At 60.1% G+C, this 57,671-nt stretch carries 50 protein-coding genes (2 of these 50 running past the window's edge); 19 read left to right on the forward strand and 31 right to left on the reverse strand.

Annotation, left to right across the window (positions count from 1 at the left end; genetic code table 11):
- The 4 genes from H8B20_RS09090 to H8B20_RS09105 form a co-directional block, all read right to left on the reverse strand.
- Positions 1–913 carry the 5' portion of an EAL domain-containing protein gene (locus tag H8B20_RS09090; RefSeq protein ID WP_047302333.1) on the reverse strand. It extends 251 nt beyond the left edge of the window, so only the first 913 of its 1,164 coding nucleotides appear in the window; it begins with the start codon at positions 911–913; the stop codon falls past the left edge of the window.
- A 123-nt stretch (positions 914–1,036) separates the two neighbouring features.
- Positions 1,037–1,375, reverse strand: a complete 339-nt coding sequence (locus H8B20_RS09095) for a hypothetical protein (RefSeq protein ID WP_210622905.1) — start codon at positions 1,373–1,375, stop codon at positions 1,037–1,039.
- Complete coding sequence (locus H8B20_RS09100; RefSeq protein WP_042560244.1) at positions 1,372–1,758, reverse strand: phage holin family protein; 387 nt, start codon at positions 1,756–1,758, stop codon at positions 1,372–1,374. Before H8B20_RS09100 ends, H8B20_RS09095 begins: the two co-directional genes overlap by 4 nt.
- A gap of 2 nt (positions 1,759–1,760) precedes the next feature.
- Positions 1,761–2,075 carry an ElaB/YgaM/YqjD family protein gene (locus H8B20_RS09105; RefSeq protein ID WP_042560243.1) on the reverse strand — a complete coding sequence of 105 codons (315 nt, stop codon included), beginning with the start codon at positions 2,073–2,075 and terminating at the stop codon, positions 1,761–1,763.
- A 307-nt stretch (positions 2,076–2,382) separates the two neighbouring features.
- Here H8B20_RS09105 and H8B20_RS09110 point away from each other — a divergent pair, with 307 nt between their 5' ends.
- Positions 2,383–3,591, forward strand: coding sequence for an ammonium transporter (locus H8B20_RS09110; protein ID WP_210622906.1), 1,209 nt, complete (start codon positions 2,383–2,385; stop codon positions 3,589–3,591).
- Here the strand turns inward: H8B20_RS09110 and H8B20_RS09115 are convergent.
- Positions 3,588–5,300 carry a cation:proton antiporter gene (locus H8B20_RS09115; RefSeq protein WP_210622907.1) on the reverse strand — a complete coding sequence of 571 codons (1,713 nt, stop codon included), beginning with the start codon at positions 5,298–5,300 and terminating at the stop codon, positions 3,588–3,590. The genes H8B20_RS09110 and H8B20_RS09115 overlap by 4 nt on opposite strands.
- Positions 5,301–5,507: 207 nt before the next feature.
- On the opposite strand from H8B20_RS09115, the gene H8B20_RS09120 reads away from it, so the two are divergent.
- The 3 genes from H8B20_RS09120 (at position 5,508) to H8B20_RS09130 (ending at position 7,135) form a co-directional block, all read left to right on the forward strand.
- Entirely contained in the window at positions 5,508–5,744 is a 237-nt protein-coding gene (locus H8B20_RS09120) for a glutaredoxin family protein (RefSeq protein ID WP_210622908.1), read from the forward strand.
- A gap of 111 nt (positions 5,745–5,855) precedes the next feature.
- The gene (locus H8B20_RS09125; protein WP_042560239.1) at positions 5,856–6,173 is read left to right on the forward strand and encodes a transcriptional regulator; all 318 of its coding nucleotides are present in this window, start codon (positions 5,856–5,858) and stop codon (positions 6,171–6,173) included.
- 71 nt (positions 6,174–6,244) lie between these two features.
- Positions 6,245–7,135 carry a pseudouridine synthase gene (locus H8B20_RS09130; RefSeq protein WP_210622909.1) on the forward strand — a complete coding sequence of 297 codons (891 nt, stop codon included), beginning with the start codon at positions 6,245–6,247 and terminating at the stop codon, positions 7,133–7,135.
- Positions 7,136–7,215: 80 nt separating this feature from the next.
- Here the strand turns inward: H8B20_RS09130 and H8B20_RS09135 are convergent, their stop codons facing one another.
- Together H8B20_RS09135 and mobA are read right to left on the reverse strand one after the other, a co-directional pair.
- Positions 7,216–7,437 carry a YgdI/YgdR family lipoprotein gene (locus H8B20_RS09135; protein ID WP_016770600.1) on the reverse strand — a complete coding sequence of 74 codons (222 nt, stop codon included), beginning with the start codon at positions 7,435–7,437 and terminating at the stop codon, positions 7,216–7,218.
- A gap of 78 nt (positions 7,438–7,515) precedes the next feature.
- The gene (gene mobA, locus H8B20_RS09140; RefSeq protein WP_210622910.1) at positions 7,516–8,118 is read right to left on the reverse strand and encodes a molybdenum cofactor guanylyltransferase MobA; all 603 of its coding nucleotides are present in this window, start codon (positions 8,116–8,118) and stop codon (positions 7,516–7,518) included.
- A gap of 81 nt (positions 8,119–8,199) precedes the next feature.
- Between mobA and moaB the strand changes: the two genes are divergently transcribed.
- The gene (moaB, locus tag H8B20_RS09145; RefSeq protein ID WP_042560237.1) at positions 8,200–8,739 is read left to right on the forward strand and encodes a molybdenum cofactor biosynthesis protein B; all 540 of its coding nucleotides are present in this window, start codon (positions 8,200–8,202) and stop codon (positions 8,737–8,739) included.
- Positions 8,723–9,949: a molybdopterin molybdotransferase MoeA gene (locus H8B20_RS09150; protein ID WP_210622911.1), complete on the forward strand. Its 1,227-nt coding sequence runs from the start codon at positions 8,723–8,725 to the stop codon at positions 9,947–9,949. The genes moaB and H8B20_RS09150 overlap by 17 nt, the downstream gene beginning before the upstream one ends.
- Before the next feature lie 61 nt (positions 9,950–10,010).
- Here the strand turns inward: H8B20_RS09150 and H8B20_RS09155 are convergent, their stop codons facing one another.
- A complete protein-coding gene (locus H8B20_RS09155) occupies positions 10,011–10,310 on the reverse strand; it encodes a hypothetical protein (RefSeq protein ID WP_210622972.1) in 300 nt (99 codons plus the stop codon).
- 311 nt (positions 10,311–10,621) lie between these two features.
- Between H8B20_RS09155 and yegS the strand changes: the two genes are divergently transcribed.
- Positions 10,622–11,539 (forward strand): lipid kinase YegS, encoded by a 918-nt coding sequence (gene yegS / locus H8B20_RS09160; RefSeq protein ID WP_210622912.1) that lies wholly within the window; start codon positions 10,622–10,624, stop codon positions 11,537–11,539.
- Here the strand turns inward: yegS and H8B20_RS09165 are convergent.
- From H8B20_RS09165 to H8B20_RS09175, 3 genes are all read right to left on the reverse strand, one after another.
- Positions 11,523–12,179, reverse strand: a complete 657-nt coding sequence (locus H8B20_RS09165) for a response regulator (RefSeq protein ID WP_042560233.1) — start codon at positions 12,177–12,179, stop codon at positions 11,523–11,525. The two genes, yegS and H8B20_RS09165, sit on opposite strands and share 17 nt — an antisense overlap.
- Entirely contained in the window at positions 12,176–13,069 is an 894-nt protein-coding gene (locus H8B20_RS09170) for a sensor histidine kinase (RefSeq protein ID WP_210622974.1), read from the reverse strand. Before H8B20_RS09170 ends, H8B20_RS09165 begins: the two co-directional genes overlap by 4 nt.
- Positions 13,070–13,555: 486 nt before the next feature.
- Positions 13,556–14,026, reverse strand: a complete 471-nt coding sequence (locus H8B20_RS09175) for a hypothetical protein (RefSeq protein WP_210622913.1) — start codon at positions 14,024–14,026, stop codon at positions 13,556–13,558.
- A gap of 453 nt (positions 14,027–14,479) precedes the next feature.
- Here H8B20_RS09175 and H8B20_RS09180 point away from each other — a divergent pair, with 453 nt between their 5' ends.
- Together H8B20_RS09180 and H8B20_RS09185 are read left to right on the forward strand one after the other, a co-directional pair.
- Positions 14,480–15,415 carry a chemotaxis protein CheV gene (locus H8B20_RS09180; protein ID WP_210622914.1) on the forward strand — a complete coding sequence of 312 codons (936 nt, stop codon included), beginning with the start codon at positions 14,480–14,482 and terminating at the stop codon, positions 15,413–15,415.
- A gap of 174 nt (positions 15,416–15,589) precedes the next feature.
- On the forward strand, positions 15,590–16,396 hold the full coding sequence (locus H8B20_RS09185; protein ID WP_210622915.1) for an MOSC domain-containing protein: 807 nt from the start codon (positions 15,590–15,592) through the stop codon (positions 16,394–16,396).
- 72 nt (positions 16,397–16,468) lie between these two features.
- Here the strand turns inward: H8B20_RS09185 and ppnP are convergent, their stop codons facing one another.
- The 8 genes from ppnP to H8B20_RS09225 form a co-directional block, all read right to left on the reverse strand.
- On the reverse strand, positions 16,469–16,753 hold the full coding sequence (gene ppnP / locus H8B20_RS09190; RefSeq protein WP_210622916.1) for a pyrimidine/purine nucleoside phosphorylase: 285 nt from the start codon (positions 16,751–16,753) through the stop codon (positions 16,469–16,471).
- Positions 16,754–16,856: 103 nt separating this feature from the next.
- On the reverse strand, positions 16,857–17,399 hold the full coding sequence (locus H8B20_RS09195; protein WP_042560227.1) for a 3'-5' exonuclease: 543 nt from the start codon (positions 17,397–17,399) through the stop codon (positions 16,857–16,859).
- Between the two features lie 70 nt (positions 17,400–17,469).
- Entirely contained in the window at positions 17,470–19,431 is a 1,962-nt protein-coding gene (locus H8B20_RS09200; protein WP_210622917.1) for an acetyl/propionyl/methylcrotonyl-CoA carboxylase subunit alpha, read from the reverse strand.
- A gap of 109 nt (positions 19,432–19,540) precedes the next feature.
- Complete coding sequence (locus H8B20_RS09205) at positions 19,541–20,338, reverse strand: enoyl-CoA hydratase/isomerase family protein (protein WP_210622918.1); 798 nt, start codon at positions 20,336–20,338, stop codon at positions 19,541–19,543.
- Positions 20,335–21,492: a citronellyl-CoA dehydrogenase gene (gene atuD, locus H8B20_RS09210; RefSeq protein WP_042560224.1), complete on the reverse strand. Its 1,158-nt coding sequence runs from the start codon at positions 21,490–21,492 to the stop codon at positions 20,335–20,337. Before atuD ends, H8B20_RS09205 begins: the two co-directional genes overlap by 4 nt.
- Positions 21,493–21,522: 30 nt before the next feature.
- The gene (atuC, locus tag H8B20_RS09215; RefSeq protein WP_210622919.1) at positions 21,523–23,139 is read right to left on the reverse strand and encodes an acyl-CoA carboxylase subunit beta; all 1,617 of its coding nucleotides are present in this window, start codon (positions 23,137–23,139) and stop codon (positions 21,523–21,525) included.
- 3 nt (positions 23,140–23,142) lie between these two features.
- On the reverse strand, positions 23,143–24,012 hold the full coding sequence (locus H8B20_RS09220; protein ID WP_210622920.1) for an SDR family oxidoreductase: 870 nt from the start codon (positions 24,010–24,012) through the stop codon (positions 23,143–23,145).
- Between the two features lie 12 nt (positions 24,013–24,024).
- Complete coding sequence (locus H8B20_RS09225; RefSeq protein WP_210622921.1) at positions 24,025–25,815, reverse strand: acyclic terpene utilization AtuA family protein; 1,791 nt, start codon at positions 25,813–25,815, stop codon at positions 24,025–24,027.
- Positions 25,816–25,998: 183 nt separating this feature from the next.
- Between H8B20_RS09225 and H8B20_RS09230 the strand changes: the two genes are divergently transcribed.
- The 3 genes from H8B20_RS09230 (at position 25,999) to H8B20_RS09240 (ending at position 28,610) form a co-directional block, all read left to right on the forward strand.
- A complete protein-coding gene (locus tag H8B20_RS09230; protein WP_042560220.1) occupies positions 25,999–26,622 on the forward strand; it encodes a TetR/AcrR family transcriptional regulator in 624 nt (207 codons plus the stop codon).
- 92 nt (positions 26,623–26,714) lie between these two features.
- Positions 26,715–27,512, forward strand: a complete 798-nt coding sequence (locus H8B20_RS09235) for a substrate-binding periplasmic protein (RefSeq protein WP_210622922.1) — start codon at positions 26,715–26,717, stop codon at positions 27,510–27,512.
- 84 nt (positions 27,513–27,596) lie between these two features.
- A complete protein-coding gene (locus H8B20_RS09240; RefSeq protein ID WP_210622923.1) occupies positions 27,597–28,610 on the forward strand; it encodes a GNAT family N-acetyltransferase in 1,014 nt (337 codons plus the stop codon).
- 111 nt (positions 28,611–28,721) lie between these two features.
- Here H8B20_RS09240 and H8B20_RS09245 read toward each other — a convergent pair whose 3' ends face one another.
- A complete protein-coding gene (locus H8B20_RS09245; RefSeq protein ID WP_042560216.1) occupies positions 28,722–29,276 on the reverse strand; it encodes an RNA polymerase factor sigma-70 in 555 nt (184 codons plus the stop codon).
- Positions 29,277–29,643: 367 nt separating this feature from the next.
- Here H8B20_RS09245 and H8B20_RS09250 point away from each other — a divergent pair, with 367 nt between their 5' ends.
- Entirely contained in the window at positions 29,644–42,642 is a 12,999-nt protein-coding gene (locus tag H8B20_RS09250) for a non-ribosomal peptide synthetase (RefSeq protein WP_210622924.1), read from the forward strand.
- A 158-nt stretch (positions 42,643–42,800) separates the two neighbouring features.
- The gene (locus H8B20_RS09255; protein WP_210622925.1) at positions 42,801–43,622 is read left to right on the forward strand and encodes an alpha/beta fold hydrolase; all 822 of its coding nucleotides are present in this window, start codon (positions 42,801–42,803) and stop codon (positions 43,620–43,622) included.
- A 70-nt stretch (positions 43,623–43,692) separates the two neighbouring features.
- Here the strand turns inward: H8B20_RS09255 and dsbG are convergent, their stop codons facing one another.
- The 4 genes from dsbG to H8B20_RS09275 all read right to left on the reverse strand — a co-directional run bounded on the left by dsbG (position 43,693) and on the right by H8B20_RS09275 (position 47,838).
- Entirely contained in the window at positions 43,693–44,463 is a 771-nt protein-coding gene (gene dsbG, locus H8B20_RS09260; RefSeq protein WP_210622926.1) for a thiol:disulfide interchange protein DsbG, read from the reverse strand.
- Entirely contained in the window at positions 44,439–45,320 is an 882-nt protein-coding gene (locus tag H8B20_RS09265) for a TlpA disulfide reductase family protein (RefSeq protein ID WP_210622927.1), read from the reverse strand. The genes dsbG and H8B20_RS09265 overlap by 25 nt, the downstream gene beginning before the upstream one ends.
- Positions 45,320–47,053 carry a protein-disulfide reductase DsbD gene (gene dsbD, locus H8B20_RS09270; RefSeq protein ID WP_210622928.1) on the reverse strand — a complete coding sequence of 578 codons (1,734 nt, stop codon included), beginning with the start codon at positions 47,051–47,053 and terminating at the stop codon, positions 45,320–45,322. Before dsbD ends, H8B20_RS09265 begins: the two co-directional genes overlap by 1 nt.
- Before the next feature lie 95 nt (positions 47,054–47,148).
- A complete protein-coding gene (locus tag H8B20_RS09275; protein WP_210622929.1) occupies positions 47,149–47,838 on the reverse strand; it encodes a hypothetical protein in 690 nt (229 codons plus the stop codon).
- Between the two features lie 273 nt (positions 47,839–48,111).
- Here H8B20_RS09275 and H8B20_RS09280 point away from each other — a divergent pair, with 273 nt between their 5' ends.
- The 5 genes from H8B20_RS09280 to H8B20_RS09300 all read left to right on the forward strand — a co-directional run bounded on the left by H8B20_RS09280 (position 48,112) and on the right by H8B20_RS09300 (position 52,564).
- Positions 48,112–48,792, forward strand: coding sequence for a response regulator (locus tag H8B20_RS09280; RefSeq protein WP_042560210.1), 681 nt, complete (start codon positions 48,112–48,114; stop codon positions 48,790–48,792).
- Entirely contained in the window at positions 48,792–50,114 is a 1,323-nt protein-coding gene (locus tag H8B20_RS09285; RefSeq protein WP_150596170.1) for an ATP-binding protein, read from the forward strand. Before H8B20_RS09280 ends, H8B20_RS09285 begins: the two co-directional genes overlap by 1 nt.
- 100 nt (positions 50,115–50,214) lie before the next feature.
- A complete protein-coding gene (locus H8B20_RS09290; protein ID WP_210622930.1) occupies positions 50,215–50,700 on the forward strand; it encodes a GNAT family N-acetyltransferase in 486 nt (161 codons plus the stop codon).
- 143 nt (positions 50,701–50,843) lie between these two features.
- A complete protein-coding gene (locus tag H8B20_RS09295; protein ID WP_210622931.1) occupies positions 50,844–52,256 on the forward strand; it encodes an aspartate aminotransferase family protein in 1,413 nt (470 codons plus the stop codon).
- 83 nt (positions 52,257–52,339) lie between these two features.
- Positions 52,340–52,564 (forward strand): MbtH family protein, encoded by a 225-nt coding sequence (locus H8B20_RS09300; RefSeq protein ID WP_042560205.1) that lies wholly within the window; start codon positions 52,340–52,342, stop codon positions 52,562–52,564.
- Between the two features lie 202 nt (positions 52,565–52,766).
- Here H8B20_RS09300 and H8B20_RS09305 read toward each other — a convergent pair whose 3' ends face one another.
- The 7 genes in view from H8B20_RS09305 to H8B20_RS09335 are tightly spaced (at most 35 nt apart) and all read right to left on the reverse strand, a layout consistent with a single transcriptional unit that may run on beyond the window.
- The gene (locus H8B20_RS09305; RefSeq protein ID WP_210622932.1) at positions 52,767–53,672 is read right to left on the reverse strand and encodes a metal ABC transporter substrate-binding protein; all 906 of its coding nucleotides are present in this window, start codon (positions 53,670–53,672) and stop codon (positions 52,767–52,769) included.
- The gene (locus H8B20_RS09310) at positions 53,673–54,572 is read right to left on the reverse strand and encodes a metal ABC transporter permease (RefSeq protein ID WP_007917717.1); all 900 of its coding nucleotides are present in this window, start codon (positions 54,570–54,572) and stop codon (positions 53,673–53,675) included.
- On the reverse strand, positions 54,572–55,420 hold the full coding sequence (locus tag H8B20_RS09315) for a metal ABC transporter ATP-binding protein (RefSeq protein ID WP_210622933.1): 849 nt from the start codon (positions 55,418–55,420) through the stop codon (positions 54,572–54,574). Before H8B20_RS09315 ends, H8B20_RS09310 begins: the two co-directional genes overlap by 1 nt.
- Positions 55,417–56,346, reverse strand: coding sequence for a metal ABC transporter substrate-binding protein (locus H8B20_RS09320; protein WP_210622934.1), 930 nt, complete (start codon positions 56,344–56,346; stop codon positions 55,417–55,419). The genes H8B20_RS09315 and H8B20_RS09320 overlap by 4 nt, the downstream gene beginning before the upstream one ends.
- Before the next feature lie 35 nt (positions 56,347–56,381).
- On the reverse strand, positions 56,382–56,957 hold the full coding sequence (locus H8B20_RS09325) for a DUF6162 family protein (RefSeq protein ID WP_210622935.1): 576 nt from the start codon (positions 56,955–56,957) through the stop codon (positions 56,382–56,384).
- Positions 56,954–57,295, reverse strand: coding sequence for a hypothetical protein (locus H8B20_RS09330; RefSeq protein ID WP_047302285.1), 342 nt, complete (start codon positions 57,293–57,295; stop codon positions 56,954–56,956). The genes H8B20_RS09325 and H8B20_RS09330 overlap by 4 nt, the downstream gene beginning before the upstream one ends.
- On the reverse strand, positions 57,292–57,671 hold the 3' portion of the coding sequence (locus H8B20_RS09335) for a thiamine pyrophosphate-binding protein (RefSeq protein ID WP_210622936.1). 163 nt of this gene lie beyond the right edge of the window; only the last 380 of its 543 coding nucleotides appear in the window; its start codon lies off the right edge, out of view; it ends in the stop codon at positions 57,292–57,294. Before H8B20_RS09335 ends, H8B20_RS09330 begins: the two co-directional genes overlap by 4 nt.

Here is a 57,671-nt window from a genome sequence, read left to right on the forward strand (position 1 = left end):
CATGGCGATCGCATTGGTAAAACCGCAGCAGCCATGGGAAAGCGTCCAGTTGCGGTAATGCGCTGAGTGGCGCACGAGCGTGTGCCCAGTTCTGCAGGATCGCCATCAATTCACTGAGTTGATGGCGCATCTGCATCAATCGTCCTCGCTCGGTGAGCTTCTGCTGAACGTAGCGCTGGCGCAGTTCGGCAAAACGTCGCACAAACGCGTCGGTGGCAAAGAACGCCTCTTGCGCCCGTGCGAACAGAAAACCCTGCACATAACGCGATCCGCATTCCAGGGCGAAATTCAGCTGTGCTTCGGTCTCGACGCCCTCGGCGATGATCCAGCACCCCGTCTTCTCGGCCATCTGCGCCAGGGCCTTGACCACGTCGCTGCTTGGCCCGCCTCTAGCTGCGGCCTGAAACAGGCGCATGTCGAGTTTGAGAATGTCCGGTTGCAGGGCCAGCACCCGATCGAGCTGCGAGTGACCGGCGCCAAAATCGTCGATGGCGATTCGCGCGCCCGCCTTGCGATAGCGGCCAACCACTTCGGCCAGACGTTGGCTGTTACCGCCAAGTTCGGTGATCTCGAAGACGATGCGTTGCGGATCGACATTGTGTCGCGCCATTTGTTTGAGGCTGGGCAGCGCCTGGTCGGGGCGCAGACGGCTGATCCAGTGGGGCGACATGTTCAGGCTGAGAAACCAGTCTGCCGGGGCTTCGTGCAGACGGCTCAAGGCGTTGTCGCGGATCTGTCGGTCGAGGCGGCGCAGGGCAATGGCCGGCGTACGCGGATCGGCGAACAACGGCCCGACCGATGTCAGTTGTCCATCAGCCTGGCGCAGACGGCCAAGTGCTTCGACGCCTGCAATACGTCCTGTGGCGGTATCGATGAAGGGTTGAAAGCAGGCGAGCGGTTGCCCGTCGATCACGAGGCCTCCTTAGTCGTTGTTGTTCTAAGTGAACCCGCCGACCGGGTAGGCATGCGGGATTGAACCTCCAGGTAAAGAGGTCAATCCCGCCGACATTGCAAGAATGTAGCCAGATACGTCAGTTCAGCGCTTGCCAGGACTCTGCATGACCAGTCTGATCAGTGGCCCAAGGCTGGTTCCCAGGCGAATCAGTCGAGTCAGTCCACCGACACCGCGGCTTTTCGCGCCTTTGCCGGTGATAAAACCCAACAGCGTGACCGCGGCAACACCCCACAACGGCGCGTGTTTGATCCCGAATCCGCCTTGCAGGTTTTGCGACATGCCACGCATGCGATGCAAAGGTTGCAGCACTTGCCCGGCCTCGTGGCGGATTTCCTGCCGATGCATTTCCATGCGCAGGCGAATCAGTGCCTTGCGCATTTCCCGACGTGAGCTGTTGTGTGGAAGTTCAGGCAGGCTCATGGCAGCAGGCGCTCCCGGTCGTTGGCCAGCTCTTCGAGCGTGCCATGGAAGGGTGAGGATTCATCGAACACCGCAGCCTTGAGGCGCAATCCGCAGAACGCAGCTGCAAGTGTATAGAACACGCACAGGCCGATGATCGCAGGCAAGCGGTAGGTGTCCCAGAATACGATCAACACCAGCGTCGACAAGCCGACAAGCAACAGCAGGGCAAACACCAAAGCCAGACCTGCGAACAACAACAGGCTGACCGTGCGTGCTTTCTGTTCCTGCAGTTCGATGCCGAACAACTCGACATGACTGTGCAACAAGCCGAGGACTGCGGCGCCCAGACGCCGCGTGGAGGATGAGGTGCCCGCAGCCGGGCCGGATTCACCGATCGACATAATCAGCGCCGAGTAGCCAGCAGGCCGATCAAAAAGCCCACACCGGCAGCGATGCCCACGGACTGCCAAGGATTGGCCGACACGTAGTCTTCGGTCGCGGTGACTGCGGCCTGACCGCGTTCGCGCAAGGTGTCTTCGGTCAGCTTCAGGGTTTCGCGTGCACGCAGCAGGCTGTCGTGGATCTGTGCACGCAGCTCATCTGCCTGATCACCGGCCAGAGTGGCGGTGTGCTCGAGCAACCGCTCGGTGTCGGCGACCAGGGTCTGGAAGTCGTTCATCAGGATGTCTTGAGCAGTCTTTGCCTTGATGCTGGCCATGGGTGGATCTCCGTATATGTGGCTTCTGAATCGTTCGAGTATGAGCCTTGCGTGAAGGTTCAGTACAAATGACTGGTACAACTTTTGCTGTGTCGTGGTGCGTCGGTGATCAGTCGTGCGCTGTTGCCGGGCGTACAGGCCGCAAAAGCCTGACGCAAATTATGCCGGTTCGTGCCAGCACATCGATCTCGTGCGCCAAAGCGGTTCATCGGACCTTCAGGTTCATGACTGTTCGGGCGCAACTTGGTGCATGAAATGTGTGCATGAACTGCTTTGGTGCCTTTTTATCTTTCAGGTCTGCCTCTTTATGGAAAATCTGCAAAGCGCTGTGGAAACATTGGTTCACAGCTCCAATACGTTGTTCATCCTGATCGGTGCGGTGATGGTGCTGGCGATGCATGCCGGTTTCGCCTTTCTGGAAGTCGGTACGGTACGCCAGAAAAACCAGGTTAACGCGCTGTCGAAGATTCTCAGCGATTTCGCTGTCTCGACCCTGGCCTATTTCTTTATAGGTTACTGGATCTCTTATGGTGTGACCTTCATGCAGCCGGCGGCAGTGCTGAGCGCCGATCATGGTTATGGGCTGGTGAAGTTTTTCTTCCTGCTGACCTTCGCAGCGGCGATCCCGGCAATTATCTCCGGAGGCATTGCCGAGCGCGCGCGCTTCGTTCCGCAGTTGTGCGCCACGGCGCTGATCGTTGCGTTCATCTATCCGTTTTTCGAAGGGATGATCTGGAACGGCAACTACGGTCTGCAGGCCTGGCTGACGGCTCGGTTCGGCGCCGCGTTTCATGATTTTGCAGGTTCCGTGGTGGTGCATGCCATGGGCGGCTGGCTGGCGCTGGCGGCGGTACTGTTGCTGGGGCCGCGCAATGGGCGTTATCGCGACGGACGACTGGTGGCCTTCGCGCCATCGAGCATCCCGTTTCTGGCATTGGGCTCGTGGATTCTGATTGTCGGCTGGTTCGGCTTCAACGTGATGAGCGCACAGACCTTGCAAGGCGTCAGCGGCCTGGTGGCGGTCAACTCGTTGATGGCGATGGTCGGCGGCACCATGGCGGCATTGATCGTCGGGCGCAATGACCCAGGCTTTCTGCATAACGGCCCGCTGGCCGGATTGGTGGCTATCTGCGCAGGTTCCGATCTGATGCATCCGGTCGGTGCTCTGGTGACCGGGGCCATCGCCGGCGCGCTGTTTGTCTGGTGTTTTACAGCGGCGCAGGTCAAGTGGCGCATCGACGATGTGCTGGGGGTGTGGCCGTTGCATGGTTTGTGCGGCGTGTGGGGCGGGATTGCCTGCGGGATTTTCGGCCAGACCGCGCTCGGCGGTCTTGGTGGCGTCAGCCTGATCAGCCAGATGATCGGCACGGCGCTCGGCGTGGCGGTGGCGTTGATCGGTGGTTTGGTCGTGTACGGCGTAATCAAGGCGCTGCATGGGCTGCGCCTGAGTCAGGAACAAGAGTATTACGGCGCCGACCTTTCGGTGCACAAGATCGGCGCGGTGAGCCAGGATTAGGTTTCTTCATCATTGGCTCCGGAATAAAAGCCGTGCAGCAGACGATAACGGTCTCTTCGCACCTGATCGGCTTTCTCTTGCACTTGTCGCGCCGACAGGCCAAGCATGATCAAGGCGTGAGAGCCGAGCATCAGGCTCGATTCCAAAAGCTCCGGCACCACTTCACTGGCGCCGGCGGCTTTGAGTTCGGCCAATTCGCTGTCGTCGCGGGTGCGTACCAGGATCGGTATTTGATCATTGAGGCGACGTGCCTCCTTGAGAATGCGCATCGCAACGTCGGTTTGATCCACCGCAATCACTAGCAGTTTTGCGCGTAGCAGGCCGACGGCGGTGAGCAAGTCACCGCGTGATGAGTCGCCGTAATGCACGTCACTTTCTTCGGTGGCGGCTTCCTGTACCCGCACCGGGTCATTGTCCAAAGCGATGTAAGGCTGCTTTGCGTTACGCATGAAGCGGCCGATGGATTGACCGACCCGTCCGTATCCGCAAATCACCACATGCTGGTCGAGGTCGGCGTTGAGCGCGCTGATGTGCTCGATCTGTGCTTCCTCATTGGGTTTGCGGTGCAGGGCCGTGGCGATGCGTGGGGCTGCGCGTAGCAGGATGGGTGTCAGCAGCATCGAGCAGAACGTCGCTGCAAGCAGCAAGGCGCCAAGCTTTTCGGGCAGCATGCTGTTCTGTTGCATCTGCGCCATCAGCGCGAAGCAGAATTCGCCTCCCTGAGCCAGGGCCAGACCACTGCGCCATGCGGTTTCACTGTCACTGCCGCGCCACTTCACCAGCAACGCCACCACGACGCCTTTGATGATCATCAAGCCGACAGTCAGTCCGAGGATCAACAGGCCGTCGCTGACGAACAATTGCAGGTCGATCAGCATGCCGATGCTGACAAAAAACACCCCGAGCAGAATGTCGCGGAAGGGCCGGATATCGGCTTCGATCTGATGCCGGTAATGGCTTTCACCCAGCAACATGCCGGCCAGAAAAGCACCCAGGGCGGGAGACAGGCCGAGCAAGTGAGTCAGCCACGCGGTAAGCAGCACAATCACCAGCGCCAACAGCACGAATAATTCTGCCGAGCGTGAGGCCGCGACTTCGTGGAACAGCCGGGGCAGCAACCAACGACTGGCCAGCAACAGACCGACAAACAACACCATGGTTTTCGCCAGCGTCAGCGGCAATGCCCAGTACCAGGCCTGATCGCTGCTGCCGGCGAAAACGGGCACCAGGGTCAGCAGCAACACCGCGACCACATCCTGAAACAGCAAGACGCCGACCGCATTCTGGCCGTGGCTGCTGAACACCTCACCGAGGCTGCCCAATTCCTTGGTCACGATCGCCGTGGAGGACAACGCGAGCCCGGCGCCGAGCAGAAACGCTGGCGTTATCGGCATGCCCAGGAGCATCAATAACAGGCCCAGCAATGCGGCGCTGACCAATACTTGCTGACTGCCAAGACGAAACACCAATTGGCGCAAGGCGATCATCTTTGAAAGGGAAAACTCCAGGCCGAGGGAAAAAAGCAGGAACACCACGCCCAGTTCCGCCACGTCGGGCAGATGTTCACTCTCATTGACCCAATCGAATGCATTGGGGCCGACTAGCAATCCCACGCACAGATAGCCCAATACTGGTGGCAGCCGCAGGCGGCGAAACAGTGCAATCACCACTAGGGATGAGGCGAGGATGATCAACAGGTTGGCAAACACTAGACACTCCGAGGTCAGGCTCTGGCTTCTCAAGCGTAGAAGCAAAAAAACCGTAAGCATCGCGTAATCGTCTTTTGCGTGCGCTGATTTGCATCAGGGTTTTGCGCGCGAACTGTTGCGCATGCGCTCAAGCCTTTGGGCGGCGGTGGCTCGACGGGTTTTCAGTGGCGGCCTAGAATAGGCGGATTAATTTGTGGTTGAGCAATCATGCCTCCTGAATGTCAGCTGTTCGGCACCCTGGGGTGTCATCTGTGTGAAGTCGCTGAAGCTGAGCTGATGCCTCTCGTCGAACACGGCCTGCTGGTTGAACTGGCGGATATCGCCGAAGACGAATCCTGGTATGAGGCTTACAGCCTGCGGATTCCGGTGCTGCGGCGAGTCGACACCGGAGCGGAACTGGACTGGCCATTCAGCGCCGACGAGGTTGTGAATTTCCTGAGTTAGCCTGTTCCCTACCAGCGCCCGCTGGTCGCCAGCACAAATCCATCCCTTGGCACTTTCCGGCTTTTTCGGTTACTGTATGTTCATACAGTAATTGGGTCAGAGGGACGAACCGTGGTCAATGTCGAACAGTTGAAGAACAGCGTGAACCGGATGTCGGTTGACGTGGTGCGCGAGGCCGTTCTGGAATTGCGCCTGGACGGGTTGGTCACGGAAGGCAAGACCCCATTCAACAAGCTGCATTTCAATACGTGTTTTGCAGAGATCGAAGCCTTGTTTCAGCGCGCCGGTTATCACAAGCAACTGGACGTGGTCGGGTATCAGGGGCTGATGTACGCCTTGTATGACCCGGGTCGTTGGGAGGCTGTCGACGTGTTGCGCTGGCTCAAGGAGTTCACCGACGCGGCGGCGCTCAAATCGATTCCGGCCTGAGGATTCTGCGCTAGGTTCGTTTCCCTCAGTGCTGGATAATGCCGGCCTGCATTGAGGGTTCGAATTTTCATATGTCCACATCAACGTTTTCCGCTGCACAGAATCAGGCCAGCACGCTTTATCTGCCGCCCGGCGCCTGGCTGACCGTACTCGATTGCTTGTGTGAGCATTTCAGCGCCATTGGACGCGAGCAGTGGCTGGACCGGATCGCTCGGGGGCGGGTGCTGGATGCTCACGGTCAGCCGATTGCGCTGGATTTGCCCTACAAGGAAGGCCTGCGCATTCACTACTTTCGCGAAGTGCCGGACGAAAAACCGATCCCTGTGGTCGAGTCGATTCTCTATGCCGATGAGCACCTGGTGGTGGCTGACAAGCCGCATTTTCTACCAGTGACGCCGGCCGGCGAGTACGTAGAACAAACCTTGCTGCGCAGGCTGATCCGGCGTCTGGACAATCCCCATCTGGTGCCCCTGCACAGGATCGACCGGCATACCGCGGGGCTGGTGATTTTCTCGGCCAACCCGCTAACCCGTTCCGCCTATCAGTCGTTATTTCCAACGCGACAGATCGACAAGCGCTACGAAGCCATTGCCCCGGCATTGCCTGGACTCGATTTTCCCTTGGTGCACAAAAGCCGTCTGGTCGATGGCGAACCGTTTTTCCGAATGCAGGAAGGGCCCGGTGTCAGCAACACGGAAACGGCGGTAGAGGTTCGGGAAAAGAACGGCGACCTTTGGCGTTATGGTCTGTACCCGGTGACCGGCAAAAAACATCAGCTTCGGGTGCACATGACCGCGCTTGGCGCGAGTATCTGCAATGACCCGTTTTACCCCGACGCGCTGAAAGACGTTGAGGATGACTACGCTCATCCGTTGAAGCTTCTGGCGCAAGGCTTGCGTTTTATCGACCCGCTCACTGGTGAGAAGCGCGAGTTCGAAAGTCGCATCACTTTGCAGTGGTGACGTCGTTGCAACTTTTCGAGCGCCCATGAAAAAGCCCGCAATCAATGCGGGCTTTTCTGTGTCCGGCGTCGCCGTTGAGCTTACAGCTCTTTAACGGTACGAACCTGATCCTTGTTGATGCGTGTTTCTTTGCCGTCCAGTTGCTGGAACTCGTAGAAGCCCGAATCGTCATCGTATTTCGGGGTGTCGACGGCCTGGATTTCGCGACCATCATTCAAGGTGATCACTGTAGGCGAAGAGCAACCAGCGAGGGTAGCAAGGCCCAGTGCGAGCATGAAAGTGGCGAGGGTCCGTTGAGTCATGAGTGTGTCTCCGAATGGGAATTCTTTTGGTTACTGAGCTTGAGACGTATACAAGGCGTGAGAGTTCCTTGAATAGTGTCAGTCTGACACAGTGTTGTGAGCATTTAACAGTTCGGGAGTGTTGAGGTTGGCCAGTCGCGGGTCGTTGTCGGGACATTTCAGCGCCATGGCACCGAGCTCGCGCATGACCCGACCGGGGCTGCGTTCGCCAGCGTTCCAGGCGTTTTCGAATGCCGGAGAAAGGGCTACCGGAATTACACACAACAGCGGTTCCCAATGTTCGTCATGCCATAACATTAAAGGTTTTTCAGGATTCTGATTGGCGGACTCGAGCATGCTTTGCAGCAATGCATGGTCGATCAGCGGGACATCGCAAGGCAGTACCAGCAAATGCGAATGTCGCGCGGCTTTCAGGCCTGCGCGAATACCGGCCAACGGCCCTGGAAAGTCGCCTTCGTCATCCTCCACCAATTGATCGGCCAGCGGCGCGTAACGCTCGCGATTGCGGTTGCAGGAAATGATCAGGTCATCGGTCAGCGGACGGGTCTTGCGCTGCAAATGCGCAATCAACGGTTCGCCCTGCCATTGCACCAGACCTTTGTCCTGGCCGCCCATGCGTTGGCCGCGCCCGCCCGCCAGGAGCAGAATGGAGCAGGGCGGCAGTTGCGTATCAAAGGTCATGGCAGCTCTCCACAGGGGCGGCGAAAAAACAGGGCGCTGTGATATAACACCGCACCGTTTCTCCTACAACTGGACGAGCCTATGAAAGCCAAGGCTGATGTACCTTTCGTGCCGCTCAATATCGCGGTGCTGACTGTCAGTGATACCCGTACTCTGGAAACCGACACCTCAGGCCAGGTCTTTGTCGACCGCCTGGCAGCGGCCGGCCACAATCTGGCGGCGCGGGTCCTGCTTAAAGATGACCTCTACAAAATTCGCGCGCAAGTCGCCAACTGGATCGCCGACGATGTGGTGCAGGTTGTGCTGATTACCGGTGGCACCGGGTTCACTGGCCGCGACAGTACACCGGAAGCTGTGGCGTGCCTGCTCGACAAGCAAGTGGATGGGTTTGGCGAGTTGTTCCGACAGATATCGGTGGCCGATATCGGCACCTCTACCGTGCAGTCCCGTGCGCTGGCCGGTCTGGCCAACGGTACGCTGGTTTGCTGTCTGCCAGGCTCGACCAACGCCGTGCGCACGGGTTGGGATGGCATTCTCGGTGAGCAACTGGACGCTCGTCACCGTCCATGCAATTTCGTCACTCATCTGAAGCAGGCCGCGCCTTGTGAATCCCGTGGGTAAGCCGGGCAAGACGGGCCCGCTGATGCCCGTCGAAGTTGCGCTGGCGCGTCTGCTGGAAATGGCTGAAGCGTCACCGATTGCCGAGCAGGAATATTTGCCGCTGGCGCAGGTCGAGGGTCGAGTGTTGGCCGAGGACCTGATTTCGACCCTGGATTTGCCACCCTGGCCGAACAGCGCAATGGACGGTTATGCCCTGAACCTGGTCGACTGGACGGGCGAAGCCATGACGGTCAGTCAAAAAGTGTTCGCCGGACAATCTCCGCAAGCCCTGAAACCCGGCACGTGCGCGCGGATTTTCACCGGAGCACCGGTACCGCCGGGCGCCGATTGCGTGGAAATGCAGGAAAACGCTGAGGTTCAGGCTGATGGAAGCGTGCGCTTCATCCAGCCGATGAAGATTGGCCAGAACATTCGCCCGCAAGGCCAGGAAATCACAGTTGGCGAGTTGATCTTGCCGGCCGGAACCCGGCTTGGCCCGATAGAGCAGGGTTTGGTTGCCTCGCTAGGCTGTGCCGGCGTCAAGGTTGTGCGCAAGGTTCGCGTGGCGGTGATTTCCACCGGTGACGAATTGGTCGAGCCGGGGCAGCCGCTGGGGCCGGGTCAGATCTACAACAGCAATCGGGTGTTGCTTTGCAGCTGGTTGGAGCGCCTGGGCTGCGAAGTGATCGACGCCGGTATTCTGCCGGATGATCTCGCCACCACCCGGGCCCGTTTAGGTGAGTTGCAGGATGTTGATCTGATTCTTTCCACCGGTGGCGTCTCGGTGGGTGAAGCTGATTTTCTCGGTATCGCCTTGCGAGAAGAAGGGGAGCTGGCCCTATGGAAGCTAGCGATCAAGCCCGGAAAACCGCTGACATTCGGCCATTTTCGTAATGTGCCGGTTATCGGGTTGCCTGGCAATCCGGCTTCGACATTGGTGACGTTTGCATTACTGGCCCGGCCTTATCTGTTGCGACGTCAGGGGGTGCAGGACATCGAGCCTTTGAAATTCACGGTACCAGCAAGCTTTGTCTGGCCTGTTGCCGGTAATCGGCGTGAATATCTGCGGGGCCGTCTTGAGCAGGGGCGGGCGACTATTTACCGTAACCAGAGCTCGGGTGTGCTGCGCAGCGCCGCGTGGGCAGACGGATTGGTGGAAGTGCTGGAGGGGCGCACACTGCTCGAAGGAGACGAGGTCGTCTTCATCCCGCTAAGTGAACTCCTGGGCTGAATCCTGTCCCGCAATTGCAGGCATGGGCTGATCCAGCCGGTGCCTGCAAAGTTTCATTCGGTCAATGGCTCAGCAGGGTAACCAGCTGGTCGAACCGGCTGTTGGCCACCCAACCCAGCAGACCCATCACTACGGCGGTTGCACCCGCCGAGTAGGCCAGACGATGTTTGATCGTTCTGACGTCACTGCGGACTTCGTCCATGTCCCGTCGAATATATTTGAGGTGGGTTTCCAGTTCGGTCACACGAGGTTCCATATCAACTTCTCCAGCGGTCTTCTTGAAATCGGGCGGGTGATTCGCGCGACATTCGGCGAGGGGGGCTATCGGATTCACTGGCATTCTGGCTTCACGACCTGGCATGGAGATGTCCATCTGCTGCTTCAAACCCCTGCCTGCAATATTTGCCCTCTTTCCAGTTGTTAAAACCCTCGAGGTAACCTCTCATTACGTGCACGTCCTTGTGTAGTCGGATTGATGATTGATACCGCTCGCACACGGTGAACCAACTGTCATACCGGGTCAATTAAGCCGATTCCTCATGTTTTGTAAGAAAAAATACCGCTGTGTAGGACTCCTCAGCCAGGCGAAAGAATTATTTGCCATTCTCAGGGCTTTTTTGCGCGCCACGGTGGTCAAGATGTTTCAACCGATTCAATTCAGGGAGTGACGCTATGAGTGAACGCCGGGCACTGTTGATTCTGCATGGCAAGCAGGCACTCAACGAGGCGGTTCGCACCGCGGTCGAGGACAAACGCGAGCAAGGCTGGGAATTGGCAGTGCGCCTGACCTGGGAGGCGGGGGATGCCCAGCGCTGGGTCGAACAAGCATTGGCGGACGGGTACACGAAAATTATCGCCGGCGGCGGAGACGGTACGTTGCGCGACATCGCCGAGGCCCTTGCGGCCCACCCGGGGAAAGCCAGTCTTGTCCTTTTGCCTTTGGGTACCGCTAACGATTTTTCCCGCGCAGCGGGGATTCCGATGGAGCCGGCCGAGGCGCTTGAACTCCTCGATGTACCGCCGCGTGACATTGATCTGGGTGAAGTGGGCGGGCAAGTTTTCCTGAACATGGCTACGGGCGGTTTTGGCAGTCAGGTCACGGCCAATACTTCAGAGGATCTGAAAAAGGTACTCGGCGGGGCAGCCTATCTGTTCACTGGTTTGACCCGGTTCAGCGAACTGCACGCCGCTTATGGCGAGCTGCAGGGGCCGGATTTCCACTGGAGTGGCGAGCTGCTGGCGTTGGGCATCGGCAATGGTCGCCAGGCTGGCGGCGGGCATGTTTTATGCCCTCAGGCGCTGGCTGACGACGGGTTGCTGGATATCAGCATCCTGCCAGCGCCACAAGAATTGGTGGGGACATTGAAAAACCTGCTCAGCGATGGATTCGGCATCGACAGTATGTTTGTCCGAACTCGCTTGCCTTGGGTTGAAATCAAGGTAGCCGAGGGGCTTTACATCAATCTTGACGGTGAACCTCTGGAGGGCGACAGCATGCGCTTCGAGGCGCGCCCGGCGGCGTTGCAGATACACCTGCCGAAGGACTCGCCGCTATTGAGCGATAATCTGGCGCTCAATCGTCCAGACTGATGATCTGTTCGCGTACGGCGAACAGCACCAGGCCCGCCACATCGTAGATTTGCAGGCGCTTCATGATCTGCGAGCGGTGGGTCTCGACAGTTTTGATGCTCAAGCCCAGGCCATTGGCAATTTCCCGGGTGGATTTCCCACGCACGATCAGCCGCAGGATTTCCAGTTGTCGAGCCGTGAGGTTGTGCGATTCGGCGATTTCCGGCTGCTTCTGATTGCGAGTCAGTGCCTGATTGATCACGGTGTGGGCGATGGCCGGACTCAGGTAACGCTCGTTATTGCGCAAGGCTTCCAGGGCGTGTTCGAGCTCGGTGGCCGTGGTGTCTTTAAGAAGATAGCCGTGCGCGCCGGACTCCAATGCCTGCATGATCAATGCAGGATCGGTGTGCATCGACAAAATCAGCACTTTGCTCTGTGGCCGCACACGTTTGAGGCGTTGCAGGGCTTCCAGGCCGCCGGTTTGCTTCATGGAAATATCCAACAGCACGATGTCGGGGCTGAGCTGCTCGACCATTTCGAGCAGTTGCGAGCCATCATTGGCTTCGCCAATAACCGCGTAACCGGGAATATCCAGCACCAGAGCGCGAACGCCGGCCCTGATCAGCGAGTGGTCATCCACCAGAAGTAAGTTGCAAGTCAACGCATAACCTTATTCGTACTGGCCCGCTCGAGTGCCCGCGGCGCCCAGGGGAGAAGTGCTTCGATTTGAGTGCCCTTGCCAGGCTCGCTGATAACGCTCAGGGTGCCACCCAATTGCTCGATCCGTTCGGCCATCCCGGCCATGCCCCGCTGTCCTTCACGACCTGGATTGGCCGCCGGGGCGAACCCCAGACCGTCATCACTGATCAGCAGCGTCAAGCCTTTCGGCAGGCGCTGCACGCGTATCAGCAGGTTTTTCGCCTGTGCATGACGCAAAATATTGGTGACGGCTTCCTGGGTGATGCGGAAAGCGGCGACCGCCATTTCTTCCGGAATACCATTGAGGCGCTGCTGGCAATCGAGACTCCAGTGCACGCTGGTATTGGTCATTGTCTTGAGCAGATGCGCTCGCAGGCTGGCCTCAAGACCGAGGCTGGTCAACTGGCGGGGATTGAGAATGGCCGATACATCGCGCACTTTGTTCAGCGTCTCTTCGAGGGTTTCGCAAAGTGTGGTGCAGTGTTCCTGCAAATCTTCCGGCATGCGTCGTTTGAGCCATTCGCCTTGCAGCTTGGCGGCGGTCAGCAATTGGCCGATATCATCGTGCAATTCGCGGCTGAGGCGGTGACGCTCGTTTTCCTGGACTTCCAGCAGACGGTCAGCAAGTTCCTGTGGCTGGAATTTTATCGATTTGCGTGACAGCCGATATTGAACCCACACACAGGCGGTGGCGGCAATGTTCAGTAACAGAACGCCCAGGTAAAGTTGCGCGGAAAACCCGTAGGTCAGCAGGCTGCCAAGGGCTGCCGCGACGCACAGTATGAGTGTGAACCGACGCGCATTTTCCCGGGAGGGAGGCCATGTAGTGATTGACTTGAGGCTGGCGTACATAACGGATGGAGCCAATGGATGTTCGCTGCGGGTAGACCGGCCGGTGGCTGGCGGGTCTCTGTCTGTAAAGGGTGCCAATAATGCTAAGGATTTCAACGTGGTTCAGTGAATGTACAGGATCACCAACTTCGGGTGGATGCCTTTCTATGGAGTCACTGTGCCATTAACTTGGAAGCAATTAGTGGGCGGCATAATACCACTTAAGATACCGTTGGTCGCGTTTGCTATATATGTCCAATGGGTCAGGAAATACGGCATGTTGGACACGAGTTCCATAATGGAAATATCAATATATTGAGTTGGATTGGTATCTGCATTGCCAGAAGTTGGAACTCTTCAGATACAGGCAAACCCCTAGCGCGGCAGGAGATACACGCTGTTGTCCGGTGGGAATATTTACTTGATTTGTCGCTGGCAGATACGATTTATGCAATTACGACAAGGAGGGAGTGGTCCGGCAACCTCGACGATCACCGTCATGCCGAATCAGGCCTGTCGTTCCGAATAGTTCAGCAATGGCAAACGGTTGGTTTTCAGCACTGGTTGAAACTGAGTTTGTCCGACGTGAGCGGCAAACGCTTCGAGCAGTGAGGTCTGTTCGGTTTTATCGAGGCTCAGTTGCCCGGTTTTATGATCGACCAGTTCAAGCTGCCAGGCCATCAGTGTGAAGCATTCCTTTAGCGCATCCAGGGCCTGTTCGTGCAGATCCACGTGATCCTGTGCCAGATTGAGCAGGCCGTAGATGTGCAGGGAAAACTCGGAAATCGCCTCAAGCGCCAGAGCTTCAGCCCTGCTTGCGAGTTTGAGGAGGGTAATGAGCATGCAGTCGATAGCGTCTTTGTCATTGCTGATCATCTGCAGATGGCTGAGGCATTCTTCGGACTTGGCCAGGAGCGTTTCAGCCTCGACAAGAAATTCCGGGAAGCGTTGCGCCCACTCTTTACGGTCGATCGGCATGCTTATCTCCACAACATCATGGCTACTGAGGGGATGCCGTGTGTGACGACGATCGTGGATCGTCGGGAGATCGCGCCCAGACGTGCAGGAGCACAGACTGAGACGTTCCAGTGGGGTTGTTTCCGCTGAACTGCGATCGCACACAATAGCCTGACTCCGTTCATGCAATGAGAATGGCGTCACATTAATGGCTATTGGATATTGCGAATATCAGGTTGGGCCTGATTGTTACTAGGGGAATCCCTTAGGCGCGGGAACCTACAGTGCAAACCGTGGTCGCGCCGCAAAGACTTTAGCAGATGAAAAACTCAGCGCCAGTAAAGCATGATGTTAATGTGACATCAATGCCCCGTTATGGCATTTTGAAAGCGATTTCCATGGGGATCAAGATTTGGCATTCGTAGCCGATAACCCCTCTTAGTGAATTCATCAGAACAAGCCCAGGAGTCATTGATGGCCGGCATTCTCGACACGGTAGACCAACGCACGCAACTGGTGGGTGAGAATCGCCTGGAAATTCTCATGTTTCGACTGGCCGGGCGCCAGTTGTTTGCGATCAACGTGTTCAAGGTTCAGGAAGTGCTGCAACTGCCGAAGCTGACCCTTATGCCTCAGCGTCACCCGTTTGTCTGCGGTGTGGTCAACCTGCGCGGGCAGACGTTGCCGGTGATCGATCTTTCGCAAGCGATCGGCATGCGTCCATTGGTGCCGGGCCCAACGAGCACCATCATCGTTACCGAATACAACCGCTCGGTGCAGGCCTTCCTCGTCGGTGGTGTAGATCGCATCGTCAACATGAACTGGGAAGCCATTCTGCCGCCACCGGCCAGCGCCGGCCGTCAGCACTATCTGACGGCGATCAGCAAGGTCGACGATCAACTGGTGGAAATCATCGACGTCGAGAAAGTGCTCGCCGAGATCGTTCCGTACAACGCCAAGGTCTCGCGCGAAAAACTCGATGATCCGGTCCTGGAGCGCGCCCGTGGCCGCGAAGTGCTGCTGGTGGACGACTCCAATGTGGCGCTCTCGCAGTTGCGTGACACCCTTGGACAGCTCGGCGTGAAAATGCACATTGCCAGCGACGGCTTGAAGGCGCTGAACATGCTCAAAGCCTGGGCCGACACCGGCGTGAACATGACCGACAAACTGCTGATGGTGTTCACCGACGCGGAAATGCCGGAAATGGACGGCTATCGCCTGACTACCGAGATACGCAATGACCCACGCCTGCGCGGCCTGTACGTGGTGCTGCACACCTCCCTGTCCGGCAGTTTCAACGAATCCATGGTGAAGAAGGTCGGCTGCGACAACTTCCTCTCCAAGTTCCAGCCGGACAAACTGGTCGATGTGGTGCGCCAACGCCTGATGCTTGATGAAGTACCGGCCTGATCACAACACCGTTTGAAACTTTAGGAGTTAGCCTGCTCGCGATGCCGATAGTCCGGCCAATAGTTTGTCGGATGTGAGTCCGTCATCGCGAGCAGGCTCGCTCCCACAGTTTGCTCTTTGATTCCCTGAGCAGCTCGTATAGGGTGGCTTTTTTTGCCTACCAGGGAGCTGGCCATGCTGCGTCTGAGCGCGCTTTATCGTTATCCGTTGAAATCCGGCAAGGGCGAGGTTCTGCAAGGAATCGACCTGGACAAGCTGGGGCTTGATGGCGATCGACGCTGGATGCTGGTGGACGAAGCCAGCGGCCGTTTCCTGACTCAGCGCGCTGAAGCGAAAATGAGCCAGCTGTCAGCGCTGTGGAATGCCCACGGCGGCTTGACCCTGAGTGCGCCCGAACGTGCTTCGATCGAAATCGACTTGCCTGGTAACGACGCCGAACTTCGTGGCGTGACCATTTGGCGAGACACCTTGCGGGTGCCGGATGCAGGTGATGAGGCGGCTCGATGGGTCAGTGATTTCATTGGTAAGCCGACCCGTCTGGTGCAAATGCCTCTGGATCGCGCGCGTATGACTCAAGCGGGTTTTGGCAAGGATGACGATCAGGTCGCGTTAGCCGACGGTTTTCCGTTGTTGCTGATCGGTGAGGCATCGCTGCAGCATTTGTCGCAGGAGGTCGGACGACCGCTGGAAATGCTGCGTTTTCGGCCGAATCTGGTGATAGAAGGCAGTCAGGCGTATGCCGAGGATGGATGGAAGCGGATTCGCATTGGCGACGTCGAGTTCCGCGTGGTCAAGCCTTGCTCACGCTGCATCCTCACCACCATCGACCCGCAAACCGGTGAGCGCAGTGCTGACCGCGAACCGCTGGCGACGTTGCAAAAGACCCGCGCGCAGGCTGACGGTGCGATGTTCGGGCAGAACCTGGTGAATGACAGCAACGGTCGTCTCGAGGTCGGAATGCCGGTGGAGATTCTCGACTAACCCGTCACTGAAACAAAAAATGCCCGTGTCCTTGGAGACGGGCATTTTCATTGGCGCTTCAAAACCAGCGGTTTAGCCGCGGTATTCGCACAGGTAAGCCGTGTCGACGGCGACTTTCAGCTGGAACTTGCTGTTGGCCGGTACGTTGAACTGGCTGCCGGCGTCGAAGGTTTCCCAGTCGGTGCTGTCTGGCAGTTTGACCGTCAGTGCGCCGGACACCACGTGCATGATTTCACGCTGGGCAGTGCCGAATTCGTATTCGCCCGGGGCCATGACGCCGATGGTCGCCGGACCTTCAGCGGTGCCAAAGGCGATCGACTTGACGGTGCCGTCGAAGTACTCGTTGACTTTAAACATGGGCGATTCCTCGAAAAGGGCTAAAAAGTGGGGCGGCCAGTATGCACAAGGCTTTCAACGCCGTCACCTGCCCGGCGCCTGTCCTGCAAGTCGAGAATTGACCCTAGAGTGGCAATACCAAAGGCAACAGCCGCGCCGTATTGCGCGCGTCTTCCAATGCGCGATGTTGCTGGCCGCTGAACTGCATGCCAGCGAGTGCAAGCGCACCGTTGAGCCCCAGCGGCCGCTCCAGACGCCGGGCTTTGGCAAAGCGTTGCTTGAGGTTCATGTGCGGCACTTTGCTCAACCCGCTGTCGATTTGCAGGCGCTGCCATTCCTGCAACAACTGCTTGCGGTCGTAATCGCCCCAACTGGCCCAGCCTTCAAGGCGTGACTGATGCTGAGCAAGCCAGCGTTCGAACGCCGGCCAAACTTCGTTCAAGGTCTGTGCCGCGTCGATATTGGCCTGGGTGATGTGCGTGAGCTGGCGACAGAAGGGCGTCAACAAGGGGCGCCGTGTCGGTTTGACGAAGCGCTGAAAGTGATCTTGCTCGCGCCCGGCACGATCGACCAGCGTGGCGCCGATCTCGATGATTTCCATTTCCGTGACCGGCCAGCCGCCCTCGTCGGTGGTAGCTTCCAAATCAATGACCAGCCAGTGTGGCATCGCAGGGTTCCTGATTTCCGCGTTCTGATAATTCAGAGCGTAGTCAAACCCCGCGGATGCGCTCGGGCGACTACTCGACCTGCAACAGAACCTGACGATTTTTTACCTGATCGCCGACCTTGACCTGCACCCGCTTGAGCACGCCGTCGATGCCGGCCGTGAGCGGATGCTCCATTTTCATTGCCTCCAGTACCACCAGCAATTGACCCTTGCTGACCGCACTGCCTTCGCTGACGAGTACGTCGACAATGGCACCGTCCATCGGCGCCTTCAAGGTGCCGGAACTGACGCTGGTCTGACTGCCGATCACCGCGTGAGTTCGATCCTCCAGGTGCAGACTGCCGGGATGGGTGAACAGCCAGAGTTGCCCGGCATCGAGGCGATAGGCGTGGCGTTGGCGCAGGCCCCCGATTTCAAGTGTCAACGAGCATGTGCTGTGATCGATGAGTTTCAGTTCGAGGGCGCGTTCAGCGACGTGCACCTCAATCACATTCCCCGCGCACCTGAGCAGTTGCGCGGTCCAGTTCTGTTCATCAAGACCCAGCCGATAATGCAGCGGCACGCTGGCGTTGTTGCGCCAGCCGCTCAATGGCGCGCGGTGTTGTTGCGCCGATGCCAGATAAAACAGCACGGCTGCGATGGCCAGTTCTTCGGCACTCGGCGTGTGTGTATGCAGGCTTTGGTGATCGCTGAAATGCTGGGGAATGAATCCGGTGCTGAATTCACCGCTGATGAATTGTGGATGTTGCAACAGACTTTCGAGCAAGCGCTGATTGCTTTGCACGCCCAGCAACACCGTGTCCTGCACCGCGCGCAGCAGTTTGCGCCGGGCCTCTTCACGGGTGGCACCGTGAGCGATCAGTTTGCCGAGCATCGGGTCATAGAACGGGCTGACCGTTTGTCCTTCATGCAAACCATGGTCAATCCGCGCGCCGTGCTGCAACGCGGGTTCCCATCCTTGGATGCGCCCGGTTTGCGGCAGAAAATCTTGCGCGGGGTCTTCAGCATAAAGCCGCACTTCCATGGCATGGCCATTGAGCTGGACTTGCGCTTGCGTCAACGGCAGAGGCCGCCCCTCGGCCACCGACAATTGCCAGGCGACCAGATCGAGTCCGGTGATCAACTCGGTCACCGGGTGCTCGACCTGCAGGCGGGTGTTCATCTCAAGGAAGTAGAACTGCCCGCGCGCGTCGAGCAAAAACTCCACGGTGCCGGCGCCGACATAATTCACTGCGCGGCCGGCCTTCAGTGCAGCTTCGCCCATGGCTTGGCGCAACTCGGCGGTCATCACCGGGCAGGGCGCTTCTTCGATGACTTTTTGGTGGCGACGCTGGATCGAACAGTCCCGTTCGCCGAGATAGATCAGGTTGCCGTGGTGATCGCCAAACAGTTGCACTTCGACGTGCCGCGGGTCGATCAGCGCTTGTTCGAGAATCAATTCGGCGCTGCCAAATGCATTCAGGGCTTCAGAGCGTGCCGTGCGCAGTTGCGCCGGCAAATGCGCAGCGTCGTGCACCAACCGCATACCGCGGCCGCCACCTCCGGCACTGGCCTTGATCATCAGCGGGTAGCCGATGCGTTCGGCTTCGCTCAGCAAGGTGGCGTCGTCCTGCGCTGCACCTTGATAGCCGGCGATGCACGGCACGCCGGCGTCGAGCATGGCGAGTTTCGACAGGCGTTTGCTGCCCATCAATTCGATGGCGTCGGCACTTGGGCCGATGAAAATCAGGCCGGCCTGTTCGCAGGCGCGGGCGAACCCGGCGTTTTCCGAGAGAAAACCATAGCCAGGGTGGATCGCATCGGCGCCGCTGCGGCGAGCGGCGTCGAGAATGGCCGGTACGTTCAGATAGGACTGCAGCACGGGTGCCGGTCCGATCGGCACGGCTTGATCAGCCATTTGTACGTGCAGCGCATCGGTGTCGGCGTCGCTGAAGACAGCGACGGTGCGGTAGCCCAGGGCCTGTGCGGTGCGCTGGATACGGCAGGCGATTTCACCGCGGTTGGCGATCAGGATTTTGTGGATGGCGGGCATGGGCTGTTCCCTCGAAAGTTGCGGTGTATGTGCTGGCCTCTTCGCGAGCAGGCTCGCTCCCACATTTGGAATGCTTTCACTTGTGGTAGCGAGCCTGCTCGCGAAGCTTTTAGGTGGCCCAGCCCGGTTTGCGTTTTTGCATGAACGCCATGGTGCCCTCGATGCCTTCAGCACCCGTCACCGCTTCGCTGAACCACTGCGCCGCCTCATCCAGCAACTCAGTCGATGGTTGCCCGGCACTGGCCAGCAGAAGTTGTTTGGTCACGGCATTCGCCTCCGGCGCGCAACACAAGACATGCTGCAACACCTCATCCAGCCGCTCGGCCAGTGCTTGCGCATCCTGCTCGACAAAATGCACGACCCCCAAACGCCGCGCCTGATGACCATCGAAACGCGCGGCGGTCAACGCCAGTCTGCGTGTCTCAGTCAATCCAATGCGTTGCACCACAAATGGCGCGATCTGCGCCGGCAGCAGGCCGAGGCTGGTTTCCGGCAGACCGAATTGGGCCTTGTGATCAGCCATCGCCACGTCGCTGACACAGGCCAGTCCAAACCCACCGCCCATCACCGCGCCTTGCAGCACGCAGATCAACACTTGCGGCGCGTGCTGGGCTTCCTCCAGCAGCGCGCCGAACGCCCGGTTCAAATCTCGGTAAGCCTCGGCACCCTCGGCGCGGGCATTGGCCATGTCCTTGATGTCGCCACCGGCACAGAAATGTCCGCCGCTACCGCTGAGCACCAAGGCGCGAACAGCACGGTCATCGCGAACGGCCGCCAACACCGAGCGCAATTCGCTGACCATTTGGAGGCTCATCGCATTGCGGCTGTCCGGGCGATTGAGGGTGATGTGCAGCACACCGCCATGCAGTTCCAAAAGCAGCGTCTGGCAGTCGGGCAAGCCACTCATTTCTTTTTCCCCGGCAGGATGCCCATCAGTTTGCAGATGATCCCCAGCATGATTTCGTCGGCGCCGCCGCCAATCGATACCAGCCGCACATCGCGATAGGCGCGGGCCACCGGGTTGTCCCACATGAAGCCCATGCCGCCCCAGTATTGCAGGCAACTGTCGCTGACTTCGCGGCCGAGCCGGCCGGCCTTGAGCTTGGCCATCGATGCCAGTCGGGTAACGTCCTGGCCGCGAACGTATTGCTCGGTAGCCTGATAGACCAGCGCGCGCAGGCATTCGATTTCGGTCTGCAATTCGGCGAGGCGGAAATGGATGACCTGATTGTCGATCAGCGCATTGCCGAAGGTTTTGCGTTCCTTGCAATACTCGATGGTGCTGTCGACGCAATATTCCAGGCCCTTGATCATGTTCGCCGCGCCGAACAGGCGTTCTTCCTGAAACTGCAACATCTGCATCATGAAGCCGGCGCCTTCATGGCCGATGCGGTTGCGTTGCGGCACGCGGACATCGTCGAAAAACACCTGCGCGGTTTCCGAGCTGCGCATGCCGAGCTTGTCCAGATGCGAGCTGAGGCTGATGCCCGGCGTGGTCATCGGCACCATGATCAGCGACTTGTTGATGTGCGGTTTGTCGTCCGAAGTGTTGGCCAGCAGGCAGATGAAGTCAGCGCTCGGCGAGTTGGTGATCCACATCTTGCTGCCGTTGATCACGTAGTCGTCACCGTCCTTGCGCGCCGTGGTTTTCAACCCGGCAACGTCCGAACCGGCACCGACTTCCGACACGCCGATGCAGCCAACCTGCTCGCCGGTGATTGCCGGGCGAAGGAACTCTTCGCGCAGTTCATCTGAGCCGAACCGCGCCAGCGCCGGGGTGCACATGTCGGTCTGTACACCAATCGACATCGGGATGCCGCCGCAGTGAATGGTGCCGAACTCTTCGGCCGCGACAATCGAGTAGCTGTAATCAAGGCCCATGCCGCCGAATTTTTCCGGTTTGGAAATGCCTAGCAGGCCGAGGTCGCCGGCCTTGCGGAAGATTTCGTGGATCGGAAAGCGTCCGGCCTTTTCCCATTCATCGACGTGCGGGTTGATCTCGTGTTCGACAAACTGGCGGACGGTGCGGCGCAGTGCTTCGTGTTCCGGGGTGAAGATCATTTTTATTGTTCTCCGTAAGATCCGTGGCCGTCAGAAGCGGCTGACGCCGAAGCTGTTGGGTTGCAGTGCGCGAATGTCGGCTTCGTGGCAAATATCCAGCAAGTACCCGAGCAGGGTGCGAGTGTCGCGCGGGTCGATCAAGCCGTCGTCCCACAGATTGGCACTGCCATACAGCGCGGTGGACTGGCTGTCGAGTTTCTGCGCGGTGACCTGTTCGAGCATGTCGAGCATTTTCGGGTCCGGCACCAGACCATCCTTATGCTGTTTGGCTTCGGTGACGATGCGCAACACTTTGCCAGCCTGCGCGCCGCCCATTACCGCCGTGCGGCTGTTGGGCCAGGCGAAAATGAACCGTGGATCGAGGCCGCGCCCACACATCGCATAGTTGCCGGCACCGTAAGAGCCGCCGACGACCACCGTCAGTTTAGGCACCCGCGCGTTGGCCACCGCTTGAATCAGTTTCGAACCGTGTTTGATCACCCCTTGCTGCTCGGACTCGGTGCCGACCATGAACCCCGTGGTGTTGTGGAAGAACAGCAGCGGCGTCTGGCTCTGATCGCACAGTTGAATGAACTGCGCAGCTTTGCTCGCACCCTTTGGCGTGATCGGGCCGTTGTTGCCGATGAAGCCGCAGGCACGCCCCTGGATTTTCAATTGGCCGCAAATGGTTTGCTGGTCGAACTCGCCCTTGAACTCGAGGAAGTTCGATTCATCAGCGATCCGCGCAATGATTTCGCGCACGTCGTAAGGTTTTTTCGGATCGTCCGGGATCAAACCGAGCAGTTCTTCGATGGGGTAAAGCGGCTCTTTGTATTGCGGCTCCGGTAGCCACGGCAGTTGTTCGTTCCATGGCAGCATCCGCAGAATATCGCGCACTTGTCGCACGCCATCGGCATCGTTCTCGGCCAGATACTCGGCCGTGCCAGCAACCTGCGCGTGCATCTCGGCGCCGCCCAGTTCTTCATCGGTCGCCACTTCGCCCGTCGCGGCTTTGAGCAGCGGGGGGCCGGCGAGAAACAGCTTGGCCTTGCCGCGCACCACCACCACGTAATCCGACAAACCCGGTTGATAGGCGCCGCCCGCCGTAGCCGAGCCATGCACCACGGTGATCTGCGGCAAACCCATCGCTGACATGCGTGCCTGATTGGCAAAGCTGCGCGCACCTTCGACGAAAATCTCCGCTGCGTAGTTGAGGTTGGCGCCACCACTTTCGGCGAGGGTGATGACCGGCAGTTTGTTTTCCTGGGCGATCTGTTGCAGGCGCAGAGATTTTTTCAGGCCGCTGGGTGAAATCGTGCCTCCCTTGATTGCGCTGTTGTTGGCGACGACCATCGCGCGTATGCCTGACACGTAGCCAATGCCGGCGATCAAGCCGCCACCGGCCGCGCTGCCGTCTTTGTCGTCATGCAGTTTGTAACCGGCGAGGCTGGCCAGTTCGAGAAAAGGTGCGCCGGGGTCGAGCAGCAGATTGAGGCGTTCGCGGGGCAACAATTGTCCGCGCTTGTCGAATTTCGGCTTGGCTTCGGCGGCCTTGTTCAGCAGGTTCTGTTCGAGCTGTTGCACTTGCTCGATGGCGGTAAGCATCGCCGCACGGTTGCGGGCGAACGCCTCGCTGTGCGGGTCGAGTCGGGACTGGATCTGCGCCATGGCTTACTCCTTGTCCTTGAGCACATCGGGAAGGTAGGCCCGGTGAAAACCATTGAACGACTCACTATGAGACGCCTTGTGCAACGGCCAGGCCCGACTGCCGAGGCTGGCCGCACCATCGATTTTCAAGGTACTGCCACTGATGAACGCCGCCGCCGGACTGAGCAGAAACACGATCGCCGCGCTGACTTCCGATTCGGTACCAATGCGCTTGAGCGGCACATGTTCGCGCAGGGTCGGGATCACCGCTTTGAACGCGCCTTCGTAGGTGTCCATGCCGCTGGAGGCAATCCACCCCGGTGCCACCGCGTTGACCCGCACCCCGGCGTAACCCCACTCGAACGCGGCAGTTTTGGTGAAATTGTCCATGCCCGCACGCGCCGCGCCCGAATGGCCCATGCCGGGCATACCCCCCCACATGTCGGCGAGCATGTTGACGATGTTGCCGCCGTGTTTGCTCATCGACTGGTTGAACACTTCCCGCGCCATCAGAAAACCGCCGACCAGATTGGTGCGCAGTACGGTTTCGAAACCTTTCTGATTGATCGAAGCCAGCGGCGCCGGGTATTGGCCGCCGGCATTATTGACCAATCCATGGATCGGCCCGTGTTCAGCGATCAATTCGCTGACCCGTTGTCTGACCGCTTCCTCATCGCGAATATCGCAAGCCTGCCAATGCGCGCAACCACCGTCCTCGGCAATTTCGGCGGCGACTTTTTGCAGCTTTTCAGGTTTGCGCCCGACCAGCAGCACATGGGCGCCGAGCGCCGCCAGCTCATGGGCGGTGCAGCGCCCGATGCCGCTGCCGCCGCCGGTGACGATGATGGTCTGGCCGCGGAACAAATCGGTATTGAAAATCGACGCGTAAGCCATGCAAACCACCCTTTAGTCGAACTGTTCGGCGATGCTTTGTGGCACCGGGATCTGGATTTCCAATAGCTGCTGGGCGAAGGCTTTACCTTGCGGGTCGATGCGCAGACTGGCCACACCACCGCCGCCTAGGGCGTTTTCCAATAAAAAGTTCAGGCTGTGGGTGCCGGGCAGATACCAGCGTTCGACCCGGCCGTGAATCGGGTCCAGAACGTGGCTCATCCAGTCGACGATCACCGCCGGCGTTAACGCTTCGGCGATCCACGGCAGGTAGTCGGGCTTGCGCGGCATGACGCCGATATTGCTGTGATTGCCCTTGTCACCGGAGCGCGCCACGGCCAGTTTCACCAACGGCACGCTGGCGTCGGCGCGACCTTGGGGTTTGGGTGGTTGCTCGGCGATTGGCAAGTCCTGGCTGTCGAGTGCCGCCAGCGCGGGTAGGGCACACGGGTGATTTTCACCGGTCATGTTGATGTGCAGGTTGCAGGCGCTTTTGTCGATCAGGAACGAGAACAGGCGGATAACCGGATAGACCGTCGGCCGTCCGCCAACGATGCCGGTCAGGCCCGGGGCCATGCCGGTTGCAGCCTGGGCGATCTCCCGTGAAAACAGAATCAGCGCCTGCTTGTTCGGATGGCGCACAGCAAGTTTGATCACCACTTCGCGGGTGTCGTGGCGCTGCCCGTGAGGGCCGTAGGTGGCTTCGCTGCCGAGCAGTTCTATGTGGGTTTCGCTGTAAGGTGCCCAGCCGCGCTGGCTGAACATTTCCGACGTCTTGTCGATGATCGCCTGGCTGACGCGACGGGCCTTGTCCACCGCATCGATGCCGGCGATCAGGCAACTGGCGGTACAGCGAAAGCCGTCCGGATACGTGGCACTGACCTTGTATTTGTCGCTGGGCGGCAGGCCTTTGGCACCATGCACCTGCACCGCGTTCTTGCCTCGCTGCTGAAGTTTGACCTGAGTGAAATCGCAGATTACATCGGGCAGCAAATAGGCCTGCGGATCGCCGATTTCGTAAAGCATCTGTTCGCCGACGGTCAGTGGCGTGATCAGCCCGCCGGAGCCCTCGGGCTTGCTGACGATGAACTGGCTGTCGGCGCTGACTTCAACAATTGGAAAGCCGATGTGCTCGTAGTCCGGCACCTCGCGCCAGTCGGTGAAGTTGCCGCCGGTACACTGCGCGCCGCATTCGATGATGTGCCCGGCCAATGCGGCCTGGGCGAGTTTGTCGTAGTCGTGCCACGACCAGCCGAACTCATGCACCAACGCGGCACTGACTACAGCGCTGTCGACCACACGCCCGGTGATAACGATATCGGCGCCCAGGCGCAACGCTTCGACAATGCCCGGCGCGCCGAGGTAGGCGTTGGTCGAGACGCACATCGCAGGCAATGGCGCACCGGTGAACATCTCGCTAATGCCCTGAGAGGCGAGTTGCTTGAATTGCGGTTGCAGGTCATCGCCCAGCAGCACCGCGATTTTCAGCTTGATGCCGGCTGTATCGCAGACGGCTTGCAGTGCGGCGGCGCAGGCCCGGGGATTGACGCCGCCGGCGTTACTGATGACGCGGATATTCTGCTCGGCCAGTTGTGGCAGCAGCGGGGTGAGGACTTCGATGAAGTCGCTGGCGAACCCGCCTTGCGGATCCTTCATGCGTGCGCCGGCCATGATCGACATCGTGATCTCGGCCAGGTAATCGAACACCAGGTAATCCAGGCGTCCACCGTCCACCAGTTGGGCGGCGGCGGTAGAGGTGTCACCCCAGAAAGCACTGGCGCATCCGATGCGGACGGTGGTTGGCATTTTTATCTCCGACTCAGGGACCTGCGACAGAAGTGTCTGGAGGCTACCAAGCAAGCGCTTGGTTTGTAAACAGTTGAAATATCTTCTGCCCGAGCGCTTGCTTGGTTACCGTTGGCGGCTTAAATTGCGCGCAACCCTGCGGTTTCAGGGGGCAACAGATTGGGCGACTGTAGGAGAGAGCGGGTGGACGAGCAAAAAGCCCTGAGGGTCATGCGCGAATTGGTCGACCAAGGCCAACTGACCGACCCGGACAGCGCCCGCGGCAAACTGCTGCAAGTGGCGGCTCACCTGTTCCGCAACAAAGGCTATGAGCGCACCACGGTGCGCGATCTGGCTGGTGCGGTGGGCATTCAGTCGGGGAGCATTTTTCATCACTTCAAAAGCAAGGACGAAATCCTGCGTGCGGTGATGGAGGAAACCATCCGCTACAACACCGCTTTGATGCGCGCGGCGCTCGCCGATGCGACCAATGTGCGCGAGCGCGTGTTGGCGCTGATTCGCTGTGAATTGCAGTCGATCATGGGCGGCAGCGGCGAAGCCATGGCGGTGCTGGTCTACGAATGGCGCTCGTTGTCTGAGGATGGCCAGGCCAAAGTCCTCGCCTTGCGCGATGTTTATGAAGATCTTTGGCTACAGGTGCTCGGGGAGGCCAAGGAAGCCGGGTTTATTCGTGGCGACGTATTTGTCACTCGGCGTTTCCTCACCGGCGCCCTGTCCTGGACCACCACCTGGTTCCGTGCCGGCGGCAGTCTGAGCCTTGATCAGTTGGCTGATGAGGCCCTGATTCTGGTGCTTGAAGAGCGTTGAAGCGCTTTCTATCGGGCCGGGAAACTGGCTAACTGGGCGAAACCGCCTAGCTTGAATGCATTGATCGGTATTTTTTCGGGGAGTGGGGTGTTTTGAAGTCTTTGCCAAGTCGGACCGCCGCGAGGTTATTGCTCGCAGCGCTGGCTGCATTATGGGTATTGCCCGCTCAGGCAGCGCAATTGGTTCGGGTCGGTGCCGCGCACTTTCCGCCTTATACCGTTCGCCCCGAAAACGGTGCCGACACCGGCCTGTTGCCGCAGATGGTCGTGGCGTTGAACCGGCTGCAAAGCGACTATAAGTTCGTCCTCGTACCGACGTCGATTCCGCGCCGTTTCGGTGATTTCAAGCAGGGCCGGATCGACATGGCGATCTTCGAGAACCCTGAGTGGGGCTGGAAGGAAATCCCTCACAACGACGTCGATATGGGGCTTGAGGACGCCGAGATTTTTGTCGCCCAACGCGAAGACGGTCGACAACAGAACTATTTTGCCGACCTCAGCGGCAAGCGTCTGGCGCTGTTCAGTGGCTATCACTACGAGTTCGCCAGCTTCAATGCCGACCCGAAATTCCTCGCGCAAAACTTCAATGCCACGCTGACCTATTCCCACGACAGCAATCTGTTGATGGTGCTGCGCGGGCGCGCGGATATCGCGCTAGTGACCCGTTCTTATCTGAGTGATTACCTGCTGCGCAACGAAAAGGTGCGCGATGAATTGCTGGTGTCCCAGCGCATCGATCAGGTCTACCACCACTACGCCATCCTGCGTCCGACCGCGCCGATTACCGGCGAAGAGTTCAGCAAGTTGCTACAACGCCTGCGCGACAACGGCGAGATGCTGAAGATCTTCGATCCTTACCGGATTGCCGTGGTGCCAGTGCGTGATCACTGACTCAGGGTTTTCACCTCTAGTCTAAATTTTCTCTTTCCGCTCACGTCACATCGTTTAACTGTCGACGATCGTGAGCCTGCCCCCATGTCCAATCTGAATGACCTGACTGCCCTGGCCCTGCCTTTGGGCAGCCTGTTGGTAGCCGATGCAACCGAAAGCCGTTTGAGCCTGAGCCTGGACGGGCAACCGCTGATTCGCCTGCGCCTTGATCGCGAGGCCAAAGGGCCGATCCAGATCGATGAGCGTTTCGCCTTGCCGCCCGGGCAAGCCCTGTGGGCAGCCTGTTATTGGTTGCTTGCTCGAGACCCGGCGTGCCAGCAATTGACCTGGCAACTCGACCAGCCGCCAACCGAAGCCTTGCTCAGTGGCCTGTTGGTGAGCACTGAAGTGGCCGGCGAATACCGCTGCGAGCGCACGCTGTTCTGGCAACTGCCGCAACCGTGGCTCGGCACATCGCTGACTGGCTGTTATCCGCAGCAGATGATGATCAGCCAGGGCAAGCGCCACCCGCTGCGGCCGGTGAAGCCTCGCGGTGAAGTCTATCGGCGTTTTGATGCGCGCCTTGGTGCCTGGATTTCTCTGCGAACGGTCGAGATCGAAGCAGACCTGCCGCGCTTCAATCGCTGGCAGAACAACCCGCGAGTCGCCAGTTTCTGGGAAGAGCAAGGCAGTCTCGATCAGCATCGCGAATACCTGAGCAAACTCGACGCCGATCCGCACACGCTGACCCTGATCGGCTGTTTCGACGATCAGCCATTTGCCTATTTCGAAGCCTATTGGGCCAAGGAAGATCGCATCGCGCCGTTCTACGATGCCGACAATTACGACCGTGGCATTCACATGCTGGTGGGGGAGGAGGAGCACCGTGGCCCGCACAAAGTGGCGAGTTGGTTGTCGGCACTGGTGCATTACCTGTTTCTCGACGAACCACGGACTCAACGGGTCGTCGCCGAGCCGCGTGCCGACAACGCGAAGATGATCGGCTATATGCAAAACCAATGCTTTCACTGCGAAAAAGAATTCGACTTCCCGCACAAACGTGCAGCGCTGATGATGTTGGGGCGTGAGCGGTTTTTTGATCGGTGCACGTTGGCTTGATATTGCCGTAAAGCAAAAGATCGCAGCCTTCGGCAGCGCCTACAGGGTTAACGCGGAACCCGTGTAGGCGCTGCCGAAGGCTGCGATCTTTTTTGTGCGGACGACGCGGTCTTAACGACGACCCACAGCCACCGAATCACGGCGATTGCCCGACACCTTGCGGCAGTGCACCAGCGCATCACGAATCATGAAGTTGACCAGGGTCGGCGATACGCCGAGCTCCTTGGCGATGTCCTTCTGCGGCACACCGTGCAGGCGATACATCTCGAACGCATAGCGCGTACGACTCGGCAGCTCGGTCAGCGCATCGGCGATGTTTTCCAGGGTCGAGAAGTTGATGTGCGAGATTTCCGGCGAAGCACCTTGAATGACCACGTTCAACCCTTCCTCTTCAGGGCCGGAGTACTTCTGCTCCAGCGCCTGTTTGCGGTAGTGATCGATCGCAAGGTTGCGCACGATCTGGAACAGGTAACTCAATTGCGCCTTGATCGACGAGGTGATCGGCGGTGCCGACTGCAGTCGGAAAAACGCATCCTGGACCACGTCTTCGGCGCGCGAACGACAGCCGGTGATGCGTGCTGCAATCTTGACCAGAATCAGTCGATTGTCGACGAATGCCTGAAGTAGCGGTGAATCGCACCTGCTTGTGGATACTTGTTCCGTCATGGAAATCACCTTACTGCCAATAGGTTAGTGGGGCGCCCGGGGGCGGGGCCGCCCTACACATCGAGCGACAAATTATGTTGAATGATAATGATTGTCAAATGAGAAAGAGAAACAATGCGTTGAATTTTTGCGATCTGAGCACTGCGACACGCCGCCGCACCCCGCCCCCATTAGCGATCCCGTCTGCCGACTAATTATTTCCAGACGTCATCCGTTCTCATTGGTGAATGGTTCCGGATAAAGACTACCGGCCAGACAGCATTCCCATGCCTTGCGCGGTCGGCGTAGACCGCGCCCTGCATGCCCTGGAAGGGCGTGTCGCAGCAACCCGATTCCACTAGCAAGCCGAATTCAGGCAGGAAACCTCATGACCGACGCGTTCGAACTCCCCAGCACCCTGGTCCAAGCCCTCCAGCGCCGCGCGGCCCTGACGCCGGATCGGCTGGCCCTGCGTTTTCTTGCCGAAAACGAAGAGCAGGCTGTGGTACTCAGCTATCGCGAACTGGACCAACGCGCGCGCACCATTGCCGCTGCGTTGCAGGCCGAGACCGAGTTTGCTGATCGTGCGGTGCTGCTGTTTCCTAGCGGCCCGGATTACGTTGCGGCGTTCTTTGGTTGCCTGTATGCCGGGGTGATCGCGGTGCCGGCCTATCCACCGGAATCGGCCCGCCGTCATCATCAAGAGCGCCTGCTATCGATCATTGCCGACGCCGAACCGCGCCTGCTGCTGACCAGCGCCGACTTGCGCGATGCCTTGCAACAGATCGAAGGCGCACCGCCGCTGTTGTGCGTCGATACCCTCGACAGCGCTTTGGCCGAGCGCTGGGTTGAACCGACTCTGCCGGCCGATCACATCGCGTTCCTGCAATACACCTCCGGCTCGACCGCGCTGCCCAAAGGCGTGCAGGTCAGCCACGGCAATCTGGTCGCCAACGAGCTGCTGATTCGCCACGGTTTCGGCATCGACGTGAACCCCGATGACGTCATCGTCAGCTGGCTGCCGCTGTACCACGACATGGGTTTGATCGGCGGTCTGTTGCAGCCGATTTTCAGTGGCGTGCCGTGCATCCTCATGTCGCCGGCGTACTTCCTCGCTCGGCCATTGCGCTGGCTCGAAGCGATCAGCCAATACGGCGGCACCATCAGCGGCGGACCGGATTTCGCCTATCGCTTGTGCAGCGAGCGGGTCAGTGAATCGGCGCTTGAACGTCTCGACCTCAGTCGCTGGCGCGTGGCCTATTCCGGCTCCGAGCCGATCCGTCTCGACACCAACGAATGCTTCGCCGAAAAATTCGCGGCGTGTGGTTTCAGTGCCGACAGCTTCATGGCTTCCTACGGTCTGGCAGAGGCCACGCTGTTCGTCGCCGGCACGCCGCGGGGCCAGGGTATTCCTGCGCTGCGCGTGGACGATCAGGCCTTGGCGCAAAATCGTGCAGAGCCGGGCGATGGCAGCGCGATCATGAGTTGCGGCATCAGCCAGCCAGAGCACGCGGTGCTGATCGTCGAGCCAACCCGTCTTGAAGAACTCGCCGACAATGCCGTCGGCGAAGTCTGGGCGGCCGGCCCGAGCATCGCGCACGGTTACTGGCGCAACCCCGAGGCCAGCGCCAGGACTTTAGTCCAGCACGCCGGCCGCACCTGGCTGCGCACCGGTGACCTGGGTTTCATGCGTGACGGCGAACTGTTCATCACCGGTCGCCTGAAAGACATGTTGATCGTGCGCGGCCATAACCTCTATCCGCAGGACATCGAGAAGACGGTCGAGAGCGAAGTGGAAGTGGTGCGCAAGGGCCGGGTCGCGGCGTTCGCGGTGACTCAGGACGGCGAAGAAGGCATCGGGATCGCGGCGGAGATCAGCCGCAGCGTGCAGAAAATTCTGCCGCCACAAGCGCTGATCAAAGCTATCCGCCAAGCGGTGGCTGAGGCTTGTCAGCAAGCACCGAGCGTGGTGGTGCTGCTCAATCCGGGCGCATTGCCGAAAACCTCCAGCGGCAAATTGCAGCGTTCGGCTTGCCGCAGTCGTCTGGCCGATGGCAGCCTCGACAGCTATGCGGTGTTCCCGTCAGATGAAGCGCAAGGTGCCGAATCGACCCTGCAAGCTTCCGAGCTCGAAGCCCTGATCGGCAAGATCTGGGCTGCGCAATTGAACGTCAAACAAGTCCATGCCGACGATCACTTTTTCCTGCTCGGCGGCAATTCGATTGCTGCCACGCAAGTAATCGCCCGAGTGCGCGAAGAGCTCGGTCTGGCGCTGAGCCTGCGTGTACTTTTCGAAGCGCCGACGTTGTCCGCGTTCGCCGCTGCCGTGGCCCGGCACCAACAGGATGGCGGCAGCGTTCAAGGCGAAATCACTTCCCTGTCGCGCACGGAGCCAATGCCACAATCGCTGGCGCAAAATCGCTTGTGGATCACCTGGCAACTCGATCCGCAAAGCAGCGCTTACAACATTCCGGGGGCGCTGCGGCTGCGCGGTGAACTCGATGAAGACGCCCTGCGCGCAAGCTTCCAGCAACTGATCGAACGCCACGAATCCCTGCGCACGCGCTTCTTCGAACGCGACGGCGTGGCGCTGCAACAAGTCGATGCTGCGGCAGAATCCATCCTGCAACTGATCGACATCAGCGACCTGCCAACCCAGGAGCGTGAAGCACGCGCTGAGCAAATCCGCGAGGACGAAGCGCGTACCCAATTCGATCTGGAAAAAGGCCCGCTACTCTGGGTGACGCTGATTCGCCTTGATGATGAAGATCACCAGTTGCTGGTGACGTTGCACCACATCATCGCTGACGGCTGGTCGCTGAACGTGTTGATCGATGAATTCTCGCGCCTGTATGCCGCCGCTTCCCAAGGCCAGCGCACCGAGCTCGCGCCATTGCCAACCCAGTACGCCGACTACGGCAGCTGGCAGCGCCAATGGCTGGCGCACGGCGAGGGCGAGCGGCAACTGGCCTACTGGAAAGCGCAGTTGGGCGATGAGCATCCGACGCTTGAACTGGCCACCGATCATCCGCGTTCGGCGCAGCGCATTCGCAGTGCCGCGCGCCACAGCGTACGTCTGAGCGTCAGCCTGAGCGAAGCCATCCGGCAGACTGCCCAAGCGCACAATGCCACACCGTTCATGCTCTTGCTCGCGGCATTCCAGAGCTTGCTGCACCGTTACAGCGGTCAACGCGATATTCGCATTGGCGTGCCCAATGCCAACCGTCCACGGCTGGAAACCCAAGGCCTGATCGGCTTCTTCATCAACACTCAGGTGCTGCGCGCCGACGTTGAATCACGCCTGTCGTTCACTGAGTTGCTGGCGCAAACCCGTGAGGCTGCACTCGGCGCACAAGCCCATCAGGACCTGCCGTTTGAACAACTGCTCGAAGCCTTCCCGCAGGCCCGCGAACAAGGTTTGTTCCAGGTCATGTTCAACCATCAGCAACGTGACCTCAGCGCACTCAAACGCCTGCCCGGTCTGCTCGCCGAAGAGTTGCCGTGGCACAGCCGCGAAGCCAAGTTCGATCTGCAATTGCACAGTGAAGAAGACCGCAACGGTCGCCTGACCTTGTCCTTCGACTATGCCGATGAGCTGTTCGACGCCGCGACCATCGAGCGTCTGGCTGAGCATTTCAGCAATCTTCTGCGCGATGTCTGCGAACGTCCGCACCACGCCATCGGCGATCTGCAACTGTTGACTGCCAGCGAAAGCGAACAGCAATCAGAATGGAGCAGCGCCCCGTGCGCCAAGGCTGAGCAATGGCTGCCGGAGTTGCTCAACGAACAACTGCGCCTGACCCCGCAACGCACCGCGCTGGTGTGGGAGGGCGGCAGTCTCGATTTCGCCGAGCTACATGCTCAATCCAATCGACTGGCGCACTACCTGCGCGACAAAGGTGTCGGCCCGGATGTCTGCGTGGCCATCGCGGCCGAGCGTTCGCCGCAACTGCTGATCGGCCTGCTGGCGATCATCAAGGCGGGCGGCGCTTATGTCCCGCTCGATCCGGATTACCCGGCCGAGCGTCTGGCCTACATGCTCAGTGACAGCGGCGTCGATTTGCTGCTGACGCAGACCGAGTTGCTCGATCGCTTGCCGGCCCGCGAAGGCGTCAGTGTCATCGCCATGGATGCCCTGCATCTGGAAAACTGGCCAAGCCAGGCCCCGGGTCTGCACCTGCACGGCGACAACCTCGCCTACGTGATTTATACCTCAGGTTCCACCGGTCAACCGAAAGGCGTCGGCAACACCCACGCGGCACTGGCTGAACGTCTGCAATGGATGCAGAACACTTATCGCCTCAACGAAACCGACGTGCTGATGCAAAAAGCACCGATCAGTTTTGACGTGTCGGTGTGGGAATGCTTCTGGCCGCTGATCACGGGTGCGCGCCTGCTGATTACTGCACCGGGTGAGCACCGTGATACGCATCGTATCGCCCGGCTTGTGCAGAAATATGGCGTGACCACGCTGCACTTCGTGCCGCCGCTGCTTTCGCTGTTCATCGACGAGCCGCTCAGCGCCGAATGCACCAGCCTGCGCCGGGTGTTCTCCGGAGGCGAAGCGTTGCCAGCCGAGTTGCGCAACCGTGTGCTGGCGCAACTGCCGGCAGTGCAACTGCACAACCGCTACGGCCCGACTGAAACCGCGATCAACGTCACCCACTGGCATTGCACTGCCGCTGATGGCGAGGGCTCGCCCATTGGCCGACCGCTGGACAACGTGGTTTGTCGCGTGCTCGACGCCGACCTCAATCCTGTACCTGCGGGCGTTCCCGGTGAGCTGTGCATCAGCGGTATCGGTCTGGCGCGTGGTTATCTCGGTCGCCCGGCGCTGACCGCCGAACGTTTTGTGGTCGATCCGTTGGGCGAGCAGGGTGCTCGCTTGTACCGCACCGGTGACCGTGCACGCTGGACTGACGATGGCGTGATCGAATACCTCGGCCGTCTCGATCAACAGGTCAAACTGCGTGGTTTTCGCGTCGAACCGGAAGAAATCCAAGCACGTCTTCTCGCCCAGGACGGTGTCGCCCAAGCCGTGGTGCTGGTGCGTGAAACCGCTGCCGGCGCGCAGCTGATCGGCTACTTCACGGCGACTGATGCCAGCGCAGACGAGGACGCGCAAATCGCCCGACTGAAAACCGCACTGGCCACCGAACTCCCTGAGTACATGGTCCCGGCGCAACTGATGCGCCTCGACGCCATGCCGCTGAGTCCGAGCGGCAAACTCGACCGCCGCGCCTTGCCCGAGCCGCAATGGCAAGTGCGTGAGCATGTCGAACCGGTCACTGAGCTGGAGCAACAGATCGCCGCGATCTGGCGCGAAGTGCTGGGCCTGGCGCAAATCGGCCTGCGCGACGATTTCTTTGCCCTCGGCGGTCATTCGCTGCTGGCCACGCAAATCATCTCCCGCTCCCGTCAGGCCTGCGACGTCGAATTGCCGTTGCGCGCCTTGTTTGAACACAGTGAGCTCGGTGATTTCGCCGAACAGATTCGCCAGATCCAGGTCAGCGGTCGCACCAACCAACAGCCGCCGATCGAAAAAGTCGACCGCAGCCAGCCAGTGCCGTTGTCCTACTCCCAGCAGCGTATGTGGTTCCTCTGGCAGATGGAGCCGGACAGCCCGGCGTACAACGTTGGCGGCATGGCGCGCCTGCGTGGCGTGTTGCATGTCGAACATTTCGAGGCGGCGTTGCAAGCGCTGATCCTGCGTCACGAAACCCTGCGCACGACGTTCCCGAGTGTCGACGGCGTGGCCCGTCAGCAGGTGCATGCCGAGACTGGCGTGCGGATGGGCTGGAAAGATTTCTCGAAACTCGCGGTTGACCTGCGTGAGCAAAAAGTCCAGCAACTGGCCGACGCAGAAGCGCATCTGCCGTTTGATCTGGAAACCGGTCCGCTGCTGCGCGCCTGTCTGGTCAAGACTGCCGAGCATGAGCATTACTTCGTCCTGACCCTGCACCACATCGTCACCGAAGGCTGGGCAATGGACATTTTTGCCCGTGAGCTCAGCGCGTTGTACGAAGCGTTCGTCGATGATCGCGATTCGCCGCTGGAGCCGTTGCCGGTGCAGTACCTCGACTACAGCGTCTGGCAGCGCAGCTGGCTGGAGTCCGGCGAGCGGCAGCGTCAACTCGACTACTGGACCGCGCAACTGGGCCGCGAACATCCGCTGCTGGAACTGCCGGGCGACCGCCCGCGTCCACCGGTGCAGAGCCATCAGGGCGAACTGTTCCGTTTCGACCTCAGTGATGACCTCGCTGCGCGGGTCCGGGCGTTCAATGCGCAAAACGGCCTGACCCTGTTCATGACCATGACCGCCGCACTCGCCACGCTGCTTTACCGCTATAGCGGCCAGACCGATCTGCGCATCGGCGCGCCGGTGGCCAACCGTATCCGCCCGGAAAGCGAAGGGCTGATCGGCGCGTTCCTCAACACTCAGGTGCTGCGTTGCCAGCTCGACGGGCAGATGTCGGTCGGCGAATTGTTTGAGCACGTGCGCCACACCGTCATCGAAGGGCAGTCCCATCAGGATTTGCCGTTCGATCATCTGGTTGAAGCCTTGCAGCCACCGCGCAGCGCCGCTTATAACCCGCTGTTCCAGGTGATGTGCAACGTGCAGCGCTGGGAATTCCAGCAGAGCCGTATGCTCGCCGGCATGACCGTCGAGTACCTGGCCAATGATGCGCGGGCGACCAAGTTCGATCTCAACCTGGAGGTCACCGACCTCGACCATCGCCTGGGCTGCTGCCTGACGTACAGCACTGATCTGTTCGATGAGCCGACGATCGCGCGCATGGCCGGACATTGGCGCAATCTCCTGGAAGCGCTGATCGCCGACCCGCAACAACGCCTCAGCGAACTGCCGCTGCTGGACGCACCGGAGCAACAGCGACTGCTCGACAGCCTCGGCGTCGAGCCGGGCGAGCATCGTCTAGATCAGTGCATTCATCACCTGTTTGCCGAGCAAGCGCTGCTGCGCAAAAATGCGCCAGCCCTGACCTTTGCCGGCCAGACCTTGAGCTACGCCGAACTCGACGCCCACGCCAATCGTCTGGCCTGGGCCCTGCGTGAGCGTGGGGTTGGCCCGCAAGTGCGCGTTGGTCTGGCGCTTGAACGTTCGCTGGAGATGGTCATCGGCCTGCTGGCGATCCTCAAGGCCGGCGGTGCCTATGTGCCGCTCGATCCGGAATATCCGCTCGATCGTCTGCATTACATGATTGAAGACAGCCGCATCGGTCTGCTGCTCAGTGATCGCGCGATGTTCAACGCGCTCGGCGAGCTACCGTCGAGCGTGGCGAGTTGGTGCCTGGAAGAGGACAGCGCCGCACTGGCCGAGTATCCGTCCACAGAACTGCCATTTATCAGCCTGCCGCAGCATCAGGCCTACCTGATTTACACCTCGGGCTCGACCGGTAAACCGAAAGGCGTGGTGGTGTCCCACGGCGAAATCGCCATGCATTGCCAAGCCGTCATCGAGCGTTTCGGCATGCGCCCTGACGACTGCGAGTTGCACTTCTATTCGATCAACTTCGACGCTGCGACCGAGCGCTTGCTGGTGCCGCTGCTCAGCGGCGCGCAGGTCGTATTGCGGGCACAAGGTCAGTGGGATGCCGAGGAAATCTGCGGGTTGATCCGCACCCATCGCATCAACGTCCTGGGTTTCACCCCGAGCTACGGCAGCCAGTTGGCGCAGTTCCTGGCCACGCAAAACGACATTCTGCCGGTGCGGATGATCATCACCGGTGGCGAAGCGCTGACCGGCGAACACCTGCAACGCATTCGTGCGGCGTTCAAGCCGAGCCTGTTTTTCAACGCCTATGGCCCGACCGAAACCGTGGTCATGCCGCTGGCCAGCCTGGCCCCGGACGTGCTCGAAGAGGGCGTCGGCAGTGTGCCGATCGGCAGCGTGATCGGCGCTCGCGTGGCGTACATTCTCGATGCCGATCTGGCGCTGGTGCCGCAAGGCGCGACCGGTGAATTGTTTGTCGGCGGCGCCGGTCTGGCGCAGGCTTATCACGACCGTCCGGGTATCACGGCCGAACGTTTTGTCGCTGACCCGTTTGCCGCTGATGGTGGACGCATGTATCGCACTGGCGACCTGGTGCGCCAGCGTGCCGACGGTCTGGTCGAGTACCTGGGACGGATCGACCATCAGGTGAAAATCCGTGGTTTCCGTATCGAGCTCGGCGAAATCGAAGCGCGTTTGCTTGATCACGATTCGATTCGCGAAGCGGTGGTGCTGGCACTGGATGCGCCAAGTGGCAAGCAACTGGTCGCCTACCTTGTCACCGAGATCGCCGAGCAAAGCGAAGCCGAACAGGCTGAACTGCGCGAAGCTCTGAAGGCGCACCTCAAGGCGCAACTGCCGGACTACATGGTGCCGACCCACCTGATTTTGCTGGCGAACATGCCGCTGACCGCCAACGGCAAACTGGATCGCCGCGCACTGCCGGCGCCGGACCCCGAGCTTAACCGTCAGGACTACGTGGCGCCGAGCAACGAGCTCGAACAAACCCTGGCGCAGATCTGGTGCGAAGTGCTTAACGTCGAACAGGTTGGCCTCAACGACAACTTCTTCGAGCTGGGTGGCGATTCGATTCTGTCGATTCAAGTGGTCAGCCGCGCGCGTCAGCAGGGCATTCATTTCAGTCCGCGTGACCTGTTCCAGCATCAGACCGTGCAGACGCTCGCCGCTGTGGCCAGCCGCACCGAGTTGGTGACGGCCGAGCAAGGTCTGGTGGCTGGTGAGTCGCGACTGACGCCGATTCAACACTGGTTCTTCGACACCGATATTCCTGAGCGTCAGCACTGGAACCAGGCGTTGTTGCTGGAACCCACTGTGGCGTTGGCGCCGCAGCTTCTGGAGCAAGCGCTACGGGCGGTGATCGAGCAGCACGACGCCCTGCGTCTGCGCTTCACCGAGGTGGGCGGTCAGTGGCAAGCGGCACATCAACCGGTCGCGGATGCCGTTGTTTTGTCACCCGTACGCGTCGCCTCGATGGACACGTGCGAGGCGCTGTTCGCCGATGCTCAACGCAGCCTTGATCTGGAGCACGGTCCGCTGCTGCGTGCCCTGTTGGTCGATGGCCCGCACGGTCAGCAACGCCTGTTCATTGCGATTCATCACTTGGTGGTCGACGGCGTGTCGTGGCGCGTTTTGCTCGACGATCTGCAAACCGTATATCGCCAGCTCGACGCCGGGCAGTCGGTGAAACTGCCGGCGAAAACCAGTGCCTTCAAGGACTGGACGGCACGGCTGCAGGCTTACGCCGGTAGCGAATCACTGCGCGAAGAACTGAACTGGTGGCAGACCCAACTGGCCGGCCCGAGCGCCGATCTGCCGTGTGAAAACCCGCAGGGCGGCCAGCAGAATCGCCATGCGCAAACCGTCAGCGTGCGTCTCGATGCCGAGCGCACCCAACAGTTGTTGCAACAGGCGCCGAGTGCTTATCGCACGCAGGTCAACGACCTGCTGCTGACCGCGTTGGCCCGTGTGCTGTGCCGCTGGAGCGGCCAACCGTCGGCGCTGATTCAACTGGAAGGCCACGGCCGCGAAACCCTGTTCGACGAGATCGACCTGACCCGTACCGTCGGCTGGTTCACCAGCGCCTATCCATTGCGCCTGACCCCGCACAACATCGAAGAGGCCGTCGGGCAGAGCGCTTCGATCAAGGCGATAAAGGAGCAGTTGCGCGCCGTGCCGCACAAAGGCCTGGGTTATGGCGTGCTGCGTTATCTGGCTGATGACCTCAGCCAACGCAGCATGGCCGCGCTGCCGAATGCGCCGATCACCTTCAACTACCTCGGCCAGTTCGACCAGAGTTTCGGCAGCGAAGCGCTGTTCCGTCCGTTGGACGAGCCGGTCGGTGCGGCCCACGATCCGCAGGCGCCGTTGCCGAACGAGTTGAGCGTCGACAGTCAGGTCTACGGCGGTGAGTTGCTGCTGCGCTGGACCTTCAGCGCCGAGCGTTATGAAACGCAGACCATCAATGATCTGGCCGACGCCTACCTGGGCGAATTGCAAAGCCTGATCGAGCATTGCCTGCAAAACGAGGCCGGAGGCCTGACGCCGTCGGACTTCCCGCTGGCGAAACTGACCCAGGCGCAACTCGATGCGTTGCCAGTGCCGGCCGCGCACATCGAAGACGTCTATCCGCTGACGCCGATGCAGGAAGGCATGTTGCTGCACACGCTGCTCGAACCTGGCACCGGTCTGTACTACATGCAGGATCGCTATCGCATCAACAGCGAACTCGACCCCGAGCGTTTCGCTCAAGCGTGGCAAGCCGTGGTCGGTCGTCACGAAGCGTTGCGTGCCTCGTTCTGCTGGAACGTTGGCGAAGATATGCTGCAAGTGATTCACACGCCGGGTCGCACGCCAATCGAGTATCTGGATTGGAGCGCCATCAGCGACGCCGAGCAGGAACCCAAGCTGCAAGCGCTGCTCAAAAGCGAGCGCGAGGCCGGGTTCGATCTGCTCAGCCAGGCACCGTTCCACCTGCGTCTGATCAAGGTCGGCGCGGCGCGCTACTGGTTCATGATGAGCAACCACCACATCCTCATCGATGCCTGGTGCCGTTCGCTGCTGATGAACGATTTCTTCGAGATCTACACCGCGCTTGGCGAAGGTCGCGAAGCTCAACTGAGCGTGCCGCCGCGTTATCGCGATTACATCGGCTGGCTGCAACGTCAGAGCCTGGCGGAGGCGCGCCAGTGGTGGCAGCAAAACCTGCAAGGGTTTGAACGCACCACGCCTATCCCGAGCGACCGACCATTCCTGCGTGAACATGCCGGCGAAAGCGGCGGCATGGTCGTCGGTGATCGCTACACCCGTCTCGATGTTGTGGATGGCGCTCGACTGCGTGAACTGGCCCAGGCTCATCAACTGACCATCAATACCTTCGCCCAAGCGGCATGGGCGCTGGTGTTGCGGCGCATGAGCGGTGATCGCGACGTGCTGTTCGGTGTGACCGTTGCCGGGCGTCCGGTGGACATGCCGGAAATGCAACGCACTGTCGGCCTGTTCATCAACAGTATCGCGCTGCGAGTGCAGATGCCGGCGGACGATCAGCGCACCAGCGTGCGGCAATGGCTGAGCGGGTTGCTCGACAGCAACATGCAACTGCGCGAGTACGAATACCTGCCGCTGGTGAGCATTCAGGAACAGAGCGAATTGCCGAAAGGTCAGCCGCTGTTCGACAGCCTGTTTGTGTTCGAAAACGCGCCGGTAGAAGTCTCGGTACTGGACCGTGCGCAGAGCCTCAACGCGACCTCGGATTCGGGGCGGACCCACACCAACTTCCCGCTCACAGCGGTGTGCTACCCGGGTGATGACCTCGGTCTGCACCTGTCGTATGACCAGCGTTACTTCGACGAGTCGACCGTCGAACGCATGCTCGGCGAGTTCAAGCGTCTGTTGCTGGCGCTGGTCGACGGTTTCCATGGCGACATGGCCGATCTGCCGTTGCTGGGCTGTGAGGAGCAGGACTTTCTGCTCCACGGATGCAACCAGAGCGCCCACGACTATCCGTTGGAGCAGAGCTACGTTTCGCTGTTCGAAGCGCAGGTTGCAGCGCATCCGGAGCGCATTGCTGCCAGTTGCCTCGATCAGCAATTGAACTATGCGCAGCTGAACCGCAATGCCAACCGTCTCGGCCATGCCCTGGTCGCGGCCGGGGTGCAAATGGATCAACCGGTGGCGTTGCTGGCCGAGCGTAATCTCGATCTGCTTGGCATGATTATCGGCAGCTTCAAGGCTGGCGCGGGTTACCTGCCGCTGGATCCGGGGCTACCGAGTCAGCGCCTGCAACGGATCATTGAGGTGAGCCACACGCCGGTGCTGGTCTGCAGCGAGGCGTGCCGTGAACAGGCGCAGACTTTGCTCGACGAGTTCAGCTGTGCCAATCGTCCACGCTTGCTGGTGTGGGAAGAGGTGCAAGCGCTGGCGACATCGGTGCAAAACCCTGGCATTCACAGTGGTCCGGACAACCTCGCTTATGTGATCTACACCTCAGGCTCCACCGGCCTGCCGAAAGGCGTGATGGTCGAGCAGCGCGGCATGCTCAATAACCAGTTGAGCAAGGTACCGTACCTGAATCTGACGGCAGATGATGTCATCGCGCAAACCGCTTCGCAGAGCTTCGACATTTCGGTCTGGCAGTTTCTCGCTGCGCCGCTGTTCGGCGCGCGGGTAGACATCGTGCCGAATACCGTCGCTCACGATCCGCAAGGTTTGCTGGTGCATGTGCAGGCCCAGGGCATTACCGTGCTGGAGAGTGTGCCGTCGCTGATTCAGGGCATGCTCGCCTCGGATCGTCTGAGCCTCGACGGTCTGCGCTGGATGCTGCCGACCGGTGAAGCGATGCCGCCGGAACTGGCGCACCAGTGGCTGCTGCGTTACCCGGACATTGGTCTGGTCAATGCTTACGGCCCGGCGGAATGCTCGGATGACGTGGCGTTCTACCGCGTGGACATGGCGTCGACACGCGGCAGTTATTTGCCGATCGGTACACCGACCGATAACAACGCGTTGTATCTGCTGGATGGCGCGCTGGAGTTGGTGCCGGTGGGCACAGTGGGTGAGTTGTGCGTGGCAGGCACGGGTGTGGGGCGCGGCTATGTCAGCGATCCGCTGCGCACCGCGCCGGTGTTTGTGCCGAACCCGTTCGGCGCGCCGGGCGAACGCTTGTATCGCACCGGTGACCTGGCGCGACGCCGTAGCGATGGCGTGCTGGAATACGTCGGTCGCGTCGACCATCAGGTGAAGATTCGCGGTTACCGGATCGAGTTGGGTGAAATCGAAGCGCGTCTGCACGAACAACCGGAAGTCCGCGATGCGGCGGTCGGTGTGCAGGAAGGCATCAATGGCAAGCATCTGGTCGGCTATCTCGTGGCCGCGGATTCTGCGCTAAACCCGAGCGAACGCCTGGAGCGCATCAAACAACGCCTGCGCAGTGAACTGCCGGAATACATGGTACCGCTGCACTGGCTGTGGCTCGCGCAACTGCCGCTCAACGCCAACGGCAAGCTTGATCGCAAGGCCTTGCCGGCACTGGAAATCGGTCAGTTGCAGAGCCAGGATTACCTGGCGCCGCGCAACGAGCTGGAGCAAACCCTGGCAGATATCTGGGCCGAGGTGCTGAAGATCGAGCAGGTTGGTGTGCGCGACAACTTCTTCGAACTCGGCGGCCACTCGTTGCTCGCCACGCAGATCGCCTCGCGCGTACAGAAAGCCCTGCAACGCGATGTGCCACTGCGGGCGATGTTCGAATGCAGCACGGTGGAGGAACTGGCCGAGTACATCGATGGGCTGGCGGTCAGTGAAATCACAGAGGAGAAGGTGGATCGGTTGAATGATCTGATGGCGGAGCTGGAGGGTCTTTAACAGCAAAAGATCGCAGCCTGCGGCAGCTCCTACAGAGAAATAAGCGTTTCCCTGTAGGAGCTGCCGCAGGCTGCGATCTTTTTGCTTTCAGACATTTGACTGTCGAGCAGTGCCAGCTCAGTCTGCCGGTTCTCTTTTTGCAAACGAGGGGTTAGTCGATGCCTTTTTTCACGGTTGATGGACAGGCACTTCACTACATTGATCAAGGCACAGGCCCGGCCGTTTTACTGGCGGGCAGCTATCTGTGGGATCAGGCCATGTGGGCGCCGCAGATCGCCGCGCTGGCGCCGCACTATCGGGTGATTGCGCTGGACCTCTGGGGCCACGGCGAGTCTGGGCGATTGCCGGAAAACACCACATCGCTGGATGACATCGCGCGTCAGGCGCAGGCGTTGCTCGATCATCTGGATATCGACCAGATCACCTTGGTCGGCCTGTCGGTCGGCGGCATGTGGGGTGTACGCCTGGCGCTGTCGGCACCGCATCGGCTTAACGGTCTGGTGCTGATGGACACTTACGTCGGCGTCGAGCCCGAGCCAACCCGTCAGTACTACTTCTCGCTGTTCAAGCAGATTGAGGAAAGCGGTGAAATTTCCGACGCGTTGCTCGACATCGTCGTGCCGATTTTCTTCCGCCCGGGCATCGATCCACAATCGGCGCTGTATCAGGACTTCCGCGCCAAACTCGCGGGGTATTCATCCGAACGTCTGCGCGAAAGCGTCGTACCCATGGGCCGCATCACCTTCGGTCGCGATGACCTGTTGCCACGTCTGGGCGAGCTGAACGCCGCGACCACCCTGGTGCTGTGCGGTGATCAGGACAAGCCACGGCCGCCGACGGAAGCGCAGGAAATGGCCGAGCTGATCGGTTGCCGGCGCGTGTTGGTGCCGGAGGCGGGGCATATCTCCAATCTGGAGAATCCGCAGTTTGTGAATGACGCGTTGCTGAAGTTTTTGGCTGAGCGCGATTTGCGGCGCTGATGAGAAAAAGATCGCAGCGTGCCGCAGCTCCTATAAGGATATGCGGCACGCTGCGATCTTTTGATCTTGCTTATTTAGGTCCGAGAATCTTCGCCAACTTGTCCGGCGTCGGCGCGCCTTGTTGCTGTTGCAGCTCACCCTTGTCATCCATGTAGAAAATCGCCGGAGTGGCCTGCAATTCAAGGTCGTCCATCAACTGCATGTTCGCCGCCAATTTTGTTTGCACGGCTACCGGGATGTCTTTCAAGGCCTTGAGCGAACTGCCCTTGCCGGCCTTTTCGTGATCGTCCAGCGCTTTGGCCGGGTCTTTGGCGGCGAGCAACGCGGCGGATTTCCCCGGGCTGTCTTCTCGGATGATCCCGACCATGATGTGGCGCAACTGCACTTTTCCGGACTTGACCCACGGGCGGGCCTGTTCCCAGAACACGTTGCAATACGGGCAGTTCGGATCGCTGAACAGGTACACCGTGCGCGGCGCATCCTTGTTGCCGTCCTGAATCCAGTTGCTCGCCTCGAACTTGGCCCAGACTTCCTTGGCCATTGGCGCGTACACCAGTTTCTGCAACGGTTCGCTGCTCAGGTCTTTGCCGTCGGCGTCGTACAGGTTGCCCAGCAGAACGTGCTTACCGTCCGGGGTCAGGTACAACGCCATACCGCGGTTCTGGTATTGCGCCGCGTAACCGCGCAAACCGTCGGGGGCGTCGAACTGGCCGACGATTTTCGCGCCTTTGGCTTCGATCTGCTTGATCGCGGCAGGCAATTCTTCAGCGGCCTGAACCGACGGCAGTTGCAACAGGGCAGTGCCCAGAGTCAGCGTCAGCAGGTGGCGGAGGCGGGGCATGGCAGTTTCCTTGACGAAGTGGCCGGTGCGGAGGCCGGGTTCGGATTTGAATTGGGTGTGTCGAAGTTTTCCATTGCGCGAGCCAGACTGGCGTTCGACAACTCGCCCAGGTGACTGGCCAACAGGCGACCATCAGGGCTATAGAACAGGGTAGTCGGCAATGCCATGGAACCCACGGCCTGACCCAAACGACCACTGCGGTCAAACAACACGTTGGTCAGGCTCAGGCCCTGGGTTTCGAGAAACGTCGCAACGCTTTGCATGCTTTCGGCCTGATTGACGAACAGGAACGTCAGGTCAGGACGTTGCTGCTGGGCATTTTCAAGTACCGGCATCTCGCGCCGGCACGGTGGACACCAAGTGGCCCACAGGTTGATCACCAGCGGCCCACCTTTATAGTCGCTGAGCTGGATGGTTTCCCCGGCGGCGTTACGCAAGGAGATGTCTGGCAGCCGCGTGCCTTGTTCGTAGATGTTCAACGACAGTGTCGCCATCACCCAGAACAGCACACCACTGGCCACGCCAAAACCCAGCGGCCGGCGCAGCCCCGGTCGACGCCAGCCGCGATACAGTGCGACGAGCAGCAACACGATGACCCCCGGCCAGGCGAGAAAACCGCCATCGCGCAGGTCGACGATCTGCCACAGATCATCGCGGTAATGGCTCCAGTACATCGCGACAAACGCGATGCGGGCCGCGAGCATGCCAATCAGGAACAGACTGAACAGCGCCGACTCGGGATTATCGCCACCGCGTTTGGCCACTCGCCAACCGACGAAGGTCGCCAGTGCCAATGCACTGATCAGCAGCAAATGGTTAAGCGCGATGGCAAAGGTGCCGAGGGTGAAGGTCAGCATTAGTTGGCGTCTCGGGTGATGGTCCAGCGTTGCAGGAACGTATCGGCATCGACTTCACCGGTGATGCGCTGGCTGCGGCGCTCTTCGCCGTCAACGCCGATCCAGACAAAAGTCGGTGGCCCCGGCACTTTATAGCGGCCGAGTAATTCGCGGCTGGCGGCATTGTCGGCGGTCACATCCAGGCGCAGCAGGCGTACGTCGCTCAACGCCTGCATCACCTTGTCTTTGCCGAACACCTGCTTTTCCATGACTTTGCAGGAAACGCACCAGTCGGCGTAGTAATCAAGCAGCACCCACTGGCCCTGGGCCTTGGCGGCATCCAGTTCGCGTTGCAGTGCTGCCGGTTCCTTGATGGTGGTGAACGCATCATGACCATTCGGCGCAGCACTGGCGACACGGTCGCCACTGTAAACCTGCAGCGGTTGATACGGATCGTCACTGCCGCCGGCTGCACCGATCATCAGCAAACTGCCCCATAACCCAAGCAGCAATGCAGTGGCGCCGAACAACTGAGCGACACGGCCGAAGCCTTCGGACTGCTTCCACGCGCAGTAGGCGGCGATCAACAACAAGGCGCCGCACAGACCGAGCCATAACGACGGGGCCAGCACCGGGCGCAACATCAGCAACGCCGTGGCGAGGAACAGGAAACCGAATACGCCCTTAAGCAGGTTCATCCAGTCGCCGGGTTTGGGCAGGAAGCGATTACCTACGGTCACCAGCAACATCAACGGCACACCGATGCCGATCCCCAGCGAGAACAGAATCAGTCCGCCGTGCAGGGCGTTGCCGCTTTGCGCGATGTACAGCAACGCGCCGGCGAGTGGCGCGGTCATGCACGGGCCGACCAGCAGACCGGACAGTGCGCCGAGCACGCCGGCGCCAACCAGGCTGCCGCCGCTGCGACTGCGCGAGGCGTGTTCCAGTCGGTCACGCAAGGCCACCGGCAATTGCAGTTCAAAGAAGCCGAACATCGGCAACGCCAGCACCACAAACACTGCGGCAAACGCACCCAGCAACCACGGGTTTTGCAACCAGGCTTGCAGGTTCGCCCCGAGCAGCGCAGCAATCACACCCATCGCCGCATACACCAGCGCCATGCAGATCACATAACTGCCGGCCAGCGCGAAACCTCGGCGTGGCGTTGCGCCGCTGCCGACAATCATCCCCGCCAGAATCGGCAACATCGGCAATGTGCAAGGGGTGAAGGCGAGCAGCAGGCCGAGGCCGAAAAATACCAGCAGGCTCCAGCCCAGTGCTTGTTGTTGAAGGCTGTTGGCCAGGGCTTCATCCGGTGCTTGCGCACTGGCCGGCGTGACCGCTTTACCGCCCAGATCAATGACCCGGGTTTGCGGCGGGTAACACAGACCCGCATCGGCGCAGCCCTGATAGCTGACCTTGATTTGACCGGTCGCCGTCGCCGGGATCTTTACCTCCAGCCCTTGGCGATAAACCGGTTGTTCTCCGAAGAACTCGTCGCTGTGGGATTCGCCATCGGGTAGCGTCGGCTGTTGAGCAGCACTCAAACCGTCGAACTTCAGGCGTTTCTGATACAGGTAGTAGCCGTCGGTGATCTGCCAGAACAGCTGGGTTTCACCGGATTCCAGGCGCTCTGAGGTGAGAACGAACGCTTTATCGACCGGCAGAAAATCCGGTTTTGTCTCGAAAGGATTGTTTCCCGCCTGGGCCAGGCCTGAGATCAGAAGCGCAAACAGTAGAAAAATATGACGCATGGAGAGGAGCCTTGTCCCTGTGCAAGTGGGGGCACAATGGGCGGTAGCGATTAACCGATGATTAACCGCGCCCTGTGATGCCGCTGCCGGCCCGGTCAGTTGCGTAACAACCCTGGCCAGTTGCTTTCGTTGATGGTGTGCGGGCCGGATGCGAGCTTGTCGGCCTGTATGTTGTAAACAAGATACTGGTTATGGGTGAGGAAAATATACCAATAGCTGTCGGCGAAAGTTCGATCGTTTTGGGCCGCCGTGATGATCCGCTCCTTGTAAGGGGCCAGGGCGCCCAGGCGGTTCTGACCAAAGGCATTGCGGGTGAGTGTTTTTGCCTTGTAGTTGAAGCTCAGATAATGACCGTCGTTCAGAATGAATTTGAACAGGAAAGGGTGGCCGGAAACCTCTGTCCAGGTGCCGGCAATGATTTTGTCAAAGTAGGGAAGTATCGGTTTCCAGAGTGTGTCGGCTAACGCGTAGATGCCTGAAACCTTGTCCGTATCCTGGTCGTATTTGCACACGGCCGGGGTATCGCCGTAGTAAAAGAACAGCCAGGCGATATCTTCGTCGCTGCGCGTGTTGAAACCCAGGGAAGTCGTGGTGAAGCCGAAGCGCAGGTTCTGGATGTAAGGCGTGAAAGTGTCCCATCTTCCGTCGGTAGAGGCGGGGTAGCCGCTCGGAACATCCCCGCCGATATTGAACCGGGAATAGGTGTCGGTATCCTTGAAAAAAAAGTAAATGCGATCTGCGCCAGAGCGCCAGTCGACCGCAACAAAGTTATTCAATGCAGGCATGTTTATTAAAGTCCTTTTAAAGAAGCCGTAGTTTTTATTGCCTGCTCAGGCTATCTCGGGTAGTTATTAAAATGTAGCGGCTATATGTCGGGATTTATTTCATGGGCTGTTTGTAGGGGCGTGAGTTGCGCCCTGTTTACCTGTTCCAAACAGTCGATGCAGCCGTGCAGGCACGACCTGTTCTTGACTCGGCTTCCCGTAACCTCCAGTGACAGCCATAATTGCCGCTTAATCCTCACCTGCTTCACTCGCGTTTTTGCTCAGGGAGCTCCCATGCACGTATTGGTTTGCGAAGACGATGAGCTGATCGCCAGCGGCATCGTTGCCGGCCTCACGGCTCAAGGCTTGACCGTCGAGCATGTCAATACGGCGTCCAAGGCCCGGGCGATGCTCAAGGTTGCCGAGTTTGATGTGATGGTGCTTGATCTCGGTTTGCCCGACGAAGATGGCCTGAAATTGTTGCAGCAGTTACGCCAGCACGGCCTGGAAATCCCGGTGCTGATCCTGACGGCGCGCGACTCGGTCACCGATCGCGTAGACGGCTTGCAGGCCGGTGCTGATGACTACTTGCTCAAGCCATTCGATTTGCGTGAGTTGTTCGCGCGTCTGCAAACCTTGCTGCGGCGGGTGGCCGGGCGCAGCGTCAACCTGATCGAGCACGGTGCGCTGACCTACGACCCGAGCAGCCGCGAAACCCGGCTGGCCGGGCAATCGGTGGACCTGTCGCGGCGCGAGCAATCGCTGTTGCAGGCACTGCTGCACAATCGCGGTCGGGTCCTGTCCACCGAGCAGTTGAAGGACAGCGTCTACGGCTTCAACGATGAGCTGGAAAGCAACGCACTGAACGTCCATATCCATCACCTGCGCAGCAAACTCGGTAAAGGTATCGTCGAAACCGTGCGCGGTCTGGGCTATCGCCTGGGGCCGGCCGATGGTGGAGATCAAGGCAAGTGATGAGCCTGCGCCTGCGCTTGAGCCTGACCCTTGGCGCCGCGTTCGCGCTGATCTGGGCGCTGGCAGCGGCCTGGATGCTCAGCGATCTGCGCAACCAGATGATGTTTTCCCTCGACCAGCGTCTGGTGGCTTCGGCGCGCATGGTTGCCGGGTTGCTGGAGCAATTGCCGACATTGCCTAGCAAAGGCGAGGGCACGCATTTCAGTGCCGAGCAACTGAACATTCCCGGCGGCATGGCCTGTCAGGTGAGTTCGTTGCGCGGGGAAATTCTCGCGCGCAGTCATAACAATCCCGAACAAGCGCTGGAGGCCGAGAAAATGGGCTTCCACGATCAGATGATCGACGGCGCACCGTGGCGCAGCTTCACCCTCGCCCGGGGCGATGTACGGATTACCACGGCAGATCGGCAGATTGAACGCGAAGCCCTGAACATGTCGATCCTGCTGGCGGCGTCGGTGCCGGTAGGCGTGGCGTTGCTCGGCTGTCTGTGCCTGTTGTGGCTGGGAATCGGGCAAGGCCTGGCACCGCTCAATCGCCTGCGCGAAGCCTTGATGCGACGTAATGCCGACTCGCTCGAACCACTGCAATTGCAATCGTTTCCCAGCGAATTGAAGCCGCTGCTCGATACCCAGAATCAGCTGTTCCAGCGCATCGGCAAGACCATCGAGCGCGAACGTCGGTTGACCGGTGACGCCGCGCATGAACTGCGCAGCCCGCTGACGGCGATCAAGACGCACCTGCAAGTGGCGCGCATGACCGAGGGCAGCGCCCGCGATCAATCGCTGGCGCGGGCCGAGGAGGGCGCCGACCGTTTGCACCGCACGCTTGAGCAACTGCTGTTGCTGGCACGGGTCGAGGGCAGTCTTTCCTTCGACGACGGCACGCAGTACAGCGCCGAGCAAGTGGCCAGGTTGGCGATTGCCGACGCTACGGGTGGCGAGCGTCTGCGGATCAAACTGCATCTGCCCGCCGAACTCTCGTCTGCACCGTTGCAAATGCCTGCGGTGCTGTCGATCGCCGCGTTGCGCAATCTGCTCGACAACGCCCTGCGCCATACCTCCGAAGATTGTGCGGTCGAGCTGCGTCTGGAAACCATCGGTAACCGCGTGCGTTTTGTCGTACGCGACCATGGCCCGGGCATTGCGCCGGATGATTTGCAGCACCTGACCCAGCGCTTCTGGCGTAACGGTCAGAGCACCGGTTGCGGCCTCGGCCTGGCGATCGTCCAGGCGATCGTCCAGCGTTGCGACTGCGCCCTGCATTTCGACAGCCGCCCGGATGGTTTGCGCGTTGAGCTGACGATGCCGTTGCAATCCCTATGACGTCTGCACATCAAATGTAACTTCTCTGCATTGGTCAATCGGCGGCGCTGACGTTAAGGTCGGCGCCAGCCTTGACTCAATGGATTGAGGGAACAGCGCCATGCAAGCACCTGTCTGCATTCGTCCGGCCATTCTGGCCGACGTCGGAATCATCAGCCGTATCATCGAACGCTCGATCCGTTTTGGTTGTGCGCTCGATCACCGCAACGACCCGTTGATCGTCAGTGACTGGACCCGGCAGCAGTCTGCCGATTTCATCAGTGCTTGGCTCGCGAATCCGCACTTCTATCTGAGTATTGCCATGCTGGCGGACAAACCGGTCGGTATCGGCATGGCCCGCCTGGATGGCGACGTTGTGCTTTGCCACGTACAACCGGAATCATTTCGCCGTGGCGTCGGGAGGGCGCTGATGAACGATCTGGAAGGCTGGCTGCGGGTTCGCGGTGTGCGCACCGTTCATCTCAACAGCACGCGCACCGGCGAAGCGTTCTATCGCCATTTGGGTTACCGCGAATCTGCACCTTCCCTCGCGCATAACGGCTTGCAGGTCCTGCCTATGGCCAAGCCGCTGGCAATGTCCGGATGAACAGTCGCTCAAGGGGCTAAATCCTTGCCTCGCTTAAGCGTTTCCAGAACAGGAAAACCTGCAAGTGCGCCCCGTGACTGGAACGCGCACCTGTCCGGTGTGCTGTTTTGGTCACTATCCATAGCGAATCGAGGGGTCGACAGATGTCAGTTGCCACCAGCCTTATCAGAGAGTCATCGGCCCGGGTCACCTCGGCGCCAGCGGAAACGTTGTATGAGTTCAACGAATCGCCATTGCTGGTTCGTCAGGCACAGCAGGAGTCCAATGCCCGCAGCTATCCGCGACGTATTCCACTGGCACTGAAACGCGCCAAGGGCCTTTATGTCGAAGATGTTGAAGGGCGTACGTTCATCGACTGTCTGGCCGGTGCCGGCACGCTGGCACTGGGGCATAACCATCCGGTGGTGATCGCAGCGATCCAGCAGGTGCTGGCCGATGAACTGCCGCTGCACACGCTGGACCTGACCACCCCGGTCAAGGATCAGTTTGTCCAGGATCTGTTTGGCTTGCTGCCGGCACAACTGGCGTCGCAAGCGAAAATCCAGTTCTGCGGCCCGACCGGCACTGACGCCGTGGAAGCGGCATTGAAACTGGTACGCACGGCCACCGGTCGCAGCACCGTGTTGTCGTTCTCCGGTGGTTATCACGGCATGAGCCAGGGCGCTTTGAGCCTGATGGGTAACCTGGGGCCGAAAAAGCCGCTGGGTGCGTTACTCAGCAACGGCGTGCAGTTCATGCCGTTTCCGTATGACTACCGCTGCCCGTTTGGCATCGGCGGCGCTGACGGGGTGAAGGCCAATCTGAGCTATCTGGATAATTTGCTCAACGATCCCGAGGCCGGCGTGCAATTGCCAGCGGCCGTGATCGTCGAAGCGGTGCAGGGTGAGGGCGGAGTCATTCCGGCCGACATCGAATGGCTGCGCGGCTTGCGTCGGATCACCGAGAAGGCTGGCGTAGCACTGATTGTCGACGAGATTCAGAGTGGATTTGCCCGCACCGGCAAGATGTTCGCCTTCGAACATGCCGGTATCACTCCGGATGTGGTCGTGCTGTCCAAAGCTATCGGCGGCAGCCTGCCGCTGGCGGTCGTGGTCTACCGCGACTGGCTCGACACCTGGCAACCGGGCGCACACGCTGGCACGTTCCGTGGCAATCAGATGGCGATGGCTGCCGGTTCTGCGGTGATGCGTTATCTGCTTGAACACAAAGTGTGCGAACACGCGGCCGCCATGGGCGAGCGTCTGGGCGAGCACCTGCACATCCTGCAGCGTGATTTCCCGCAGATGGGCGATATCCGTGGTCGTGGCCTGATGTTGGGCGTCGAGCTGGTGGACCCGACGGGGACCCCGGATGCGCTCGGCCATCCGCCGGCGTTTGCGCGTCTGGCGCCATTGGTGCAGCGCGAATGCCTCAAGCGCGGCTTGATTCTTGAACTGGGCGGTCGGCATGGCGCCGTCGTGCGTTTCCTGCCACCACTGGTGATCACCGCCGTCGAAATCGACCGCGTTGCCGAGATCTTCGGTCGTGCATTGGCTGCCGCTACTGCCGCTGTGTAAATTTTTCAGCGCGCCGAACGTTCTTTCTACATACCCGGCTGCACCCGACGTGCAGCCCACCCTTACAACGATGGAGAACCAGCATGACGTCAGTATTCGACCGTGAGGACATCCTCTTTCAGGTCGTGGTCAACCACGAAGAGCAGTACTCGATCTGGCCGGATTACAAGGCCGTGCCAGAAGGCTGGCGCACCGTGGGCAAGAGCGGCCTGAAAAAGGAATGCCTGGCCTACATCGAAGAAGTCTGGACCGACATGCGTCCACTCAGCCTGCGCCAGAAGATGGAAGGGCTGGCTGCGGCTCAATAAGCAGACGGGCAAAAAGAAACCCGCTGGACTGGTAGCAGTCAGCGGGTTTTTTCATGTCCGGGATACGGGTTTCTGTCAGGACCTCATCGCTGGCAAGCCAGCTCCCACAGGGTTTTGATGTGCTCCACAAATGCTGTGCACACCTCGGATCATTGTGGGAGCTGGCTTGCCAGCGATGAACGATAACGCGGTACAACTGAAGTTACGCCCCGCTCAGCCCCTTGAGCAGTAAATCCACATTGCTCTCGAGCTCCGCCACCGGATCTTCGGCATCAATACTCAGCACCAGCAATCGGCTACCTGAATCGGCAATCGCCGCTTTCACCGCTTCCGATGGCTGACGGTGATGCAACACCACCGCCACATCGTTTTCCTTGAGTGTCGCCGTGAGTTTTTTCAGATCCTCTGGCGTCCAGTCTGCATCAGGACGTGGATCCTGCCCGATCAACTCAAGGTTCAGGCTGCCGATCAGATAGCCGAAGTGATCGCTCAAGCTCATCACACTCAGGTTATCGGCATTGGCCAGACGCGCCTCACTGGCGGCGCTGAGTTTGAGCAGGCGTTGTTTCAACAGCGCCAGATTCGCTTCGATCTTCGGCTTGGCGCTGGGTGCCAGACGCACCAGATCCGCCGCCATCACGTCTGCCATGCGCCCCATGTTGTTGCTCGCCAGCCACGGCTGGCTGTTCAAACCGTCGCCTTTCAAATCCGGTCGCACGGCGATGCCGGGCAACGCGCCGTCGACCGGGCGTGCGGCATCGACTTCAACGATGCGAATGTTGCTGCGACGGGCGAAGGGGTACAGCGGGTCATCGGCCCACAGCGAGCGCACGCCGATCACCGCATCGGCGCCGGTGGCCAGTTTATTGAGTGCCGGAGCGCCGCGCCCGGTGAAGTACGCGGTCTGGCGGCTGCCCGGTAAGTTCGCCGGTGCCGCGCGTTCGAGGCTGACGTCGGTGCCTTTGAGCAGCACCTCGCCCAGGCCGTAGGTAATCGGAAGAGAGGCCAGCACTCGCAAGGGCTTGGCGCTTTCGGCGGCCATTAAAGGTGTGGAGACCACGCCGCACAGGGCCATGGCCAACGTCAGGTTGCGCAATGAAAAAAGCATTTATCCAAGATTCCCTTTCAGACTCGGGACAACCCCGCGCGCGATGGCGGCGAGGGCGAAGGCAATACCGGCGACCAGAATGATCGCGGCGCCGGACGGGATCGGCAGATCGAAAACAATCGGCGCGAGAATCCCGCACAACGTGCTGACCGTGGCAATCAGCACCGAACACCAGAAAAAGCCCTTGAGCGACTGGCTGAGCAAGCGCGCCGCCGCCGCTGGAATCACCAGCAGGGCACCCACCAGAATCGCGCCGATGACTTTCACGGCGGCCACGGTGATCAGTGTCACCAGAATCACGAAGAGGTAATCCAGGGTCTTCACCGCCACGCCGCGAACGGCCGCCAGTTGCGGGTTGAAACTGGCCAGCATGATGCGGTTGTACAGCGGCAGCGCCAGGGCCATCACCAGCGAACCGACGATGGCCAATACCGCCAGATCATTGCCGTTGACCGTCAGCACCGAGCCGAACAGTACGTTTTCCAGAATGTGCACATTGATCTTGCCCGCGAGAATAAGCAGCAGGCTCGCGCCCAGGGCCAGCGACACCGACAGGAAAACACCGATCAATGTGTCCGGCGCCAGACCGGTGCGGTTGCGCAGGTAGTTGAGCAAAATGCCGAACAGCAGGCAGTAGCCGAACAGGCTGCCATAAGGCCCGGTGTAGGGTTCGCCCAGCAGGATGCCAATGGCCACACCGGTCAGCGCTGCGTGGCCGACCGCTTCGGAGAAAAACGCAAAGCGCTTGACCACCACCAGCGTGCCGAGCCCACCCAGCACCGGGCCGATCAGCAGGCCGGCGAGCAGCGCGTTGACCACAAAACCGTAAGCCAGTGCCTCCGGCAGATAACCGGAAGAGGCCCAACCCTGGACCATCAACCGAAAGGCTTCGTAACTCATCAGGCAGCGCTCCGTGGATGGGTCGAGAACAGGGTCAGCAGTCGTTCCGGTGTTAGCGCCTGTTGTGGCGTGGCGTCGAACAGCACGCGACGGTTGAGGCCGGTGACCCGATCAGCCAGACGGCCAACCGCTTCCAGATCGTGTTCGATCCACAGCACGGTGATGCCCGCCGCGCGCCAGTCGGCGAGCAGGCGTTCGAAGACCTGGATCCCTGCCTCATCGAGAGCAGACATGGGCTCATCCAGCACCAGCAGTTGTGGCGCCGGGATCAAGCCTTGGGCGAGCAACACCCGTTGACGTTCACCTCCGGACAGTGCGCCCATGCGGCGTTTGCGTTTGTCCTGCATGCCTACCCGTTCCAGCGCTTCACCGATGGCGCCGGCGTAGTGCTTGCTCAAACCGAGAAAGGCCGGGCGGCGCTGGCACATGGCAGCCATGAAATCATCGACCGTCATCGGCAAGCCGCGATCGAACTCAAGTGCCTGTGGCACATAACCGATGGTGCCGGGCTCGCCGGGCCATTGCAGACTCAACTGACCCTGATGCGGCATCTGCCCCAGCAACGTCTTGATCAGCGAACTCTTGCCACCGCCGTTGGGACCGACCAGTGCATGCACGGTGCCGGGCTGCACCTGGAAGGAGACGTTGTCGAGAATCGTCGTGCGGCCCAATGTCAGGCCGACTTCTGCAAATGCCAGGGTCGGCCCCGTGACCTGTGAGCGCGAGTCTGCTCGCGTAAGCGGTGTTGCATTTGGCAATGATGGCGGCTGACCGGGCGACTTCGCGAGCAGGCTCGCTTCCACAAGTTGCTCGTCGTCCCGGGCGATCAGGGTTTCTTTGGATGTCATGCGCCAGACTCCTGAATCGCCCGAACCACGGTGTTGAGGTTGCCGGTCATTTCCTTTTCGTACTTGTCGGCGGTGTATTCGCCGTAGGAAATGTGCGACAGCGGGTACAGCTTCACGCCCGATTCACGCTGAATGGTTTCGACGTAAGTAGACGGAAAGTCCATTTCCGAGAAGATCACCTTCACATCCAGTTCGCGCAGTTGGTCGATGGTCTTCTTCAACTGGCTCGGGCTCGGCTCGATACCGTGGGCCGGCTCGACCACGGCGGTCACTTCCAGCCCGAACTCGCGCAGCAGATAGTCGTAGGCCGCGTGAACAGTGGCCACACGCAACTCGGCGTTCGGCGCCTGGGTCAGCTTGGCTAATGCGTCGGCGCGCATCTGCCGCAGGCGTTTGCCGTAGGCGCGGGCGTTCTGGGTGTAGGTCTTGGCATTGTCCGGGTCGAGTTTGCCCAACTCCCGAGCGATGTTGTTGACCTGCGCGATGGAGGCGCTGATCGACAGGAAGGTATGCGGGTTCACCACTTTGCCAGCACCCCTCGCAGCCACGCCGGTGGCGGCCAGCAACGGTATGTTTTCGTTGGCCTCGATGGTCTTGATGTTCGGCGTTTCGCTGGCGGCGATCATGCGGTCGGCGAAGTCATCATGGCCGACGCCATTGAGCACGATCACGTCGAGGCCGCTGATGCGCTTGATGTCCTCTGCACGCGGTTCGTAGGCGTGCGGATTGAAGCCGGCCGGAATCAGTGGGACCACCTCGGCCTTGTCGCCGACGATGTTCGCTACATAACTGTAATAAGGGTGCAGGGTGATACCGATGCGCAGACGTTTCGCCGGATCGGCGCTGACCAGCGGGCTCAACAGGCAGGCGCAAATGCTCAGCAGAAACAGACGCAACAAGGGACGGCGTGTAGATGAAATAGACATGGGCAAGCGGTCTTCTCTCGGGTGAGGGCGAGGAATCAATGGCGATGTTCGCGGGTAACCCCGGCATCGTATTGCGCGACGATCTGTTTCCAGCCAGCGGCGGCCAGGGCGGCGTCAGTCAGCTCCCGAGGCGCCGTGAGTGCGGCGTCACGGTTGAGCCAGATGTCCGGCGCAGCCTGGTCATCGGCGCTGACGCGCATCAGAAACGAACCGGCGATGGAGGGTGTCTGGCTATGACCGAAGTAGGCGGCGTCGGTCGGCATTTGCCATGCGTGACCGCCTCGGGCGACGGAACTCGCGTCCTGGGCGAACGGGGCAAAACCTTCGTTTGCCAGATTTTTGGGGGGTGGCAGGGTGTTCTGCTCTTCGCGCAGCAAGCGGATTTCGTCCAGCGTCACGCGCAGGTCGGCATAGATGCCTTGCTCGGCGGCGCTGAGGTCGCGGCGCGCGTCCAGTTGATTGCTGGCGACAGGTTCCGGTTCATGGGACACCCCGCGCCATGCCACCACGGAGCCTGCCAACGCCAGGATCAGCAGGCACAGCAGCAACACGTTGAGGGTTTCATGGCCGGCACCGGCCGGGCGCACGATTTGTGTGGTGGGCGTACTCATGGCGCTTCGATATCCGCTTGGTCGATTTCCACCACATGGCCAGGGCCCGCGTCGAACAGCACGTAGAACTCGGCGCCAGGTTTTTTGAAGGTCACTGTCGAGTCGGGGCCGAGCTTGCCCGGCACCAGAATCGTTTCGTCGTAACCGATCACATCCAGGGTCACTCCGGGTGCGCCGCTGCCATCGGAGAAGCCACCGGTACATTTGATCTGTTCGTCATCGACGGCTTTGCATTCGCACATCGGGTTGTGCGCCAGTGCGCTTGCACTGAAGCCGGCGCACAGCACCAACAACGCGGCGCTGATTCGCAGACGGAAAGGGCGTTGCGAGCAGGTCATGGTTTGGCTCCTTGTTTGTTCAGCCAGGCGATGGTGGCGGGGGAGGCCTGGCTCAGGGGAATCGAGGCCTGATGCATGCTGCCGTCCCAGCCTTCCATGGTGATCCACAGTTCGGCGTCGGGTTTGGTCTTGTCCGGAATTGGCACTTGTGTGCCCATGTTGTAGGGCGTGCCGAAGAAGATTGAACCGGCGGCACGCAGGCTGCGGGGTTTGCCGATGCGCAGGTAGGTTGCCTTGACCCCTTCGACACAAGTGGTGCACAGCGCAGCGCTGAAGCCTTTGAGATAACCGGCTGTACCGTCGGAACGTGGCGCCTCATTGCGAAACTCGGCCAGGCGCAGGCTCCACGGCCCAACCGGGATTTCACCTATCTCGC

This window comes from Pseudomonas sp. P42 (assembly GCF_017973755.1).
Lineage (GTDB): Bacteria > Pseudomonadota > Gammaproteobacteria > Pseudomonadales > Pseudomonadaceae > Aquipseudomonas > Aquipseudomonas iridis.

Coding starts and splice junctions, on each gene's coding strand:
- H8B20_RS09200 (WP_210622917.1), bottom strand. CDS start 19,431: ATGCCCGCCATCCACAAAATCCTGATCGCCAACCGCGGTGAAATCGCC.
- H8B20_RS09300 (WP_042560205.1), top strand. CDS start 52,340: ATGACGTCAGTATTCGACCGTGAGGACATCCTCTTTCAGGTCGTGGTC.
- H8B20_RS09320 (WP_210622934.1), bottom strand. CDS start 56,346: ATGTCTATTTCATCTACACGCCGTCCCTTGTTGCGTCTGTTTCTGCTG.
- H8B20_RS09100 (WP_042560244.1), bottom strand. CDS start 1,758: ATGTCGATCGGTGAATCCGGCCCGGCTGCGGGCACCTCATCCTCCACG.
- H8B20_RS09250 (WP_210622924.1), top strand. CDS start 29,644: ATGACCGACGCGTTCGAACTCCCCAGCACCCTGGTCCAAGCCCTCCAG.
- dsbG (WP_210622926.1), bottom strand. CDS start 44,463: ATGCCCCGCCTCCGCCACCTGCTGACGCTGACTCTGGGCACTGCCCTG.
- H8B20_RS09305 (WP_210622932.1), bottom strand. CDS start 53,672: ATGCTTTTTTCATTGCGCAACCTGACGTTGGCCATGGCCCTGTGCGGC.
- H8B20_RS09130 (WP_210622909.1), top strand. CDS start 6,245: ATGTCCACATCAACGTTTTCCGCTGCACAGAATCAGGCCAGCACGCTT.
- H8B20_RS09205 (WP_210622918.1), bottom strand. CDS start 20,338: ATGAGTGGCTTGCCCGACTGCCAGACGCTGCTTTTGGAACTGCATGGC.
- H8B20_RS09170 (WP_210622974.1), bottom strand. CDS start 13,069: ATGTACGCCAGCCTCAAGTCAATCACTACATGGCCTCCCTCCCGGGAA.
- H8B20_RS09225 (WP_210622921.1), bottom strand. CDS start 25,815: ATGCCAACCACCGTCCGCATCGGATGCGCCAGTGCTTTCTGGGGTGAC.
- H8B20_RS09325 (WP_210622935.1), bottom strand. CDS start 56,957: ATGAGTACGCCCACCACACAAATCGTGCGCCCGGCCGGTGCCGGCCAT.
- H8B20_RS09110 (WP_210622906.1), top strand. CDS start 2,383: ATGGAAAATCTGCAAAGCGCTGTGGAAACATTGGTTCACAGCTCCAAT.
- H8B20_RS09095 (WP_210622905.1), bottom strand. CDS start 1,375: ATGAGCCTGCCTGAACTTCCACACAACAGCTCACGTCGGGAAATGCGC.
- ppnP (WP_210622916.1), bottom strand. CDS start 16,753: ATGTTTAAAGTCAACGAGTACTTCGACGGCACCGTCAAGTCGATCGCC.
- atuD (WP_042560224.1), bottom strand. CDS start 21,492: ATGATCTTCACCCCGGAACACGAAGCACTGCGCCGCACCGTCCGCCAG.
- H8B20_RS09255 (WP_210622925.1), top strand. CDS start 42,801: ATGCCTTTTTTCACGGTTGATGGACAGGCACTTCACTACATTGATCAA.
- H8B20_RS09280 (WP_042560210.1), top strand. CDS start 48,112: ATGCACGTATTGGTTTGCGAAGACGATGAGCTGATCGCCAGCGGCATC.
- H8B20_RS09265 (WP_210622927.1), bottom strand. CDS start 45,320: ATGCTGACCTTCACCCTCGGCACCTTTGCCATCGCGCTTAACCATTTG.
- H8B20_RS09275 (WP_210622929.1), bottom strand. CDS start 47,838: ATGCCTGCATTGAATAACTTTGTTGCGGTCGACTGGCGCTCTGGCGCA.
- yegS (WP_210622912.1), top strand. CDS start 10,622: ATGAGTGAACGCCGGGCACTGTTGATTCTGCATGGCAAGCAGGCACTC.
- H8B20_RS09330 (WP_047302285.1), bottom strand. CDS start 57,295: ATGACCTGCTCGCAACGCCCTTTCCGTCTGCGAATCAGCGCCGCGTTG.
- H8B20_RS09185 (WP_210622915.1), top strand. CDS start 15,590: ATGCTGCGTCTGAGCGCGCTTTATCGTTATCCGTTGAAATCCGGCAAG.
- H8B20_RS09155 (WP_210622972.1), bottom strand. CDS start 10,310: ATGCCAGGTCGTGAAGCCAGAATGCCAGTGAATCCGATAGCCCCCCTC.
- H8B20_RS09315 (WP_210622933.1), bottom strand. CDS start 55,420: ATGACATCCAAAGAAACCCTGATCGCCCGGGACGACGAGCAACTTGTG.
- H8B20_RS09290 (WP_210622930.1), top strand. CDS start 50,215: ATGCAAGCACCTGTCTGCATTCGTCCGGCCATTCTGGCCGACGTCGGA.
- H8B20_RS09180 (WP_210622914.1), top strand. CDS start 14,480: ATGGCCGGCATTCTCGACACGGTAGACCAACGCACGCAACTGGTGGGT.
- H8B20_RS09195 (WP_042560227.1), bottom strand. CDS start 17,399: ATGCCACACTGGCTGGTCATTGATTTGGAAGCTACCACCGACGAGGGC.
- H8B20_RS09310 (WP_007917717.1), bottom strand. CDS start 54,572: ATGAGTTACGAAGCCTTTCGGTTGATGGTCCAGGGTTGGGCCTCTTCC.
- H8B20_RS09105 (WP_042560243.1), bottom strand. CDS start 2,075: ATGGCCAGCATCAAGGCAAAGACTGCTCAAGACATCCTGATGAACGAC.
- H8B20_RS09285 (WP_150596170.1), top strand. CDS start 48,792: ATGAGCCTGCGCCTGCGCTTGAGCCTGACCCTTGGCGCCGCGTTCGCG.
- dsbD (WP_210622928.1), bottom strand. CDS start 47,053: ATGCGTCATATTTTTCTACTGTTTGCGCTTCTGATCTCAGGCCTGGCC.
- moaB (WP_042560237.1), top strand. CDS start 8,200: ATGAAAGCCAAGGCTGATGTACCTTTCGTGCCGCTCAATATCGCGGTG.
- atuC (WP_210622919.1), bottom strand. CDS start 23,139: ATGGCGCAGATCCAGTCCCGACTCGACCCGCACAGCGAGGCGTTCGCC.
- H8B20_RS09120 (WP_210622908.1), top strand. CDS start 5,508: ATGCCTCCTGAATGTCAGCTGTTCGGCACCCTGGGGTGTCATCTGTGT.
- H8B20_RS09295 (WP_210622931.1), top strand. CDS start 50,844: ATGTCAGTTGCCACCAGCCTTATCAGAGAGTCATCGGCCCGGGTCACC.
- H8B20_RS09220 (WP_210622920.1), bottom strand. CDS start 24,012: ATGGCTTACGCGTCGATTTTCAATACCGATTTGTTCCGCGGCCAGACC.
- H8B20_RS09245 (WP_042560216.1), bottom strand. CDS start 29,276: ATGACGGAACAAGTATCCACAAGCAGGTGCGATTCACCGCTACTTCAG.
- H8B20_RS09175 (WP_210622913.1), bottom strand. CDS start 14,026: ATGCCGATCGACCGTAAAGAGTGGGCGCAACGCTTCCCGGAATTTCTT.
- H8B20_RS09135 (WP_016770600.1), bottom strand. CDS start 7,437: ATGACTCAACGGACCCTCGCCACTTTCATGCTCGCACTGGGCCTTGCT.
- mobA (WP_210622910.1), bottom strand. CDS start 8,118: ATGACCTTTGATACGCAACTGCCGCCCTGCTCCATTCTGCTCCTGGCG.
- H8B20_RS09240 (WP_210622923.1), top strand. CDS start 27,597: ATGTCCAATCTGAATGACCTGACTGCCCTGGCCCTGCCTTTGGGCAGC.